The sequence below is a fragment of the Luteimonas sp. A482 genome (assembly GCF_054072655.1).
In genome coordinates this window covers 1-55,434 of the sequence record NZ_JBSVRO010000001.1, presented here as the reverse complement: position 1 = coordinate 55,434, position 55,434 = coordinate 1, and the positions used below count along the sequence as shown (strand labels likewise).

Annotated in this window: 56 protein-coding genes; all 56 read left to right on the top strand. The window is 71.5% G+C overall.

Annotated features, from left to right (window positions below):
* The first annotated feature begins 237 nt into the window (after positions 1–237).
* Entirely contained in the window at positions 238–1,158 is a 921-nt protein-coding gene (locus tag ACW5DW_RS00280; protein ID WP_457016502.1) for a chemotaxis protein CheV, read from the top strand.
* Between the two features lie 77 nt (positions 1,159–1,235).
* The gene (gene flgB / locus ACW5DW_RS00275; RefSeq protein ID WP_457016500.1) at positions 1,236–1,598 is read left to right on the top strand and encodes a flagellar basal body rod protein FlgB; all 363 of its coding nucleotides are present in this window, start codon (positions 1,236–1,238) and stop codon (positions 1,596–1,598) included.
* A gap of 22 nt (positions 1,599–1,620) precedes the next feature.
* A complete protein-coding gene (flgC, locus tag ACW5DW_RS00270) occupies positions 1,621–2,028 on the top strand; it encodes a flagellar basal body rod protein FlgC (RefSeq protein ID WP_457016498.1) in 408 nt (135 codons plus the stop codon).
* Between the two features lie 23 nt (positions 2,029–2,051).
* On the top strand, positions 2,052–2,723 hold the full coding sequence (locus ACW5DW_RS00265; RefSeq protein ID WP_457016497.1) for a flagellar hook assembly protein FlgD: 672 nt from the start codon (positions 2,052–2,054) through the stop codon (positions 2,721–2,723).
* Positions 2,724–2,772: 49 nt separating this feature from the next.
* Positions 2,773–3,993, top strand: coding sequence for a flagellar hook protein FlgE (gene flgE / locus ACW5DW_RS00260; RefSeq protein WP_457016496.1), 1,221 nt, complete (start codon positions 2,773–2,775; stop codon positions 3,991–3,993).
* 121 nt (positions 3,994–4,114) lie between these two features.
* A complete protein-coding gene (locus tag ACW5DW_RS00255; protein ID WP_457016495.1) occupies positions 4,115–4,861 on the top strand; it encodes a flagellar basal body rod protein FlgF in 747 nt (248 codons plus the stop codon).
* A gap of 30 nt (positions 4,862–4,891) precedes the next feature.
* Positions 4,892–5,677 carry a flagellar basal-body rod protein FlgG gene (gene flgG / locus ACW5DW_RS00250; RefSeq protein ID WP_457016493.1) on the top strand — a complete coding sequence of 262 codons (786 nt, stop codon included), beginning with the start codon at positions 4,892–4,894 and terminating at the stop codon, positions 5,675–5,677.
* Positions 5,678–5,685: 8 nt separating this feature from the next.
* A complete protein-coding gene (gene flgH / locus ACW5DW_RS00245) occupies positions 5,686–6,405 on the top strand; it encodes a flagellar basal body L-ring protein FlgH (RefSeq protein WP_457016491.1) in 720 nt (239 codons plus the stop codon).
* 10 nt (positions 6,406–6,415) lie between these two features.
* Positions 6,416–7,540, top strand: a complete 1,125-nt coding sequence (locus tag ACW5DW_RS00240; RefSeq protein ID WP_457016489.1) for a flagellar basal body P-ring protein FlgI — start codon at positions 6,416–6,418, stop codon at positions 7,538–7,540.
* Between the two features lie 7 nt (positions 7,541–7,547).
* Positions 7,548–8,627 carry a flagellar assembly peptidoglycan hydrolase FlgJ gene (gene flgJ, locus ACW5DW_RS00235; protein ID WP_457016487.1) on the top strand — a complete coding sequence of 360 codons (1,080 nt, stop codon included), beginning with the start codon at positions 7,548–7,550 and terminating at the stop codon, positions 8,625–8,627.
* Between the two features lie 3 nt (positions 8,628–8,630).
* A complete protein-coding gene (gene flgK, locus ACW5DW_RS00230; protein ID WP_457016485.1) occupies positions 8,631–10,514 on the top strand; it encodes a flagellar hook-associated protein FlgK in 1,884 nt (627 codons plus the stop codon).
* Positions 10,515–10,538: 24 nt separating this feature from the next.
* Positions 10,539–11,726 carry a flagellar hook-associated protein FlgL gene (gene flgL, locus ACW5DW_RS00225; RefSeq protein WP_457016484.1) on the top strand — a complete coding sequence of 396 codons (1,188 nt, stop codon included), beginning with the start codon at positions 10,539–10,541 and terminating at the stop codon, positions 11,724–11,726.
* Between the two features lie 322 nt (positions 11,727–12,048).
* Positions 12,049–13,218 carry a flagellin gene (locus ACW5DW_RS00220; RefSeq protein ID WP_457016482.1) on the top strand — a complete coding sequence of 390 codons (1,170 nt, stop codon included), beginning with the start codon at positions 12,049–12,051 and terminating at the stop codon, positions 13,216–13,218.
* Between the two features lie 288 nt (positions 13,219–13,506).
* Positions 13,507–14,847, top strand: a complete 1,341-nt coding sequence (gene fliD / locus ACW5DW_RS00215) for a flagellar filament capping protein FliD (protein ID WP_457016480.1) — start codon at positions 13,507–13,509, stop codon at positions 14,845–14,847.
* A 1-nt stretch (position 14,848) separates the two neighbouring features.
* Positions 14,849–15,241: a flagellar export chaperone FliS gene (fliS, locus tag ACW5DW_RS00210; protein ID WP_457016479.1), complete on the top strand. Its 393-nt coding sequence runs from the start codon at positions 14,849–14,851 to the stop codon at positions 15,239–15,241.
* Complete coding sequence (locus tag ACW5DW_RS00205; protein ID WP_457016477.1) at positions 15,238–15,519, top strand: hypothetical protein; 282 nt, start codon at positions 15,238–15,240, stop codon at positions 15,517–15,519. The genes fliS and ACW5DW_RS00205 overlap by 4 nt, the downstream gene beginning before the upstream one ends.
* On the top strand, positions 15,516–16,073 hold the full coding sequence (locus ACW5DW_RS00200) for a PilZ domain-containing protein (protein WP_457016475.1): 558 nt from the start codon (positions 15,516–15,518) through the stop codon (positions 16,071–16,073). Before ACW5DW_RS00205 ends, ACW5DW_RS00200 begins: the two co-directional genes overlap by 4 nt.
* Before the next feature lie 91 nt (positions 16,074–16,164).
* Entirely contained in the window at positions 16,165–16,797 is a 633-nt protein-coding gene (locus ACW5DW_RS00195; RefSeq protein WP_457018360.1) for a response regulator transcription factor, read from the top strand.
* 200 nt (positions 16,798–16,997) lie between these two features.
* Complete coding sequence (rpoN, locus tag ACW5DW_RS00190; RefSeq protein WP_457016473.1) at positions 16,998–18,383, top strand: RNA polymerase factor sigma-54; 1,386 nt, start codon at positions 16,998–17,000, stop codon at positions 18,381–18,383.
* Positions 18,383–18,784, top strand: coding sequence for a response regulator (locus ACW5DW_RS00185; protein ID WP_457016472.1), 402 nt, complete (start codon positions 18,383–18,385; stop codon positions 18,782–18,784). The genes rpoN and ACW5DW_RS00185 overlap by 1 nt, the downstream gene beginning before the upstream one ends.
* A complete protein-coding gene (locus tag ACW5DW_RS00180) occupies positions 18,781–20,253 on the top strand; it encodes a sigma-54 dependent transcriptional regulator (RefSeq protein ID WP_457016470.1) in 1,473 nt (490 codons plus the stop codon). The genes ACW5DW_RS00185 and ACW5DW_RS00180 overlap by 4 nt, the downstream gene beginning before the upstream one ends.
* Before the next feature lie 57 nt (positions 20,254–20,310).
* Complete coding sequence (gene fliE / locus ACW5DW_RS00175; RefSeq protein WP_457016468.1) at positions 20,311–20,661, top strand: flagellar hook-basal body complex protein FliE; 351 nt, start codon at positions 20,311–20,313, stop codon at positions 20,659–20,661.
* A 55-nt stretch (positions 20,662–20,716) separates the two neighbouring features.
* The gene (gene fliF, locus ACW5DW_RS00170) at positions 20,717–22,366 is read left to right on the top strand and encodes a flagellar basal-body MS-ring/collar protein FliF (RefSeq protein WP_457016467.1); all 1,650 of its coding nucleotides are present in this window, start codon (positions 20,717–20,719) and stop codon (positions 22,364–22,366) included.
* A 13-nt stretch (positions 22,367–22,379) separates the two neighbouring features.
* Positions 22,380–23,366: a flagellar motor switch protein FliG gene (gene fliG / locus ACW5DW_RS00165; protein WP_457018359.1), complete on the top strand. Its 987-nt coding sequence runs from the start codon at positions 22,380–22,382 to the stop codon at positions 23,364–23,366.
* Between the two features lie 5 nt (positions 23,367–23,371).
* Entirely contained in the window at positions 23,372–24,007 is a 636-nt protein-coding gene (locus ACW5DW_RS00160; protein ID WP_457018358.1) for a FliH/SctL family protein, read from the top strand.
* Positions 24,004–25,404 carry a flagellar protein export ATPase FliI gene (gene fliI / locus ACW5DW_RS00155; RefSeq protein ID WP_457016466.1) on the top strand — a complete coding sequence of 467 codons (1,401 nt, stop codon included), beginning with the start codon at positions 24,004–24,006 and terminating at the stop codon, positions 25,402–25,404. Before ACW5DW_RS00160 ends, fliI begins: the two co-directional genes overlap by 4 nt.
* A 5-nt stretch (positions 25,405–25,409) precedes the next feature.
* Entirely contained in the window at positions 25,410–25,865 is a 456-nt protein-coding gene (gene fliJ / locus ACW5DW_RS00150; RefSeq protein ID WP_457016465.1) for a flagellar export protein FliJ, read from the top strand.
* Entirely contained in the window at positions 25,862–26,986 is a 1,125-nt protein-coding gene (locus tag ACW5DW_RS00145; RefSeq protein WP_457016463.1) for a flagellar hook-length control protein FliK, read from the top strand. The genes fliJ and ACW5DW_RS00145 overlap by 4 nt, the downstream gene beginning before the upstream one ends.
* A gap of 385 nt (positions 26,987–27,371) precedes the next feature.
* A complete protein-coding gene (locus ACW5DW_RS00140; RefSeq protein WP_457016461.1) occupies positions 27,372–27,869 on the top strand; it encodes a flagellar basal body-associated FliL family protein in 498 nt (165 codons plus the stop codon).
* The gene (gene fliM / locus ACW5DW_RS00135; RefSeq protein WP_457016459.1) at positions 27,869–28,873 is read left to right on the top strand and encodes a flagellar motor switch protein FliM; all 1,005 of its coding nucleotides are present in this window, start codon (positions 27,869–27,871) and stop codon (positions 28,871–28,873) included. Before ACW5DW_RS00140 ends, fliM begins: the two co-directional genes overlap by 1 nt.
* On the top strand, positions 28,870–29,223 hold the full coding sequence (fliN, locus tag ACW5DW_RS00130) for a flagellar motor switch protein FliN (RefSeq protein ID WP_457016458.1): 354 nt from the start codon (positions 28,870–28,872) through the stop codon (positions 29,221–29,223). The genes fliM and fliN overlap by 4 nt, the downstream gene beginning before the upstream one ends.
* Before the next feature lie 305 nt (positions 29,224–29,528).
* On the top strand, positions 29,529–29,882 hold the full coding sequence (fliO, locus tag ACW5DW_RS00125; RefSeq protein ID WP_457018357.1) for a flagellar biosynthetic protein FliO: 354 nt from the start codon (positions 29,529–29,531) through the stop codon (positions 29,880–29,882).
* On the top strand, positions 29,879–30,715 hold the full coding sequence (fliP, locus tag ACW5DW_RS00120) for a flagellar type III secretion system pore protein FliP (protein WP_457016457.1): 837 nt from the start codon (positions 29,879–29,881) through the stop codon (positions 30,713–30,715). The genes fliO and fliP overlap by 4 nt, the downstream gene beginning before the upstream one ends.
* A 6-nt stretch (positions 30,716–30,721) precedes the next feature.
* Complete coding sequence (locus tag ACW5DW_RS00115) at positions 30,722–30,991, top strand: flagellar biosynthetic protein FliQ (RefSeq protein ID WP_457016456.1); 270 nt, start codon at positions 30,722–30,724, stop codon at positions 30,989–30,991.
* Positions 30,992–31,000: 9 nt separating this feature from the next.
* On the top strand, positions 31,001–31,789 hold the full coding sequence (fliR, locus tag ACW5DW_RS00110) for a flagellar biosynthetic protein FliR (protein WP_457016454.1): 789 nt from the start codon (positions 31,001–31,003) through the stop codon (positions 31,787–31,789).
* Positions 31,790–31,796: 7 nt separating this feature from the next.
* Positions 31,797–32,969, top strand: a complete 1,173-nt coding sequence (gene flhB / locus ACW5DW_RS00105) for a flagellar biosynthesis protein FlhB (protein WP_457016452.1) — start codon at positions 31,797–31,799, stop codon at positions 32,967–32,969.
* Positions 32,966–35,041: a flagellar biosynthesis protein FlhA gene (gene flhA / locus ACW5DW_RS00100; protein ID WP_457016450.1), complete on the top strand. Its 2,076-nt coding sequence runs from the start codon at positions 32,966–32,968 to the stop codon at positions 35,039–35,041. Before flhB ends, flhA begins: the two co-directional genes overlap by 4 nt.
* A gap of 577 nt (positions 35,042–35,618) precedes the next feature.
* On the top strand, positions 35,619–37,445 hold the full coding sequence (locus ACW5DW_RS00095) for a flagellar biosynthesis protein FlhF (protein WP_457016448.1): 1,827 nt from the start codon (positions 35,619–35,621) through the stop codon (positions 37,443–37,445).
* Positions 37,432–38,313: a MinD/ParA family protein gene (locus ACW5DW_RS00090; protein WP_457016446.1), complete on the top strand. Its 882-nt coding sequence runs from the start codon at positions 37,432–37,434 to the stop codon at positions 38,311–38,313. Before ACW5DW_RS00095 ends, ACW5DW_RS00090 begins: the two co-directional genes overlap by 14 nt.
* On the top strand, positions 38,310–39,074 hold the full coding sequence (locus ACW5DW_RS00085; RefSeq protein WP_457016444.1) for an RNA polymerase sigma factor FliA: 765 nt from the start codon (positions 38,310–38,312) through the stop codon (positions 39,072–39,074). The genes ACW5DW_RS00090 and ACW5DW_RS00085 overlap by 4 nt, the downstream gene beginning before the upstream one ends.
* Before the next feature lie 45 nt (positions 39,075–39,119).
* Positions 39,120–39,512, top strand: a complete 393-nt coding sequence (gene cheY, locus ACW5DW_RS00080) for a chemotaxis response regulator CheY (RefSeq protein ID WP_457016442.1) — start codon at positions 39,120–39,122, stop codon at positions 39,510–39,512.
* A complete protein-coding gene (locus tag ACW5DW_RS00075; RefSeq protein WP_457016440.1) occupies positions 39,509–40,123 on the top strand; it encodes a protein phosphatase CheZ in 615 nt (204 codons plus the stop codon). The genes cheY and ACW5DW_RS00075 overlap by 4 nt, the downstream gene beginning before the upstream one ends.
* A 4-nt stretch (positions 40,124–40,127) precedes the next feature.
* A complete protein-coding gene (locus ACW5DW_RS00070; RefSeq protein ID WP_457016438.1) occupies positions 40,128–41,948 on the top strand; it encodes a chemotaxis protein CheA in 1,821 nt (606 codons plus the stop codon).
* 7 nt (positions 41,949–41,955) lie between these two features.
* Complete coding sequence (locus tag ACW5DW_RS00065) at positions 41,956–42,696, top strand: flagellar motor protein (protein ID WP_457016437.1); 741 nt, start codon at positions 41,956–41,958, stop codon at positions 42,694–42,696.
* A 5-nt stretch (positions 42,697–42,701) separates the two neighbouring features.
* The gene (gene motD, locus ACW5DW_RS00060; protein WP_457016435.1) at positions 42,702–43,715 is read left to right on the top strand and encodes a flagellar motor protein MotD; all 1,014 of its coding nucleotides are present in this window, start codon (positions 42,702–42,704) and stop codon (positions 43,713–43,715) included.
* A 1-nt stretch (position 43,716) separates the two neighbouring features.
* A complete protein-coding gene (locus ACW5DW_RS00055) occupies positions 43,717–44,490 on the top strand; it encodes a ParA family protein (protein ID WP_457016433.1) in 774 nt (257 codons plus the stop codon).
* On the top strand, positions 44,487–45,212 hold the full coding sequence (locus tag ACW5DW_RS00050) for a chemotaxis protein CheW (protein ID WP_457016431.1): 726 nt from the start codon (positions 44,487–44,489) through the stop codon (positions 45,210–45,212). Before ACW5DW_RS00055 ends, ACW5DW_RS00050 begins: the two co-directional genes overlap by 4 nt.
* Before the next feature lie 67 nt (positions 45,213–45,279).
* The gene (locus ACW5DW_RS00045; protein WP_457016429.1) at positions 45,280–45,621 is read left to right on the top strand and encodes an STAS domain-containing protein; all 342 of its coding nucleotides are present in this window, start codon (positions 45,280–45,282) and stop codon (positions 45,619–45,621) included.
* On the top strand, positions 45,618–45,986 hold the full coding sequence (locus ACW5DW_RS00040; RefSeq protein WP_457016428.1) for a response regulator: 369 nt from the start codon (positions 45,618–45,620) through the stop codon (positions 45,984–45,986). The genes ACW5DW_RS00045 and ACW5DW_RS00040 overlap by 4 nt, the downstream gene beginning before the upstream one ends.
* Before the next feature lie 4 nt (positions 45,987–45,990).
* Entirely contained in the window at positions 45,991–48,003 is a 2,013-nt protein-coding gene (locus ACW5DW_RS00035; RefSeq protein WP_457016426.1) for a chemotaxis protein CheA, read from the top strand.
* A gap of 46 nt (positions 48,004–48,049) precedes the next feature.
* Positions 48,050–48,559 carry a chemotaxis protein CheW gene (locus tag ACW5DW_RS00030; protein ID WP_457016424.1) on the top strand — a complete coding sequence of 170 codons (510 nt, stop codon included), beginning with the start codon at positions 48,050–48,052 and terminating at the stop codon, positions 48,557–48,559.
* Positions 48,560–48,869: 310 nt separating this feature from the next.
* Entirely contained in the window at positions 48,870–50,018 is a 1,149-nt protein-coding gene (locus ACW5DW_RS00025; protein WP_457016422.1) for an OprO/OprP family phosphate-selective porin, read from the top strand.
* Between the two features lie 161 nt (positions 50,019–50,179).
* A complete protein-coding gene (locus tag ACW5DW_RS00020) occupies positions 50,180–52,429 on the top strand; it encodes a methyl-accepting chemotaxis protein (RefSeq protein WP_457016420.1) in 2,250 nt (749 codons plus the stop codon).
* A 107-nt stretch (positions 52,430–52,536) separates the two neighbouring features.
* On the top strand, positions 52,537–53,307 hold the full coding sequence (locus ACW5DW_RS00015) for a flagellar brake protein (RefSeq protein WP_457016419.1): 771 nt from the start codon (positions 52,537–52,539) through the stop codon (positions 53,305–53,307).
* Positions 53,308–53,426: 119 nt separating this feature from the next.
* Positions 53,427–53,807, top strand: coding sequence for a hypothetical protein (locus ACW5DW_RS00010; protein ID WP_457016417.1), 381 nt, complete (start codon positions 53,427–53,429; stop codon positions 53,805–53,807).
* A gap of 59 nt (positions 53,808–53,866) precedes the next feature.
* The coding region (locus tag ACW5DW_RS00005; protein ID WP_457016416.1) for an MCP four helix bundle domain-containing protein at positions 53,867–55,434 on the top strand (1,568 nt) is incomplete at its 3' end.

Below are 55,434 nucleotides of genomic sequence, written 5' to 3'. Positions count from 1 at the left end.
TGGATGTGCCGCGGCCGCGAGTGCGGACATGGACGTCTGCCCGAGCGGTGCGCCATCTCCCCCCGCGGCGCTGTGGCCCGTCCGGAGCCCGTCGGCACCGCCGCGTCTGCCGCCAGGTAAGGCCGGATCCCCGCGTTCGCGGGGATGACGAGGCTTGCGGCGGTGGTCCGGCGAATCGCGGAGATCCAGGACTCAGGGCGCCTCAAGATCCGGCTGCTGCGGCCGACACCCTGTTCCATGAGCCAGGACCTGCTTGACCGCATCGACCAGCGCACCCGGCTGGCCGGCCACAACCGGCTGGCGCTGCTGCTGTTCCGGCTGGGCAGCCGTCAGCTTTTTGGCGTCAACGTATTCAAGGTCAAGGAAGTGCTGCAGCGGCCGCCGCTGTTCACCCTGCCGCAGCTGCCCAAGGCCTTTGCCGGCGCCGCCGACGTGCGCGGACGCAGCGTGCCCGTGCTCGATCTCGCGCGCGCGATCGGACATGACGGCGAGGACGTGGGCGAGCCCAACTACCTGGTCGTGACCGAGTTCAACCGCACCGTGCAGGGCTTCCTGGTGGCCGGCGTGGACCGGATCGTCAACATCGCCGTCGAACACATCCAGCCCCCGCCCGACCTCGGCGGCGACTGCAACTACCTGACCGGCGTCGCCCGCCACCAGGGCGAGCTGATCCAGCTGATCGACGTGGAAAGCGTGCTGGCCGAGTCGGCCCCGCGCGGCAGCGACCTGGGCACGCTCGCGCCGGTGCCGATGAACGGCGGCCCGCGCGAAGTGCTGGTGGTCGACGACTCGCGCGTGGCCCGCAACCAGATCCGCGCGGTGCTCGAACAGCTGGGGCTGGAGGCGGTGCTGCTCTCGGATGGCCGCCAGGCGCTGGACCACCTGCAGGCGCTGGCCCGCAACGGCGAGCCGCCGGGCGAGCGCTACGCGATGGTGATCTCCGACATCGAGATGCCGGCGATGGACGGCTACACCCTGACGACGGAAATCCGTCGCGACCCGGCCCTGCGCGGCCTGTTCGTGCTGCTGCACACCTCGCTGTCGGGGGTGTTCAACCAGGCCATGGTCGAGCGCGTGGGCGCCGACGACTTCGTGCCCAAGTACTCCGAACGCGAGCTGGCGCAACGGGTCACCGCCCGGGTCAGCGCCCTGGGCTGAGCTCCGGCGGCGCTCGCGGGGCACCGCTGGCACACCGCTTGCCTGTCCTCCAGGGCGTATCCGCCCCCGGAGGGCCCATGTCCGATTTCCTTGGCATCCACGGCACCGCGCTTGCCCTGCGCGAGCAGCGCCTGCAGTTGCTCAGCGCCAACATCGCCAACGCCGACACCCCGGGCTACAAGGCCCAGGACCTGGATTTCAACAGCGCGCTGTCCGCGGCGCTGCACCCGGCCAGTGCGGCCGGCGGCGATGCGATCACCGCCGCCAGCGAGGCCGCGCGCTACACCCGGGCCTCGTCGCAGCCCAGCCTCGACGGCAACACCGTCGACGGCGACCGCGAGAACGCGGTGTTCGCCCAGGCCACCCTCGAATACCGCGCCTCGATGTCCTTCGTCGAGTCCAAGGTGCGCGGAATGCTGACCGCGATCACCGGCCAGTGAGCGCCATGACCGGAGCCCGCCCATGAGCAACCTGCCGATCTTCGACGTCGCCGGTTCGGCGATGAACGCGCAGTCGGTGCGACTGAGCACCATCGCCTCCAACCTGGCCAACGCCAACTCGGTGTCGGGCAACCCCGACGAGGTGTTCCGCGCCAAGCAGCCGGTGTTTTCGGCCACGACCATCGAGGGTAACCCGGCGCTGGCCGGCGTGCGCGTGGACGAAGTGCTGGACAGCAACGCCGCGCCGCTGCGGCGCTACGAACCCGGCCACCCGCTCGCCGACGGCGAGGGCTACGTGTACGCGCCCGACATCGACCCGGTGGCGCAGATGGTCGATCTGATTTCCGCCTCGCGCAGCTACCAGGCCAACGTCGAGGTCTTCAACGCCGCCAAGGAACTGGCGATGGCCACCCTGAACATGGGCCGCTGAGCGCGCCCGCCCGAGGATCCACCATGACCACGATTGCCAATGGCAGCGACTACGCCTCGCTCGGCCTCGGCCAGCAGCAGGCCACGCGCAGCAGCGCGCTCGGCCAGGCCGATTTCCTGCACCTGATGACCGAACAGCTCAAGAACCAGGACCCGCTCAAACCGCTGGACAACAACCAGTTCCTCGGCCAGCTGGCGCAGTTTTCCACCGTGCAGGGCATCGAAGGGATGCAGGGCGCGATGGCGGCGATGGCCAGCGTGATGGAGTCCGACCAGACCCTGCGCGCGGCTTCGCTGGTCGGCCACGACGCCCTGGTCGCGATCGACTCGGTGCCGCTGGCCGCGGGCGCGGGCCTGCGCGGCGAAGTCGTGGCGGCTTCGGCCGGACCGGTCACGCTCGACGTGGTCGACGCCAACGGGGTGCGCGTGCGCCGCATGACGGTGGACGCCACCGCTGCAGGCGCCGCGTCCTTCGAATGGGACGGCCGCGACGAGACCGGCAACACCGTCGCCGCCGGCAGCTACAGCTTCCGCGCCGTCACCGGCGCCAGCGATCCATCGGCCAAGGACGCCGAGCTGCTGCCGATCCGCGCCAGCGCGCGCGTGGACAGCGTTTCGATCGAACCCAACGGACTGTTCCTCAACCTCGCCGGCATGGGCAGCGTCCCGCTGTCGGCGATCCACCGCATCGGCTGACCGCCGCGCGTCCGCGCGACGTGCGGACCTTCCTTCCAAGGAGCACACCATGAGTTTCCTGATCTCGCTGAGCGGCATGAACGCAGCGTCGGCCGACCTCAACATCACCTCCAACAACATCGCCAACTCCAACAGCACCGGCTTCAAGCAATCGCGCGGCGAGTTCGGCGACGTGTTCGCGGCCTCCGCGCACGGCCTGTCGAGCAACACCATCGGCGCCGGCGTGCGCCTGCAGCGCGTGGCCCAGCAGTTCGCCCAGGGCAACGTCGACCACACCGGCAAGTCGCTGGACATGGCGCTGAGCGGTGAGGGCTTCTTCACCCTGGCAGGCGGCGGCGGCATCTCGTATTCGCGCGCCGGCAACTTCGGCGCCGACCGCGAGGGCTACGTGGTCAACCCGACCGGCCAGCGCCTGCAGGTGTTCATGCCCAATGCCAGCGGCGACGGCTTCGACACCGGCCGCATGGGCGACCTGCGCCTGGCCACCGGCGATGCGCCGCCGCGCGCCACCGAGCACGTCTCGCTGGGCCTGAACCTGCCGGGCAACGCCGCCGCGCCGGCGATGGCGCCGTTTGCCGCCAGCGACCCGGAGACCTACAACCACACCACCTCGGTGACCGTGTACGACTCGCTGGGTGCGCCGCATTCGCAGTCGATGTACTTCGTGCGCACCGCCAATGCCAACGAATGGCAGGTGCACACCCAGGTCGACGGCGTCGACGTGGGCGGTGCGCAGACGCTGCAGTATTCCAATACCGGCACCCTGATCACGCCGGCCAACGGCGAGATTGCCCTGCCGACCCACACCATCCCGGGCGGCGCCGCGGCGCTGGACCTGACCCTGGACCTGGAACGCACCACCCAGTACGGCGACCGGTTCGGGGTCTCCGCGCTGATCCAGGACGGCCATTCGACCGGTCGCCTGAGCAACATCGAGGTCTCGGCCGAGGGCGTGGTCAGCGCGCGCTACAGCAACGGCGTGTCCACGCCGCTGGGCCAGGTGGCGTTGACCAACTTCGCCAATCCACAGGGCCTGCAGCCGGTGGGCGACAACGCCTGGGCCGAAACCCACGGCTCCGGCCTGGCCCGGCGCGGCGCGGCCGGCAGCGCCGAGTTCGGCGCGGTCCAGGGCGGCGCGCTGGAAGCCTCCAACGTCAACCTCACCGAGCAGCTGGTGAACATGATCACCGCGCAGCGCAACTTCCAGGCCAACGCACAGATGATCCAGGCCCAGGACGCGCTGACCCAGACGGTCATCAACATCCGCTGACCACGCGGCGCCAGCGGCTGCGGCCCGCTGGCGCCGATCCGCGCGCCGCCGCGGCACGGATGTTGCAGCGGCAGTGGGCAAGGGCGCGACGCGCCCGCCCGACCGCCACAGCGAGGTCCGCATGGACAAGTCCCTCTACATCGCGATGACCGGCGCCAGCGCCACGCTGCGCGGCCAGGCCTCGGTCGCGCACAACCTGGCCAACGTCGACACCACCGGCTTCCAGGCCACCCTGAGCGGCACCGTTGCCGCGCCAGTCGAAGGCCCGGGGCTCGCCTCGCGGGTCGCGGCCTCGCAGCGCACGCTGGGCGTGAGCGACGCCGCCGGCGCGCGCACCACCACCGGCAATCCACTGGATGTCGCGCTCGCACCCGGCCACTGGCTGGCGGTGCAGGACCGCAACGGCGGCGTGGCCTATACCCGCGCCGGCGACCTCCAGCTCAACCAGAACGGCCTGCTGACCACCGCCAGCGGGCTGCAGGTGCTGGACGAAGGCGGCGCGCCGATGGCGCTGCCGCCCAGCGATGCGATCGAGATCGGCGGCGACGGCACCATCTCGGTGGTGCCGCAGGGACAGCCGATGGCGACCATGGCCGCGGTCGGCCGCCTGCAGGTGGTGGCAGTGGCAACCCGCGACATGGCCCGCGGCGACGACGGACTGATGCGGCTGCCGCCGGGCGCCGAACCGCCACCGCCCGCCGCCGGCAACGTGCTGGTCGCCGGCGTGCGCGAAGGCAGCAACGTCGATGCGGCCGGAATGCTGGTGTCGATGATCGAGCTGGCGCGCCAGTTCGAGATGCAGGTACGGGTCTTGCAGAGCGGTGATGAAACCGCCCGCAGCGCCAACACCCTGCTGTCCACGCGCTGAGCGCGACCACTTCACTGACGGAATCCCGCCATGACCCAGGCTCTATGGATCGCCAAGACCGGCCTCGACGCGCAGCAGACGCGCATGGCGGTCATTTCCAACAACCTCGCCAACACCAACACCACCGGTTTCAAGCGCGACCGCGCCAGCTTCGAGGACCTGCTCTACCAGACCACCCGCCAGCCCGGCGGCGCCACCTCCGAGCAGACCAGCCTGCCCACCGGCCTGTCGACCGGCACCGGCGTGCGCGTGGCCGCGACGGCCAAGGAGTTTGCCCAGGGCAGCCTCGGCCAGACCGGCGGCGCGCTGGATGTGGCGATCAACGGCCGCGGCTTCTTCGAGGTGCTGCTGCCCGACGGCAGCACCGCCTACACCCGCGACGGCAGCTTCAAGATCAACGCCCAGGCCGAACTGGTCACCAACTCCGGCTTCCCGGTGCAGCCGGGCCTGCAGCTGCCCGAGGGCGCGCAGTCGATCACCATCGGCGCCGACGGCACGGTCAGCGTGCAGCTGGCCGGCCAGGCCGAGCCGGTGCAGGTCGGCGCGCTGACCATCGCCGATTTCGTCAATCCCGCCGGCCTGCAGGCCAAGGGCGAGAACCTGTTTGTCGAGACCGGCGCCAGCGGCCCGGCGCAGAGCGGCGCGCCCGGCGAGAACGGCACCGGCCTGGTGGTGCAGGGCTCGCTGGAAGGCTCCAACGTCAACGTGGTCGAGGAGCTGGTGTCGATGATCGAGACCCAGCGCGCCTACGAAACCAACGCCAAGGCGATCTCGACCATCGATTCGATGCTCGCCTACCTCAACAACAAGCTGTGAGCACGCCGATGAAAGCGCTCCTCGCCTGCGGCCTCGTGCTCGTCCTAGGCGGCTGCGCCGCCACCATGGGCGACGCGCGTCCCTTCGCCGCGCATGCCGCGCCCGTGCACGGGGCCGCGGCGCCGTTGGGCTATGCGGCGGTGCCGGCAGCCGCGGTGGCCGGCAACGGCGGCGGCTCGATCTATGCCTCGGCCGGCGGCGGCAACCGCGCCATGTCCCTGTTCCAGGACAACAAGGCGCGCAGCGTCGGCGACCTGCTGACCATCGTGCTGGTCGAGAACACCCGCGCCCGCACCAATGCCACCACCGCGGTCAGCAAGGAAAGCGGCGTGGACATCGCTGCGCCAACCATCTTCGGCCAGGACATCACCTACAACGGCCGCCCGCTGCTGCAGGCCGGGATCGAGGGCACGCGCGACTTCGCCGGTCGCGGCGACAGCGCCCAGAGCAACCAGCTGGCCGGCAACATCACCGTCAGCGTCGTCGAGGACCTCGGCAACGGCAACCTGCGCGTGGCCGGCGAGAAGCGCATGCGCCTGAACCAGGGCGACGAGCTGGTGCAGATTCAAGGGCTGGTGCGGGCGGCCGATATCGGACCCGACAACCGGATCAGCTCCGATCGCGTCGGCCAGGCCGAGATCCTCTACGGGGGTCGCGGCACGCTGGCGCGTTCCAACGCGATGGGCTGGCTTGGCCGGTTCTTCAATTCCGCTGCATTCCCGTACTGAGGGCCGCGACATGACACCGACCATCGCGCGCCGCCTGTTTCCCGCCCTGGCCACCTGCCTGCTGGCGGCCCTGCTGTCGACGGCGCCTGCGCCGGCGCAGGCCGAGCGCATCAAGGACCTGGCCCAGGTGGCCGGCGTGCGCGGCAACCCGCTGGTCGGCTACGGCCTGGTGGTGGGCCTGGACGGCAGCGGCGACCGCACCAGCCAGACGCCCTTCACGGTGCAGAGCCTGAAGACCATGCTCGACCAGCTTGGCGTCACCATTCCGCCGGGCGTCAACCCGCAGCTCAAGAACGTGGCCGCGGTGGCGATCCAGGCCGAACTGCCGCCGTTCGCCAAGCCGGGCCAGACCATCAACGTCACCGTTTCCTCGATCGGCAACGCCGGCTCGCTGCGCGGCGGCAGTCTGCTGATGGCGCCGCTCAAGGGCGCCGACGGCCAGGTCTATGCGATCGCGCAGGGCACCCTGGTGGTCAGCGGCTTCGGCGCTTCGGGCCGCGACGGCTCGCGTATCTCCACCAACGCACCCAATGGCGGCAGCATTCCCAACGGCGCCATCGTCGAGCGCGCCGTGCCCGGCGCGGCGCCGAGCGACGTGGTCACGCTCAACCTGCACGAGTACGACTTCACCACCGCCTCGCGCATCGTCACGGCCATCGACAGCGCCTTCGGCCCGGGCCGCGCGCGCGCGCTCGACGGCGTCACCATCGAGGTCACGCCGCCGGCCGGCGACCGCATCGGCTTCCTGGCGCGGCTCGAGACGCTGGACATCACCCCCGGCGCGGCCGCGGCCAAGGTCATCGTCAACGCCCGCACCGGCACCGTGGTCATGGGCGGCGAGGTCAAGGTGATGCCGGCGGCGGTGTCGCACGGCTCGCTCACCGTCTCGGTCACCGAGAGCGTGCAGGTCAGCCAGCCCGGCGCCTTCGGCCGCGGCGGCACCGTGGTCGCGCCGCAGTCCTCGCTGGAAGTGAGCCAGGACGGCGGCCGCATGTTCCTGTTCGAAGGCGGCTCGTCGCTGGAGGCGATCGTGCGTGCGGTCAACGCCGTCGGCGCCGCGCCGGGCGACATTGTCGCGATCCTCGAGGCGCTCAAGCGTGCCGGTGCGCTGCGCGCCGAGCTCGAGGTGATCTGAGTACGCCATGCGCCTGCCCGCCGCCAGCCCGATCGATCTCGCATCCGCGCAGGCCACGCCGCGCGCGGACATCGAGAAGGCGGCGCGCGAGCTGGAAACGCAGTTCGCGCAGATGCTGATCAAGTCGATGCGCAGCGCCTCGCCCGACGGCGGCCTGGGCGGCGACACCCGCTACCGCGACATGTACGACCAGCAGCTGGCGCGCGAGCTGGGCAAGGGCCGCGGGCTGGGCCTGGCGCCGATGATCATGCGCCAGCTCGAACGCAGCAGCGGCGCCACGACCGACGTGTCCACTGGTGCCTTGCCGCTGCGCGCGACCGGCGCGCCTGCCGCGGCGATGCCGCTGGCGCCCAGCGCCGCGATGCCGGCAATGCTGCCGCTTGCGCCCACGCGCTCGGGCGTGTCGATGCCGGGCATGGACCTGCAGGCCTACGCCATGCCGGCGCCGTCGCCCACGCCCGATTTCAACCATGCCGCGTTTGCCGGCGCCGAGGACGCACCGCTGGATGCGAGCTCGCCCGAAGCCTTCGTGCAGTCGATCTGGCCACAGGCGCAGAAGGCCGCGGCCGAACTCGGCGTGCCGGCCAAGGCGCTGGTCGCCCAGGCCGCGCTGGAAACCGGCTGGGGCCGGCGCCTGGCAGGTCGCAAGGACGCCTCGTCGCTGAACCTGTTCGGCATCAAGGCCACCGGCAGCTGGAAGGGCGAGCGCATGAGTTCGCGCACCCACGAGTTCGTCGGCGGCAAGCGCGTCGACGAGCGCGCAGAATTCCGCGCCTATGGCTCGGTGGCCGATAGCTTCGCCGACTACACCCGCCTGATCGGCAAGGACCGCTACGCCGCCGCGCGCGGCACCGGCGGCGACGTGCAGCGCTTTGCCAGCGCGCTGCAGAAGGCCGGCTACGCCACCGATCCGTCCTACGCCGCCAAGATCACCGCGATCGCCAATGGCGCCACACTCAACCGCGCGCTGGCCGCGATGCCCGCGCGCGGCGACGCGGCGCTGCAGTACGCGGCCGCACCGGCGGCAGCACCGGCGATCACCGCCACCAATACCGTCGCGGCGCTCGCCGTCGGCCCCAGGGGATAAACCATGTCCGGCATGCTCAGCTCCGGCACCTCCGCGCTGCTCGCGTTCCAGCGCGCGCTGGGCACCGTCAGCCACAACGTCGCCAACGCCTCGACCCCCGGCTACAGCCGCCAGCGGGTCGAACTGGCTTCGCGCCCGGGCCAGCCCGAGGGCGCCAACTGGGTCGGACAGGGCGTCAGCGCGACCAGCCTGCAGCGGCTTGCCGACGGCCTGGTGTTCGCGCGCCAGGTCGACAGCAGCGGCGAACTCGGCAGGCTCGGGCAGCTGTCCTCGCTGTCCGGCCGCGTCGATGCCCTGGTCTCGGATCCGGCGACGGGCATGACCGCGCAGTGGTCGGCGTTCTTCAACGCCGCCGACGCGCTGGCCGCCGATCCCGGCTCCAGCGTCGCCCGCGGCCAGCTGCTGGCCAGCGGCGAGCAGCTGGCCGGGCGCTGGCGCTCGCTCGACGGCCAGCTGTCCGCGCTCGAGCAGGAGGCCGGGCAGCGCCTGCAGGGCACCGTGTCCGATGCCAACCAGCTGTCGCTGGAGATCGCCGACCTCAACCGCGCCATCCACGCCGGCGGCAGCAAGGTCGCGCCCGACCTGCTCGACGCCCGCGCCCTGCGCATCGAGCGCCTGGCCGGCCTGGTCGGCGCCACCGCAGTGGAGCAGGACGGCGGCATGCTCAACGTGTTCACCGCCGGCGGCCAGCCGCTGGTGCTGGGCGCGCAGTCGATGAAGCTCAGCACCGTGGTCGATCCGCTGCGGCCCGACCGCCAGCTGCTCGCCGTCGACAGCCCCGGCGGCACCGTGCGCCTGCCCTCGTCGAGCGTCTCGGGCGAGATGGGCGGCGTGCTCGAATTCCGCGAGCGCGTGCTCGATCCCGCGCGCGCCGAACTCGGCCGCCTGGCCACCGTGTTCGCGACCTCGTTCAATGCCGCGCAACGTGCCGGCGTGGACTACAACGGCGCGCCCGGCGCCGACTTCTTCGCGCTGTCGCCGCCGCGCGTGGATGCGCATACCGGCAACGGCGGCAGCGCCACGATCAGCCCGCGCATCGACGACGCCTCCACGCTCAAGGGCCACGACCTGGTGCTGCGCTTCGACGGCGCCTGGTCGGCCACCCGCGCCGACACCGGCGAGGCCGTGCCGATGACCGGCAGCGGCACCGCGGCCGATCCGTTCCGCGTCGCGGGCATGGCCTTCGAGGTCGGCGGCACGCCCGCGGCCGGCGATCGTTTCGCGCTGCGCCCCTCGGCCGATGCCGCCGCCAGCCTGCGCGTGGCGCTGACCGATGGCGCGCAGATCGCCGCGGCCTCGCCGCTGCAGGCCGGCGCCGACGCCGGCAATCTCGGCAACGCCCGCGCGGCCTCGGCCCAGGTCACCAATGCCGCGGCGTTCGCAGGCTTCACCGGTGCGACGATCGAGTTCATCGACGCCAACCAGTACACCATCGACGGCAACGGGCCCTACACCTACACCCCCGGCAGTCCGATCGCCGATGCCGCGGGCGGCTGGTCGCTGACGCTGGAAGGTGCGCCCGCGGCCGGCGACAGCTTCAGCCTGGCGCGCACCCCGCCGCGCTCGACCGACAACGGCAATGCGCGCGTGCTGGGCGGGCTCGACCAGCAGGGCATCCTCGACGGCGGCAACCTCTCGCTGACCGCCGGGCTGACCCAGCTGACTGCGCGCGTGGGCACCGACGCGCGCCACGCCAACCTGAGCCATGGGGCGCAGAGCGCGATCCACGCGCAGGTGACCGCCGAGCGCGAGTCGGTGAGCGGCGTGAACCTCGACGAGGAAGCGGCCGACCTGCTGCGCTACCAGCAGGCCTACCAGGCCGCGGCGCAGATCATCGCCACCGCCGACACCATGTTCCAGACGCTGCTGTCGGCCGTGCGCCGCTGAGGATCGATCATGAGCGCTCTAAGAATGTCCACCGCCGCGCTGCACGCCCAGGGCCTGCAGGGGATGCTGCAGCAACAGCAGCGCGTGGCGCGCACCCAGCAGGAGCTGGTCAGTGACAGCAAGCTGCTGCGCGCGGCCGACAACCCCTCCGGGATGGCGCGCGCACAGGGCCTGGATCACGCGCTGGCCTCGCTGCAGCAGCAGGGCAGCAACGCCAACCTGGTCGAGCACCGCCTGCGCACGCAGGAAGGCGCACTGACCGATGTCGGCAGCCAGCTCGATCGCGCGCGCGTGCTGGCGGTGCAGGCCAACAGCGGCGCGCTGTCGGACCAGGACCGCGTCTCGATCGCGGCCGAGCTGCGCGCCGTGCGCAGCGAGCTGCTGGCGATCGCCAACCGCGACGACGGCAACGGCCGGCGCCTGTTCGCCGGCACGCGCGACGGTGTCATTCCCTTTGCCGACAACGCCGGCACGGTGACCTATGCCGGCGACGGCGGACGCAACAGCGTCGAGGTCGGCCCCGACCACTGGGTGTCCGACGGTGACGCCGGCAGCGACGTGTTCCTGCGCGTGCGCACCGGCGACGGCATCCTGCGCGGCAGCGCCGCGGCGGCCAACACCGGCAGCGGCGTGCTGCAGTCCAGCGCGGTCACCGACCACGCGGCCTGGGCCGGGCAGTCGCTGCGCGTGGAGTTCACCGCCGCCGACGCCTGGCGCGTGCTCGACGGCACCGGCAACGAGCTGGCCACCGGCAGCTACACCGACGGCGCCACCATCAGCGCCGGCGGCATGCAGCTCACCCTGACCGGCACGCCCGCGCCGGGCGACAGCTTCGCCATCGAACCTGCGCCCACGCGCGACGTGTTCGCCACCCTGCAGGGCCTGGCCGATGCGCTGGAGGCGCCGGTGTCCACCGCCGCCGAGCGCGCACGGCGCGACAACCTGATCGGCGGCGCGCTGGGCGACATCGCCACCGCGCAGGACCACATGCTGGCGCTGCGCTCGGGCACCGGCACGCGCCTGGCTGCGCTGGACGGCGCCAGCGATACCCGCAGCGCCAGCGACCTCAGCCTGCAGGAGTCGCTGTCGGAACTGCGCGACGTGGATTTCGCCGAAGCCGCAAGCCGCCTGTCGCTGCAGCTCACCGCGCTGGAAGCGGCGCAGAAGACGATGCTGCGCGTGCAGGGAATGTCGCTGTTCGACCGGCTGTAGGCGGCAGCGGACTTTGCGGGGCGGCGCTAGAGCAACGCTGAAAAACTGTCATTTCGAGCGTAGCGAGAAGCACTTTTACAACAGCGAAGCTGGTCAATCCATGCTCTTGCAGTTTCCGAGATTGACCGGCTTCGCCGTTGCAAAGCTCTTCTCACTGCGTTCGGAATGACAAACCGGACTTTCTCAGCGTTGCCCTAAAGCTTGACAGCAGCCTGCCGTTACCCATTTCAGCAGCGGCGAGGACCAATCCCGGTCAGCACCCTGCGAACACCGGCCCAGCCTTCTCGTCGCCGCCGGACCCAACCTTCCAGGAGAAGCTTCCATGTCGTCAGTCATCAACACCAACGTGATGTCGCTCAACGCCCAGCGCAACCTGACCGCGTCCGGCGCCGACCTCGCCACCAGCCTGCAGCGCCTGTCGTCCGGCATGCGCATCAACAGCGCCAAGGACGACGCCGCCGGCCTCGCCATCTCGCAGCGCTTCACCACCCAGATCCGCGGCATGGACCAGGCTGCCCGCAACGCCAACGACGGCATCTCGCTGTCGCAGACCGCCGAAGGCGCGATGGCCGAGATCGGCAACAACCTGCAGCGCATCCGCGAGCTGGCCGTGCAGTCGCGCAACGCCACCAACTCCGCCTCCGACCGCGGCGCGCTGAACGCCGAAGCGCAGCAGCTGCTGGCCGAGATCGACCGCGTCGCCGGCACCACCAACTTCAACGACGTCAAGCTGCTCGACGGCTCGTTCGCAAACCAGAGCTTCCAGGTCGGCGCCAACCAGGGCGAGACGATCGACATCGCAAGCATCGTCAACGCGACGTCGGGCGCACTGGGCAGCTGGACCGAGGTGGGCACCACCACCTATACGCAGACGACTGCCGCGGCGACTGCCACGGCCTTCGCGACCGGCGTGTCCATGACCATCAATGGCGCGACGATCAGCACTGCCGCCGGCGCTGCCGACGCGCCGGCCGCTGCCGCCGCACTGCTGGCAGCGTTCAACACCGCCAAGGCCGACACGGCCGCCAATCCCGGCCTGGCCAACGTGACCATGGCCGCCTCGGGCGCGCTCACCTCGACCGACCAGAACCTGGCCCTGACCAACCTGACCAACGTCAGCGGCGTCACCGCGGGCACCACCGCCGGCGCCGCGACGACCGTCCCGGGCACGGCGCGGAACGGCTTCACCGGCCTCGACATCTCCACCGCGGCAGGTGCCGACAACGCGATGCGCGCGATGGACGGCGCACTGACGGCGATCAACACCGCGCGCGCCGACATGGGTGCCATCCAGAACCGCTTCACCTCGGTCGTGGCCAACCTGTCGACCTCTTCCGAGAACCTGTCGGCCGCGCGCAGCCGGATCCAGGACGCCGACTTCGCCAAGGAATCGGCGCAGCTCAGCCGCAACCAGATCCTGCAGCAGGCCGGTACCGCCATGCTGGCCCAGGCCAACCAGTCCACGCAGAACGTGCTCAGCCTGCTGCGCTGATGCTCCAAGCGGGTGCGGCCCAGGCCGCGCCCGCGCTTTCACGGGCACGGCGGCATTGCGCTCGCCGGGCCAGTCTTCAAGTCTCTCCAGCCATACCTTTTCCCCGCAGGCGCTGCGCAAGCCGCGCACCATGCCGCCAGCCGCGGCTTGCGCAGCGCCTGCGGGGCGCTTTTTCCAACGCAGCACCCCCCCAATCCCCTTGCTCGAGGAGCCCGCCATGCATCGCCAGCGCACTGAACGCCAGGTCCATGCCGCCGCCTCGACGCACGCCTGCCGGCAGGCAGCGCGATGAGCACCACCATCGGCACCGCCGGCAAGCTCGACGTGGCGACCATGGTCGCTCAGCTGGTTGCCGCCGACCGCGCCCAGCCCGACGCCCGCATCGCGCGCGGCGAGCGCCAGGTCAACTCCCAGATTTCCGCGATCGGCACGCTGCGCAGCGCGTTTTCCGCGCTCGGCACCGCCGTCAACGCACTCAGCTCGACCGACAACCTGCAGGCACGCAAGGCGATCCTGCCGGCCGATGCCAATTTTGCCGCGACCACCAGCGCCGGCGCCGCCGCCGGCCGCTACCAGATCGAAGTGCTGGCCCTGGCCAGCGCGCAGAAGCTCACCTCCGGCGCCTTCGCCGCCGACGCGGCGGTGGGCACGGGCACGCTCACCATCAGCGCCGGCGACACCACGCTCAGCATCGAGATTGCCGCGCCCGACAACACCCTGGCCGGCATCCGCGACGCGATCAACGCCGCTGCCGGCGGCAAGACCGTCACCGCCAGCATCGTCACCGGCGACGACGGCCCGCACCTGGTGCTCAACGCGGTCGACACCGGCAGCGCCGGCGCGCTGAAGATCAGCGCCAGCGGCGGCGACGGTGGCCTGTCCGCGCTCAGCTACGATCCCGACGGTGCCTCCGGCCTGTCGCAGCTGCTGCCCGCCGCCGATGCCCGCATCCGGGTCGATGGCATCGAGCGCACCAGCTCGTCCAACACCGTGACCGACCTGATCGACAAGGTCAGCCTGACCTTCACCAAGGCCGAGCCGGGCGTGGCCCGAGAACTGCGCATCGAGGGCGACGCCAGCCTGCAGCGCAATTCGGTCAAGGGCTTCGTCAGCGCCTACAACGCCGCGCTCGGCGCGATCGGGCAGGTCACCGCCTACAACGTCGAGGCCAAGACCGCGGCGGCGCTCAACGGCGATGCGATGGTGCGCAACGCCACGCGCGAACTGCGCGACATCCTTGGCGACAACGTCATGGACCTCAAGGCGATCGGCATCACGATCAACAAGGACGGCACGCTCAAGCTCGATGAGGCCGCCTTCGACCAGGGCATGGCTGCCAGCCCCGAGGCTGCGTCGCGCCTGTTCGCCGCCGGCGGCCTGGCCGGCAAGGTCGATGCGGTGGTCGACCGCCTGATCGACCCGGACGGACTGCTGGCCGGCCGCAGCGAGAGCCTGAATGCACGCAGCAAGACGCTGGCCAGCCAGCGCAGCTCGCTCGACTTCCGCATGAGCCAGGCCGAATCGCGCTACCGCACCCAGTTCACCGCGCTCGACGTGCTGCTGAGCTCGCTCCAGAGCAGCAGCGACTTCCTCACCCAGCAGCTCGCCACGCGCAGCTCAACGGACTGACATGAACGCCCGCAACCTCGCCAACCAGTACCGGCAAACCGGCGTGTCCAGCGCGGCGCTCGACGCCAGCCCGCACCGGCTGATCGCGCTGATGCTCGCCGGCGCGCGTGAACGCGCGCGCCTGGCCGCCGCCTGCCTCAAGCGCGGCGACCTGCCGCGCAAGTCGCAGGCGATCAGCGATGCCAGCGCCATCATCGGTGGCCTCAATGGCGCACTGAACCTGGAAGCCGGCGGCGAGATCGCCGATGGCCTGCAGGCGCTGTACGACTACGCGCAGCGGCGCCTGCTCGCGGCCAACGCCGAGAACGATGCCGCGCCGCTGCAGGAGGTCGACGACCTGCTCGGCGACATCGAATCGGCCTGGCTGGCGATCGCGCCACCGGAGACGGCATGACCCCGGTCCTGCCCGTCGCCGAAGTCCGCGCCGCGATCGCGGCCGAGGACTGGACGCTGGCCACCGCGCTGCTGCAGGCGCACGGTGCCGCCGTGGCCGCCGCGCTGGCCACGGTCGATTTCAACAAAACGCCACACGCGCCCTGGCTGGAACTGCTCGACGCCCAGCAGGCGCTCACCGATGAAATCCGCCAGGCGCGCGACGAGGTGATGCGCGCCATCGGCAAGCTCGGCCAGGACCAGCGCGGCGCGCGCGCCTGGCAGCAGGCGCTGGCATGACCACCCCGGCGGACGCGGCCCGGCTCCTGTTTGGCGACACGCTCGCCTGCGAGGAACTGCGCCCGGCCGCCTTCGTGTCGGGGTCCGCGCACACCGGCCCGATGCTGGCCGCCAGCGGCGAGGCGCTGCTGCGCGCGCTGGCCGTGGTCGAGGACGGGCCGCGGCCCGAAGAACCCGAATCCGGCGACCACGCCCTGCCCCGCATCGAAGCCAAGCTCGACCTGCTGACCACCCTGGTGGCCGGCCTGTGCCGGATCGACGACGACCCGGTGCTTGCGCTGCAGTGGTCGGCGCGCGGCGCATGTCTGGTGCTGGACGACCCGCCGCCGATCGGCAGCCCCGGCCTGTTCCGGGTGCGTCCGGCCGACTGGCTGCCCTCGACCCTGCTGCTGCCCGCCACCGCGATCGCGCACGAACCCGCCGAGGGCGGCGTGCGCGTCTGGCTGCGCTTCGACGCGCTGCCGGCGGTGCTGGAGGCCGCGCTGGAGCGCCACCTGTTCCGCATCCACCGCCGCGCCGTGGCGGAAAGCCGGCGCCCGCGCCAGGGCTTCTGAGCAACCTGTCACACTTCTACCCGGCCTGCGCGCAAGTCGCCGCGCGGCCCCGCTATGGTGGCGTTGGCGAGGCAGAGGGTGCGATGCGTTGCTGAAAGTATTGATCTGCGATGACCACACGCTGGTGCGCGCCGGCCTGCGCCGGCTGCTGGACTCCTTCGCCGACATCGAAGTGGTGGCCGAGGCCAGCAATGCCGACGAAGCGGTGCTCCGTGCCCGCGAGTCGCTGCCCGACATCATCCTGCTCGACCTGTCGATGCCCGGCCGCAGCGGCTTCGACGCCCTGGCCGAGCTGCGCCAGACCAGCCCCGAGTGCGCGGTGGTGATCATGTCGATGCATGACGACGCGCTGCACGTGCGCGAGGCGCTGGCGCGCGGCGCGATCGGCTTCGTGGTCAAGGAGGCCGCGCCGGCCGAGCTGGAAATCGCGATCCGCGCCGCCGCCGCCGGACGCACCTACCTCAGCCCGCAGGTTTCGGCACCGCAATTGCAGGGCTACCGCAGCGGAGCCCCTGGCGAGGGCAACGTCGACGCGCTGCCGCGGCGCCAGCGCGAGATCCTCGACGCGCTGGGCGCCGGCCGCACCACCAAGCAGATCGCCGGCGACCTGGGGATCAGCATCAAGACCGTGGAAACCCACCGCGCGCGGATCATGGAGACGCTGGGCTGCCGCAATGCCGGCGAACTGCTGCGCATCGCCATGCGCCTGCACGACCGGCCCTGAGCCGGTCGGCACAAAGCGCCGCGTCGCGTCACTTCGATGCAGCGCCGCGTCGGAAACACGACGCGATGTAGGGGAATCCCCGACACCCCGACAGGGATGCCCTGAGCCGGACCCGGGTTCGCCCTGATTCGAGTTACGTCACGCGCCCATCACGATGGATTCCATGGCCGGCGACATGCCGGCACAGGGAGTCAGCGGCGATGAAAACCAACATGCGCGTCGGGATGGTCCAGGGCGTCAACCTGACGCCACAGCTGCTGCAGTCGATCCGGCTGCTGCAGCTCACCGCACCGCAGCTGGAACAGGAGCTGCGCCAGGCGCTGGAGCGCAATCCGCTGCTGGAGCAGGACGAGGAGGCCGACGAGACCGAGGCCGACGCGCCCGAAGCGACGCTCGAAGCCGCGGCCTGGGACGAACTGCCGGAACCGGCGTTCCTGTCCGGCGGCGGCATTGGCGGCGGCGATGACGACGCGACGCTGCGCATCGCCGACGGCGAGTCCAGCGACCCGCGCCTGCGCCTGCTGCGCCTGCTGTCCCTGCACTGGAATCCAGAAGACCTCGAAGTCGCCGCCTGGTGGCTCGACCACTGCGACGACCGCGGCTACCTCGAGCAGCCGCTGGACGCGCTGCTGGCCGCCGCGCGCGTCGCCTTCCCGACGCGCGCCGGCGATGTCGGGGTGCTGCGCACGCGCCTGCTGCACGGCGACTGGCCGGGCATGGCCGCCGCCGACCCGGCCGAATGCCTGTCCGCGCAGCTGCGCGCCCTGCCCGAATGCGACGCCCGCGCCTGCGCGCTGCGCATCGTCGCCGGCCACCTGGACCTGCTGGCCGCGCGCGACGAGGCAGGTATCGGCAAGGCCACCGGCGCCACGCCTGACACCGTGCGCGCGGCGCTGTCGATGATCCTCGGCCTGCGCCCGCACCCGGTGCAGGCGCCGACGGTCGACAGCCACGCGCACATCGTCCCGGACGTGGTCGCCTGGCACGGCGGCGGCGCCTGGCGCGTCGCGCTCAACCGCCGCGGCGTCCCGCAGCTGCGCCTGGCCGCGCACTGCGAGCGCGCGCTCGCCGGCAGCCAGCACGCCGCCCTGCGCGGCCTGCTCGACGAGGCGCGCTGGCTGGTGCGCGGCGTGGCCATGCGCAACGACACCCTGCTGCGCACCGCGCAGGTGCTGGTCGAGCGCCAGAGCGGCTTCCTCGACCAGGGCCCGGAGGCGATCCTGCCGCTGACCCTGCGCGAAGTCGCCGACACCATCGGCGTGCACGAGTCCACCGTCTCGCGCATCGTCAGCGGCAAATACATCCAGACCCCGCGCGGCACCTTCGAGCTCAAGCGCATGTTCGCGGTGCGGCTGGAGGGCGCCGAGGTCGCCGGCAGCGCGATCAAGGCGATGGTCAAGCGACTGATCGATTCCGAACCGGCCGCCGCGCCGCTTGCCGACGACGTGATCGCCGGCCTGCTCGCGCGCCAGGGCGTGCGCATCGCGCGTCGCACCGTGGCCAAGTACCGCGACCAGCTGGCGATCGGGCCGGCGCGGGCGCGCCAGCGCCTGGCCCCGCGCCAGGCCCGACAGGAGTGCGTGTGATGCGCCAGATTTCCGTGCTGCTGGTCGACGACCATGCCGGCTTCATCTCCGCGGCCATGCGCCACCTGCGCCGCCTGCCCTGGCTGACCGTCGCCGGCACCGCCAGCAACGGCGTCGAGGCCATCGCCCAGTGCGAGGTGCTGCGCCCGGACGTGGTGCTGATGGACCTGGCCATGCCCGAGATGGGCGGGCTGCAGGCCACGCGCCTGATCAAGGCCCAGGACAACCCGCCCTACATCGTCATCGCCAGCCACTTCGACGACGGCGAGCATCGCGAGCACGCGCTGCGCGCCGGTGCCGACGCCTTCGTCAGCAAGCTGGCCTACATCCACGAGGTGCTGCCGCTGCTGGAAGCGCTCGCCGGCGTGGGCGATGGCAACAACACGGAGGCCTTGGCATGAGCGAGTCCCGCATCCTGGTCCTCGACCGCGACGAGGCCCGCGCCGAGCGCGTGGCCACCCTGCTCGAATTCATGGACTTCTCGCCGCGCATCGTCGACGACGCCGACGACATCGACCTGTCGCGCGCCCGCGGCAGCGACTGGGTCGCGGTCGTGGTCGGCGACGTCGGCGACGGCGAGAGCTGGAACGCGTTTGCCGCGTGGCTGGCCACCCAGGCCCTGCACCCGCCGGTGCTGGAGCTGCCGGGCCATGCTGCCGATGCAGGCTGGCGCGCCAGCCTGCACCCGCAGTCGGTGTGGCCGCTGTCGTTCCCGATCCGCCGCACCCAGCTGCAGGAAGCGCTGCGCCGCGCCAGCCTCAAGCGCATCGACGACGACGCCCGCCGCGACGTGCCCACCTTCGGCCCGACCGGGCGCAGCACCTGCGTGCTCGAGCTCAACCGCATGATCGACCAGGTCGCCCCGCACGACACCACGGTGCTGGTGCTGGGCGAGTCGGGCACCGGCAAGGAGGTCGCCGCGCGCGCCCTGCACGCGCGCTCGTCGCGCCGCGACAAGCCGTTCGTGGCGATCAACTGCGGCGCGATCCCGCCCGACCTGCTCGAAAGCGAGCTGTTCGGCCACGAGAAGGGCGCCTTCACCGGCGCGCTGACCCAGCGCAAGGGCCGCTTCGAGATGGCCGAGGGCGGCACCCTGCTGCTCGACGAGATCGGCGACATGAGCCTGCCGATGCAGGTCAAGCTGCTGCGCGTGCTGCAGGAGCGCTGCTTCGAGCGCGTCGGCGGCACCGTCACCATCAAGTGCGACGTGCGCGTGATCGCGGCCACGCACCGCGACCTCGAGGAGCGCATCGGCAACGGCGAGTTCCGCGAGGACCTGTTCTACCGCCTCAACGTGTTCCCCATCGAGATGCCGGCGCTGCGCGAGCGCGGCGAGGACCTGCCCGACCTGGTCGCCGCGATCACCCGCCAGCTGGCCGAGGCCGGCCGCGGCCAGGTGACCCTGGCCTCCGACGCCATCGCCGCGCTGCGCCACTACGCCTGGCCGGGCAACGTGCGCGAGCTGAGCAACCTGCTCGAGCGCCTGGCCGTGCTGCACCCGGGCGGCACCGTGCGCGCCCTCGACCTGCCGGCGCGCTACCGCGCCGCGGCCGCGGCCGCCGGCGAAGCGTTCGACCCGCCGGCAACAACGCCGAAAGCCGCTGCCGCCGCGTCCACCGACCCGGCGCAGCTGTCGGCCACCACCACCCTGCCGCCGCAGGGCATCGACCTGCGCGGGCACATGGCCGGCATCGAGCTGGAGCTGCTGCGCGCGGCGCTGGAACAATCCAACGGCGTGGTTGCCCATGCCGCGCCGCTGCTGGGCCTGCGCCGCACCACCCTGGTCGAGAAGCTGCGCAAGTACGGCATCGACCGCGACCAGGCGGCCACGCCCGCCGCCGGCGCGGACAGGCAGGCGGCGAGTTTCTGACGCGCCCGTGGCACGGGAATTGCCTGAGTCCATGCAGACCGACCTGCAGCCGACGCGATGACTGACGCCATTTCATCGATCCTTTCCCAGATCCGCGCGCACGAGATGCGCGCCGGTTCGGTGCATAGCGATGTCGCGCCCTCGAACGCGATCGACGTCGGCGGCGCAGGCAAGGCCGTCGAGGCGCCGGGATTCGCGCAGACCCTGTCCAACACCATCGACAAGGTCAGCGCGACCCAGGCCAACGCCGGCGCCCTGCAGCAGGCCTTCGAACTGGGCGACCCGCGCGCCGACCTCGCCCGGGTGATGGTGGCGATGCAGCAGTCGCAGGTCGCGTTCCGGGCCACGGTCGAAGTGCGCAACCGCCTCGTCCAGGCGTACCAGGACGTGATGAACATGCCGATCTGATCCGGCGCCCCGAACTTCGAACTCCCTTCCACCGACCCTCCTTCCGGCACCGACCATGAGCGTGATCGCACTTCCCAAGGCCACCGCCAGCCTGCGCGACCTGGGCCGCCTGCAGGACATCCCTGCGGTGCGCCAGCTCGGCTTGCTGGCGCTGCTGGCGGTGGCCATCGCGCTCGGGCTGTGGCTGTTCTTCTGGAGCCAGAAGCCGGACTTCGTGCCGGTCCAGGCCGGGCTGGACGCCAAGTCCACCGCCGAGGCCTCCGAGCTGCTGCGCAGCGCGCGCATCCCGTTCAAGATCGACCCGGCCACCGGTGCGCTGGCGGTGTCGCTCGACCAGGTCGCCGAGGCGCGCATGGCGCTGGCCGCGGCCGGCCTGCCGGCCTCGCAGGGCAACGGCTTCGAAACGATCCAGGGCGACCAGGGCTTCGGCACCAGCCAGTTCATCGAAAGCGCGCGCTACCAGCATGCGCAGGAGATCGAGTTGGCCCGCACCATCGCCAACCTGCGCCCGGTGCGCGAGGCGCGCGTGCATCTGGCGCTGCCCAAGCCGAGCGCGTTCACCCGCCAGCGCGATCCGGCCAGCGCCTCGGTGGTGCTGCAGCTGCGCGCCGGCAGCGCGCTCGAACAGGGCCAGGTCAACGCGATCGTGCACCTGGTGGCCTCCAGCATCCCGGGTCTGCCGCCGGAAGGCGTGACCGTGGTCGACCAGTTCGGCCGCATGCTCTCCAACGCCGACCCGCAGAGCGACGACGCGATCGGCGCCAAGCAGTTCGAGCAGCAGCGCCGGCAGGAATCGGTGTACGTGCAGCGCATCGAAGAGCTGCTCGAGCCGATGACCGGCCCCGGCCGCATCAGCGCCAAGGTCAGCGTCGACATGGACTTCGCCCAGACCGAAGAGGCGAGCGAGCGCTATGGCCCGCAGCCGGCGATGGTGCGCAGCGAACAGATTTCCGAATCCGGCACGCTCGGTGGCGGCGGCGACGCCGTCGCGCAGGGCGTGCCCGGCAGCGCCAGCAACACACCCGAGGCGGCCGCCGAGCCGGCCCCGGTGGCAGCCGCGGCCACCAGCGGCCCCGGCAGCCGCAGCGCGGTGCGCAACTACGAGATCGACCGCACCCTCACCCATACCCGCCAGGCGCCGGGCCGGATCCGCCGCGTCACCGCCGCGGTGCTGGTCGACAACGCCGCGCCGGCCGCGACCGTCGGCACCGCCGCGCCCAGCCCGGGCCGGCCGCTCAGCGCCGAGGAACTCACCCGCATCCAAACCCTGGTGCAGCAGGCAATCGGCTTCGATGGCGCGCGCGGCGACGTGGTGTCGGTGGTGAACGCACCGTTCGCCCGCGGCGCGATGGAAACGCCCATGGACGGACCGCCAATCTGGCAGCACCCGCGTGCGCGCGAACTGGTGCGCCTGGTGCTGGGCGGGCTGGCGGTGCTGCTGCTGATCTTCACCGTGCTGCGCCCGGCCACGCGCCAGCTGCTCGCCCCCAGGACCGTGACCGCCACCGTGCTGCCGCCCGCCGATGTCGACGACGAGCTGCCGGTGAGCCTGTCGGGTCCGTCGCAGGCGAGGGCGGAGGCCATCGGGGCACCGGCGGCCGCGATGGACCTCGACGACAAGCTCGAGATCGCGCGCACCGCGGTCAGCACCGATCCCAAGCGCGTGGCGCAGGTGGTCCGCGACATGGTGGCCTCCGATGGCTGACCCCGGGATCGCGCTGACCGGCGTGCAGCGCGCCGCCATCGTGCTGCTCTCGCTGGGCGAGGCGCAGGCGGCCGAAGTGCTCAAGCACATGGGCGCCAAGGAAGTGCAGAAGCTGGGCGTGGCGATGACCTCGCTGGGCGAGGTCGGCCGCGATTCGGTGACGCGCGTGTTCGACGAGTTCATCGACGTGCTGGCCCGTCCCTGCGGAATCGGCAGCGGTGCCGACGACTACGTGCGCGCGGTGCTGACCCAGGCGCTGGGCGAGGACCGCGCCAGCGGCCTGATCGACCGCATCCTGCTGGGCCGCAACACCACTGGCCTGGACACCCTGAAGTGGATGGATCCGCGCGCGATCGCCGAACTGGTGCGCAACGAGCATCCGCAGATCATCGCCATCGTGCTGGCGCACCTGGACGGCGACCAGGCCGCCGAGGTGCTCAAGTGCCTGCCCGAGCGCGCGCGCGTGGACGTGCTGCTGCGGCTGGCCACGCTCGACGGCATCCCGCCGCATGCGCTCAACGAACTCAACGACGTGATGGCGCGGCAGTTCGCCGGCAGCCAGAACATCAAGTCCTCATCGGTAGGCGGGGTCAAGGTCGCGGCCAACATCCTCAACTTCATGGATTCGGGCCAGGACGAGGCGCTGCTGGGCGCGATCGGCGAGGTCGATGGCGAACTCGGCACCCGCATCCGCGACCTGATGTTCGTGTTCGACAACCTGGCCGAACTCGACGACCGCGCGATGCAGGCGGTGCTGCGCGAGATCTCCAGCGAGCAGCTGGCGCTGGCCCTGCGCGGCGCCGAAACCAGGGTGCGCGAGAAGATCACCGGCAACATGTCGCAGCGCGCCGCCGAGATCCTGGTCGAGGACATGGAGGCACGCGGCCCGGTGCGCCTGGCCGAGGTGGAAACCGCGCAGAAGGAAATCCTGGCCGTGGTGCGGCGCATGGCCGACAACGGTGACATCCAGATCGCGGTCAAGGCCGAGGTGCTGATTTGAACGGCATGGCCGCGCTGTCGGCCGACGATCCGCGTCTGGCCAGCGGCGTGGTGCGCTGGACTGCGCCGGGCCTGGTCGCAGTCGCGCCGGAGCCGGAGCCCGAGCCCGAGGCCCTCGCGCCCGCACTGCCCAGCGTGGAAGACCTGCAGGCGCTGGAGCGCGCGGCGCACGAGGACGGCTACGCGCGCGGACACGCCGAAGGCGTTGCCGCCGGCCAGGCCGACGTGCGGCGCATGGTGGCGCAGATCGAAGGCGTGCTCGACGGCTTCACCCGCCCGCTCGCCCGGCTCGATGGCGAAGTGGCCGAAGCGCTGGCCGACCTGGCCGTGCGCATCGCCGGCAGCCTGCTCGGTCGCGCCTACCAGATCGACCCGACCCTGCTGGCCGACCTGGTGCGCGAGGCACTGGAGGCGGTGGGCAGCGACAGCCGCGAGCTCGAGCTGCGCCTGCACAACGACGATTTCGGGGTACTTGCCCCGCACCTGGCTGGCCTGGACGGCGTGCGCCTGACCATCGACAGCGCGCTCGGCCGCGGCGAGCTGCGCCTGCATAGCGAGAGCGTGCGCATCGACGGCACCATCGCTTCGCGCCTGCAGTCGGTGCTTGCCGCCACCCTGGCCAGCAGCGAGGCCAACGCATGAGCACCGTTGCCGCCGCCAACTGGCTGGAAGCGCGCAACCTGCGCCTGGCCGCGCGCCTGCAGGCCGCCGATCCGCATCCGCCCTCGCTGGGGCTGGCGCGCGAGGGCGTGCTGCGTCGCGCGGTCGGGCTGACCCTGGAAGCCTCCGGCTGCAGCGCGCCGCTGGGCTCGCGCTGCCGGGTCGAGACCGCGGGCGGACGCTGGGTCGACACCGAGGTGGTCGGCTTCTCCGGCGACCGCACCTACCTGATGCCCACCGCCGACCTCGAAGGCCTGCTTCCGAATGCGCGCGTGGTGCCATTGCGCCGCCGCGGCGAAGTCGCGGTTGGCGAGGGCCTGCTGGGCCGCGTCGTCGACAGCGACGGCGTGCCGCTGGACGGGCGCGGCCCGATCCGCGCCGAACAGTGGGTCGGCCTGGCCGGCACCGCGATCAACCCGCTGATGCGCGAGCCGATCACGCAGTCGCTCGACGTCGGCGTGCGCGCGATCAACGCGCTGCTGCCGATCGGCCGCGGCCAGCGCATCGGCCTGTTCGCAGGCTCCGGCGTGGGCAAGTCGACCCTGCTGGGGATGATGACCCGCTACACCGCCGCCGACATCATCGTGGTCGGCCTGATCGGCGAGCGTGGCCGCGAAGTGCGCGATTTCGTCGACAGCACGCTGGGCGAGGAAGGCCTGCGCCGCTCGGTCGTGGTGGCCACGCCCGCCGACCGGCCGCCGCTGGCACGCCTGCACGGCGCGCTGCGCGCCACCGCGATCGCCGAGTACTACCGCGACCAGGGCCTGCACGTGCTGCTGCTGATGGATTCGCTGACCCGCTTCGCGCACGCGCAGCGCGAGATCGGCCTGTCGGTGGGCGAACCGCCAACCACCCGCGGCTATCCGCCATCGGTGTTCGCCAAGCTGCCGCAGCTGGTCGAGCGCGCCGGCAACGGCGCCAACGGGTGCGGCTCGATCACCGCGTTCTACACCGTGCTCACCGAGGGCGACGACCAACAGGAGCCGATCGCCGACGCCGCGCGCGCGATCCTGGACGGCCACATCGTGCTCACCCGCCGCATCGCCGACGCCGGCCAGTACCCGGCGATCGACGTCGAGGTCTCGGTCAGCCGCGTCATGCAGGACATCACCGATGCGCCCTGGCGCGAGCGCATCCGCAAGCTCAAGCGGCTGATGGCCGCGCACTCGGCGCAGCGCGACCTGATCGCGATCGGCGCCTACCAGCGCGGCAGCGACCCGACCGTCGACGAAGCGGTGGCGCGCTGGCCCGCGATCCAGGCCTTCCTCGGCCAGGACGTGACCGAAGCCGCGGACGTCGAGGCCAGCCGCGCCGCGCTGGCCGCCCTGCTCGACGACGGCCCCGCCCCTGCCGCCGCCCCCATTCCCACCCAGGACTGATCCAGATGCGTTCGCAACGGCTCGATCCGCTGCTCAAGATCATGCAACAGCGCCAGGACGCGGCCGCACGCGACGTCGCCGACCGCGACCGCACGCTCGGCGAGCAGGAGCAGCGCCTCGAAGCGCTGCGCCGCTACGCCGAGGAATACGCCGCGGCGCCGGCCGAGAGTTCGATTTCGCCGGCGCTGCTGGTCAACCGGCTCGCCTTCCGCGAGCGCCTGAACGCGGCCGTCGTGCAGCAGGCCGGGATCGTCGACCACAGCCGCCAGCTGACCGACGTCGAGCGCGCGCGGCTGATGCTCGCCAGCCGCGAGACCAAGGTGCTCGAGCAGCTGGCCGACAGCTACCGGGCGCAGGAGTCGAAGGTCGCCGAGCAGCGCGTGCAGCGCGAGATGGACGAACTCGGCGGCCGTCGCGCCCGCGTTGCCGCGCTGGCCGCGGACGAAGGCCAGACCCGATGACCGGCGCCGGTGCGATGTCGCTTGCCTCGGCCAGCCCGGCCCCGGCGCCGCCGACCCGTGGCGCCGCGCGCAGCGACGGCGCCGCGCAGCCGCCTGCGGACGCGTCCGCGCCAGACGCATCGGCCCGCGCCGACCGCGGCAAGGCCGCAGAAGGCGTGGCCAAGTCGGGTGAACAGGCCGAGGACGCAGCGCCGGCACCCGCACAATCGTTCGCACAGTTCCTCCTCCAGGCTCCGCCGGCAGCGCCTCCTCCGGCACCGGCGGCCGACGCTCCCGCAGCCGGCTCGGAGTCCGACGCCACCTCGCCCGAACAGCTGCTTGCCCTGCTCGACGGGTCCTGGTCGGGCACGGCTGCGGCCGCCAGCGCGTCTGGCGCGACGGCCGCCACAGCGGTGATCGCGCAGCCCGCTGCGGGCCTGTCCGCGTCCGCCACCGTCACGGGCACTGCCGCCGCGGCGCCCACGCTCGACGGCGAGCCTGCCAGCGCCGGCGCCGACCACGCGCTGCCGCTGCTGGCCGCCGACGGCGATGCGCCATCGACCCTGGCGGCGTCGCCCGCGCTGGAAGCCGCCGCGACCGCGCGCGACGCCAGCGCCGCCACACAGGCCGGCCCCGCCATCGAAGCCGCGACTGCGGGCATCGCCGGGACCACGCCGCTGGCCACCCCGCGCCCGCAGGCCGCCCCGGCCCTGCCGCCGCTGCCGATGCCGGCCAATCCGGACGCCGGCTTCGACGAGGGCTTCGGCACGCGCCTGGTGTGGATGGCCGAACAACGCGTCGGCCACGCCGAGATCCGGCTCAATCCCGAGCACGTGGGCCCGATCGAGGTACGCGTGCAGCTCGACGGCGAGCAGGTCCGTGCCGAGTTCCACAGCGCCCATGCCGAAGTCCGGCAGGCGATCGAAGCCAGCCTGCCGCGCCTGCGCGAACTGCTGGCCCAGCACGGCCTGCAGCTCGGCCAGGCCGACGTCGGCCAGGGCCAGGCCGGACGCGACGGTGATGCCGCACGCGCGGGTGCCACGGCGCGCCGCGGGCAAGGTGGGGAGCCGGGCGATCCCGGCCAGACACCCACGCCTCCGGCCGCGCTGCGAACACGTGGACTGCTGGACGAATACGCCTGAGGCACGGCGGCAACCCGTCTGTCATTTCGACCGCAGGGAGAAATCTCCCGCCGACGGTCCAGGATTTACGGCTGCGCTGTTGAAGAGCGCTTCTCCCTCCGGTCGAGTGGCCGTCGGGGCGACTCCAGATTTCTCCCTTCGGTCGAAATGACAGGCTTGGTTGAAATGACAGGCTTGGGCGGAATGACGGGCTTGGTCGGAATGACAGGCTTGGGCGAAATGACAGGCTTCGGTCGAAATGACAGGCTTGGTGCAGTGACAGCTGTCGGAGCCAGGCCCGCGTCAAGGCGCCGGCGCACGCGCGCACGGCGTGCCGTCAAAACCCCGTCATCGCTCCGGCACACGGATTGCATCCCTTCTGCATCCACCGCCGGAGTCGACGTTCGTGCCAGCCCCCGCCCCTGCTCTCCAGCCCGCCACGCCCGCCAAGTCCCGGCGCCTGTGGCTGTGGCTCCTGATCCTCGTCGTGGTGGCCGGTGCCGCCGGTGGCGGCTGGTGGTGGTGGCAGGGCCGGCAGCAGCCTGCGGCCGACGGTGAGGCCAAGCCGGCCCAGCCCTCGCGCCTGCCGGCCCAGTACATCGCGCTCGAGCCCTCGTTCGTGGTCAACCTCGCCGACGTCGACGCGGTCCGCTACCTGCAGGCCGACGTGCAGGTGGTGACCCGCGACACGGCCACGCTCGCCGCGCTGAACGCCCACCTGCCCTCGATCCGCAACCGCCTGCTGCTGCTGTTCGGCCAGCAGGAGGCGCGCCATCTGACCCAGCGCGCCGGCAAGGAGCGCCTGCAGCAGGCCGCGCGCGACGAAGTGCGCGCCCTGCTCAAGGCCGAGGGCGCCGCCGACAAGGTCGAAGCGGTGATCTTCACCAGCCTGGTGACCCAGTAATGAGCGCCGACCTGCTGTCCCAGGACGAGATCGACGCCCTGCTGCACGGCGTCGACAGCGGCGTGGTCGAGACCGAGCCGCCGCCCGCGCCGGGCGAGGCGCGCACCTACGATTTCGCCAGCCAGGACCGCATCGTCCGCGGCAAGCTGCCGACGCTGGAGATGATCAACGAGCGCTTCGCGCGCACCCTGCGCATCGGCCTGTTCAACCTGCTGCGGCGCTCGGCCGACCTGTCGGTGCGCGGCATCGACCTGGTCCGCTTCGGCGAGTACATGCACTCGCTGCAGGTACCGACCAACCTCAACCTGGTGAAGATGAAGCCGCTGCGCGGCACCGCCATCGTCACCTTCGAGCCGCGGCTGGTGTTCACCGTGGTCGACAACTTCTTCGGCGGCAACGGCAAGTACCACACCCGCATCGAGGGCCGCGAGTTCACCCCGACCGAGATGCGCGTGATCCAGCTGCTGCTCAAGCAGACCTTCGCCGACCTGGTCGATGCCTGGGCGCCGGTGATGCCGGTGGAGTTCGAGTACATGAACTCCGAGGTCAACCCGCACTTCGCCAACATCATCAGCCCGCGCGACTACATCGTGGTCAGCCGCTTCAACGTGGAGCTGGAAGGCGGCGGCGGCGAGCTGCACGTGGCCATCCCCTACGCGATGCTGGAGCCGATCCGCGAACAGCTTGATGCCGGCGTGCAGAGCGACCGCATCGAGAAGGACGAAGGCTGGACCCGCGCCATGCGCACCCAGCTGCAGGACGCCGAGGTCGAGCTGAGCTCGGCCATCGCCCATCGCCAGATCAGCCTGCGCGAACTGTCGCGGCTGCGCGTGGGCGACGTGATCCCGATCGAGCTGGCACGCCACGTGCAGCTGCGGGTGGAGCAGATGCCGCTGTTCACCGGCGAGTTCGGCATCCACAACGGCAAGAACGCCATCAAGGTCACGCAGGTGCATGCCGCGCGGACCATTCCCACCCTCGATTCCCTGACGGACATGCCATGACCACCAACGACGCCGCGGCCCTGGCCGCCTTCGACCCGCTCACCGCAGAAGCCGGCGTCAGCGCCGGCGCCGGCCTCGGCCTCGGCGCCGATCTCAACCTGGATGTGATCCTGGACGTTCCGGTGTCGCTGTCGCTCGAGGTCGGTCGCGCGCGCATCCCGATCCGCAACCTGCTGCAGCTCAACCAGGGTTCGGTGGTCGAGCTCGAGCGCGGCGCGGGCGAACCGCTGGACGTGTACGTCAACGGCACCCTGATCGCGCAGGGCGAGGTGGTGGTGGTCAACGACCGCTTCGGCGTGCGCCTGACCGACGTCGTCAGCCCGGCCGAACGGATCAAGAGGCTGCGATGAGCGCGGTGTCGCTGCCGCTGTCGGTGGCCGGCGTTGCCGGCGCCACCGTGGCTGCGCCGGCGCCGGCGCCGCCGGCGATGGCCGATGCCGGCGTACCGGCAGGCGAAGCCGTGGTGACGCCTGCGGCCGTGATCGACAGCGCCGGCGCAGCCGTGCCCGCCAGTTCCGGCGGCATCGCGGACGCCACGATCGCGACCGCCACCGACGCCCCGCCCGCATCCGCCGCCGATGCATTTGCCGCGCGTGCCCAGGCGACGACCGTTGCGCCGACTGCGGCCGCCACGACCACGACCGCCCACACCGGCATCGCGACGCCGGCGCCGCAGTCGTCCACCGCAGGCAGCCTCGGCGGGGCGGTGTTCGCGCTGGTGCTGGTGGTCGGGCTGATCCTGCTGCTGTCGTGGCTGGCCAAGCGCGTGCCTGGCCTCGGCGGCGGCGGCGTGGCCAACCCGGCGCTGCGCATCGTCGGCTCGCTGGCGCTGGGGCCGCGCGACCGCCTGGTGGTGGTCGAGGTCGGCCAGACCCAGCTGCTGCTCGGCGTCGGCGCCGGCGGCACCCGCACCCTGCACACCCTCGACCAGCCCCTGCCCAGCGCCGAGGCGAAAACCACGCCCGCCTTCGCGCAGCTGCTTGCGCAGCACTTCGGAAAGAAACCATGACCTTCCTGCGCGCGCTGCTCCGCGCCACCAGCGCCTGCCGCGCCACCCTGCCGGCCTGGCTGCTGGGCGCCTGCCTGGCGTTCGCGCTGGTTCCGTCCGACGCCTTTGCGCAGGCCGCGCCGGCCGCCGCTCCGGTGAGCGCGCCCGCCGCGCCGGCGCAGCCGTTGCCCTCGGTCGAGCTCGGCAACATCGGCGGCCAGCCGGTCAGCATGCCGCTGCAGGTGCTGGCGCTGATGACCGGCATCACCCTGCTGCCGGCGGCGCTGCTGGGCCTGACCGCGTTCACCCGCATCATCATCGTGCTGGCGCTGCTGCGGCAGGCGCTGGGCACCGGCCAGACGCCGAGCAACCAGGTGCTGCTGGCGCTGGCGCTGTTCCTCACCGCGATGGTGATGATGCCGGTGTTCGACCAGGCCTGGGCCACCGGCATCGCGCCCTACCTCGACGGTTCGCTCGACTTCCGCGCGGCCTGGGCCGCGGCGTCCGAGCCGTTCCGCGGCTTCATGCTGGCGCAGGTGCGCGAGACCGACCTGATGACCTTCGCCGGCCTGTCGCAGACCGGCCCGTATGCCACGCCGGAGGACGTGCCGTTCAGCGTGCTGGCCGCGTCCTTCCTGACCAGCGAGCTCAAGACCGCGTTCGAGATCGCGTTCCTGGTCTACATCCCGTTCGTGATCATCGACCTGGTGGTCGCCAGCGTGCTGATGTCGATGGGCATGATGATGCTCTCGCCGATGCTGATCTCGGCGCCGTTCAAGATCCTGCTGTTCGTGCTGGTGGACGGCTGGATCCTGATCGTCGGCTCGCTCGCCGCCAGCTTCAATCCGGTCTGAGCCGCCATGACCCCCGAAACCGCCCTTGGCGAAATCTCCCGCGGCCTGCAGATGGCGCTCACCCTCGGCGGCCCGGCCCTGGTCGCCGTGCTGGTGGTCGGCGTCGGGGTCGGCGTGCTGCAGGCCGCCACCCAGATCAACGAGCCGACCATCCCGTTCGTGGTCAAGGTGGTCGGCCTGGTGGTGGTGATGGCGATGACCGGGCATTTCCTGCTCGGGCGCATGGTCGCCTTCACCATCGACCTGTTCCACCGCATCCCGCACCTGATTGGTTGAAGCACGCGCGTGGACACCGTCTCGCTCGCATCGATGGCCGGCGTCGACCTGTTCGGCATGCTGGCCGCCGTGCTCTGGTACGCGCTGCGCATCGGTGCGGCGCTGCAGGTGCTGCCGGTGATCGCCGGGCGCGGCATGCCGGCGCAGGCGCGGCTGATCGTGACGCTGGCCCTGTCGGCGTCGCTGGCGGCAGTGCTGCCGGCGCCGCCGCCGATGGCGGTGGACGCGGCGACGGCGCTTGGCGTGCTGCGCGAGTTCAGCGTCGGCATCGCCATCGGCATGATGCTGCGGATGGCGTTCGAGGCCGGGCGCCTGGCCGGCGAACTGGTCAGCCAGGGCATGGGCCTGTCGTTCGCGACCATGGCCGACCCGCTCAGCGGCGCCTCCTCGGTGGTGCTGTCGCAGTGGTTCTACCTGGCCTTCGCGCTGCTGTTCTTCATCACCGATGGGCACCTGGCGCTGATCAGCCTGCTGGCCGACAGCTACGGCGGGCTGCCGATCGGTGCCGCGTTGCCGGACGTGCAGGCGCTGCTGTCGGCGGTGCCGACGTTCTTCGCCGCCTGCCTGCGCGCAGGCGCGCTGCTGGCGCTGCCGGTGATGATGGCGCTGCTGTCGGTGAACATCGCCTTCGGCGTGCTCGCCCGCGCCGCCGCCCAGCTCAACCCGATGGCGATCGGCTTGCCGATGTCGCTGCTGGTCGGCCTGACCCTGCTGATGCTGCTGATGCGCCAGCTCGCCACGCCGGTCGGGCAGCTGTTCGAGCAGGCCTTCACCGCCGCGCGCGCGCTGACCGGATGAGACGGCGATGAGCGAGCAGGCGTCCAAGGAAGACCGCACCGAACAACCCAGCGAAAAACGGCTGCGCGAGGCCCGCGAGAAGGGCCAGGTACCGCGCTCGCGCGAGCTCGGCAACGTCGCCGTGCTCGGCTGCGCGGTGCTGGCGCTGAAGGCGACCGGCGGCAACGTCGGCGCCGCTTCGCGCGACTGGATGCGCGGCGCGCTGACCATCGAGCCGGAGCTGCTCGGCGCCCCCGACCGGCTGCTGCCGCACGCCATCGGGCTGATCGTCGACCTGGCGCTGCCGCTGCTGCCGCTGCTGCTGGCGGCGCTGGTCGCCTGCGCGATCGCGCCGGCGGCGATGGGCGGGCTGCGCTTCGCCAGCAAGGCGCTGGCGCCGGACTTCAACCGGCTCAACCCGCTCAAGGGCATCGCCCGCCTGTACAGCAGCGAGAGCGTGGCCGAACTGCTGCGCTCGCTGCTGCGCGTGGCGCTGATCGGCGGCATCGGCGGCTGGGTGGTGTGGCGTGCGTTCTCGACCCTGCTGACCATGCCGCAGGCGTCGCTGGAAGCCTCGGTCGCCGGCGGCGTGGACCTGGCGCTCGGCGCGCTGATGGCGATGGTCGGTGCGCTGGCGCTGCTGGCGGCGATCGACGTGCCCTGGCAGCACCACCAGCACCGCAGCAAGCTGAAGATGACCAAGCAGGAGCTGCGCGACGAGGCCAAGGAGGCCGAGGGCAACCAGGAGGTCAAGGCGCGCGTGCGCCAGATCGCGCGGCAGATGTCGCAGCGGCGGATGATGGATGCCGTGCCCGCGGCCGACGTGGTGGTGATGAACCCCACCCATTACGCCGTCGCCATGAAGTACAAGCCGGGCATGCATGCGCCCACCGTGGTCGCCAAGGGCGTCGACGAGATGGCGCTGGCGATCCGCGCGCTGGCCGAGAAGCACCGGGTCCCGATCATCGAGGCGCCGCCGCTGGCACGCGCCTTGTATAGGCAGTCGCAGGTCGATCAGGAAATCCCGGTGAAACTGTACGCCGCCGTCGCGCAAGTGCTGTCCTACGTCTACCAGCTGCGGACCTGGGTGCCCGGCCGCGAGCCGATGCCGGCCATGGCCGAGTTCGACGTCGGCGCCGACGGCGCGCCCGACCCGGTCGACGGCGCGCCTGCCGACGGCGACGGAAGCCCGGCGCGATGAGCAGCGTGCCCGGCCGCGGCGCCCTGATCCTGTCCAGCCTGCGCAACGGCGCCGCCGCGCCGGTGGTGGTGCTCGCGATCCTGGCGATGGTGATCGTGCCGCTGGCGCCGATCGTGCTGGACGCGCTGTTCACCATCAACATCGCGCTGTCGCTGGTGGTGCTGCTGGCGGTGGTCTACGTGCGGCGGCCGCTGGAATTCTCGATCTTCCCCAGCGTGCTGCTGATGGTCACCCTGCTGCGGCTGGCGCTCAACGTCGCCTCCACCCGCGTGGTGCTGATGCACGGCCACGAGGGCGCGGCCGCCGCCGGCCACGTGATCGAGTCTTTCGCCCAGTTCGTGATCGGCGGCAGCTACGCGGTCGGCATCGTGGTGTTCGCGATCCTGACCATCGTCAACTTCATCGTCGTCACCAAGGGCGCCGGCCGCATCTCCGAGGTGTCGGCGCGCTTCATCCTCGACGCGTTGCCCGGCAAGCAGATGGCGATCGACGCCGACCTCAACGCCGGCCTGCTGAGCCGCGAGGAGGCCAAGGCGCGGCGCCAGGAAGTGCGCGAGGAGGCCGATTTCTACGGCTCGATGGACGGCGCCAGCAAGTTCGTGCGCGGCGACGCCATCGCCGGCATCCTGATCCTGGTGATCAACCTGATCGGCGGCATCCTGATCGGACTGCTGTCGCACGGCATGTCCTTCGCCGACGCGGCGCAGACCTACACCACCCTCGCCATCGGCGACGGCCTGGTGGCGCAGCTGCCGGCGCTGCTGATCGCGGTCGCCACCGCCATGCTCGTCACCCGCTCCACCGGCGAGCAGGAGATGGGCGAGACGATGTCCAAGCAGGTCTTCGGCCACCAGCGCGCGCTCACCGTCGCCGCGGTGCTGATGGGCCTGATCGGCATCGTGCCGGGCATGCCGAACGTGCCGTTCCTGCTGCTGTCGGCGATCCTCGGCGGCACGGCGTGGAAGCTGCGCAAGGGCACGACGGACGCCGCCGACGCCGCCGACGCGAGCCGCGCCAGTGCCGACGCGGCGCCAGCTGCAATGGCCGAACTGAGCTGGGACGAAATCCGCCCGGTCGAGCCGCTGGCGCTGGAGGTCGGCTACAAGCTGATCGCGCTGGTCGACCAGACCCAGGGCGGGCAGCTGCTGGCGCGCCTCAAGGGCGTGCGCCGCAAGCTCACCCAGGACCTGGGTTTCCTGATCCCGGCCGTGCACGTGCGCGACAACCTCGAGCTGGCGCCGGGCCAGTACCGGCTGCTGGTGCACGGGGTGCCGGTGGCGACTGGCGAGCTGGTGCCGGATCGCGAGCTGGCGCTGGATCCGGGCCGGGTGTTCGGCCCGCTCGAGGGCATCCCGGGCAAGGATCCGGCGTTCGGCCTGGACGCGGTGTGGATCGTGCCGGGCCAGCGCGCGCACGCCGAGTCGCTGGGCTACACCGTGGTCGACGCATCCACGGTCGCGGCCACGCACCTGTCGCACGTGGTGCGCGAACGCGCGTCCGAGCTGCTCGGCCACGACGAGGTGCAGAACCTGCTCGCGGCGCTCGGGCGCAGCGTGCCCAAGCTGGTCGAGGACCTGGTGCCGAAACTGCTGCCGCTGTCGGTGGTGGTCAAGGTGCTGCAGTCGCTGTTGGCCGACAGGGTGCCGGTGCGGCAGATGCGGCAGATCGTCGAGACCCTGCTCGAGCACGGGGCGCAGACGCAGGACCCGGCGTCGCTGACGGCGGCGGTGCGGGTCGCGCTGGGCCGTTTCATCGTGCAGGAGCTCAACGGCATGGCGCCGGAGCTGCCGGTGTACACGCTGGCGCCGGCGCTGGAGCGGGTGCTGCAGGATTCGGTGAGCGGGCAGGGTGCGGCGCTGGAGCCGGGCCTGGCCGAGCGCCTGCACCAGAACCTGGGCGACTGCGTGAGCCGCCAGGAAAGCCGGGGCGAACCGGCGGTGCTGCTGGTGCCCGGCGGCGTGCGCGCGTCGGTCGCGCGCCTGGTCCGCCACAGCGTGCCTTCGCTGGCGGTGCTGGCCTACGCCGAGGTGCCGGAAGACAAGCGCCTGCGGCTGGTGGGGGCAGTGGGCTGAGGGGTTTCTTGAAGTTCCTCGTCGATTGAGAGGCACTGCGCCGTTCGTTCCAGCACCGGCGATCCGGACTTCGGATGGACGCCGCGCCCTGCCGGTGCGGGGTCGCTCTTCGCTCGGTCAGGACATCCTGTCCTGACTCGCGCGCAAGACATCCATGTCTTGCTTGGCGCGATCCCGCACCGTCAGTGCACGGCTTGCCGGATCTGTTGGTTTCGACACTTCGGTCGCCAACTGCTTTCTGCTGATCGAAGTGGCTGCTGGGAATGGCCAAGGGCCGTCTCGGGCCGGGGGTTGCGGAAAGCAGCGCATGGATGCGCTGCGGCGGCGAGTCAGCCATGGATGGCTGACCGAGCCGAGTAGCAACCCCCGGCTCGGGACGGCCTCGATCCGCAAGCCCGGATCCATCCCCTCGAAGAGACGCAGGCTCGGAATGGGGCCACAGCGCCTGCCGCGCCAAGCTTCCGACGCGACCCCGGGAACGCTCAGGCCCGGGTCTTGCAGGGAGAGGGCAGGCCACTCCCAACGCCAACCGACCGGGCTTTCCGATATGCGAATCAAGCGTTTCACCGCTCCCGACATGCGTACCGCGCTGCGCATGGTCCGCGACGAACAGGGTCCCGATGCGGTGATCCTGTCCACCCGCACCAGCGCCGGCGGCGTTGGCATCGAGGTGGTTGCAGCCACCGATTACGACGAGGCCCTGGTGGCGCAGGCGCTGCGCGCCGCGGCGCCCGCCGCCGGGGAAGCAGCGGCCCCGCAGCTGGCGCGCGCGCCGGCCCAAGCGCCTGCAGCCCTGGTTCGCGGTGCAACGGCCGCTGCTGCGACGCCCGCAGCGCCGACCGTTGCCGGAACGCCGGCGGCACCGCGCGAGACGCTGATCTCGCGGGCACGCGCCGTGTTCCGGATCGGCGAGGGTCCCACGCTGGCGGAACTCACCGCTGCACAAGGCGCCGAGGTTCCGGCTGCAGCTGCGACGCAAGCGCCCGTGCAGGCGTTGGCTCCGGCTCCGGCACCGACTTCTGTCCCGACTCCCGCGCCTGTGGCGGCTCCCGCTCCGGTTCACGCCTGGCCCGAACCCGTCTCGGCGGCTGCTTCGATCCACGCCGTCGCCGCTGCGCCGGTAAGTGAGGTGCCGTCCGCGGCAACTCCGAGCCGCTTCGACGCGATGATGGCCGCGCTCGACGCCGGCCCGCGCCGTTCGCCGGCTGCAGTCCCGACCAACGACACACACGACGCACGCGTGGCCGCGATGGAGAGCGACGCCGCTGACTTCGTGCCGCTGCTGCCCGACAACATTCCGATGCCGCGCAGGCCCGGTGCCGATGACGAGGCGCCGGCTGAGCCGGTGGCCGCGCCGCGCATCGCCGCGAGCTTTGTGCCCGACCTCCCCGCCTGGATTCCGGCACCCATCGCGCAGGCCACCGCCGCCGCCGACGTCGCAGCCGAAGTAGAAGCCCCAGCGCCGCGCGCGCTGCAGGCGGTCGCCACGCCCGAAGCCAATCCGGCCATCGTCGCGATGCGCGACGAGATGGCGCGGATGCGGCAGATGATGGAAACCCAGATGGAGCAGCTGTCGCTGGAGCGGCTGCGCGGTTCGCCGGCGCGCGCGGCGGTGCTGGACGCGCTGATCGGCTACGGCTGCGAGGAATCGCTGGCCCAGGCCGTGGCCGAGCGCATCGATCCACGCCTGCCGCCGAGCGAGGTGCAGGCGCCGATGCTGGCCGAGCTGGCGCGCATGCTTACCGTGTTGCGCAGCGAACCGCTGGACGACGGCGGCGTGATCGCGCTGGTCGGGCCGACCGGCGCCGGCAAGACGACGACGATCGCCAAGCTGGCCGCCCGCTTTGCCGCCCGCCATCGCGCCCGCGACGTCGCCCTGGTCACCACCGACTGCCAGCGCCCCGGCGCGCGCGAACAGCTGCAGGCCCATGGCCGACGCCTGGGCATCACGGTGTGCGAGGCCGAAGGCCCGGAGCGGCTGCAGGACACGCTCGCGCAGCTGGTCGACTACCCGCTGGTGCTGGTCGACACCACCGGCCACGCCCCCCGCGACCGCGCGGTGTTCAGCCAGATCCTGTGGCTGCGCGCCTCGCAGCGGGTGCGCAGCCTGCTGGTGCTGCCCGCCAATGCCCATCCGCACGACCTGGGCGAAGTGATCCGCCGCTATCGCCCGGCCAAGCCCGAGGGCGTGGTGCTGACCAAGCTCGACGAGGCCGGCCAGCTCGGCTCCGCGCTTTCGGTCCTGGCCCGCCATGGCCTGGGACTTGCCTATACCACCCAGGGGCAGCAGGTGCCGTCGGATATCGACGCCGCCGACGCCACCCGCCTCGTCCAGTCACTGGAGAAATCCCACCGTGCTGCCGATAACCCCCTCGCCACCGAGGATCGCCATGCAGTCGCCTGACCCCACCCTGCCCGTTTCCACCACCGACAGTGCCCGCGGCCCGGTGCGGGTGATCGCCGTCGCCAGCGGCAAGGGCGGCGTCGGCAAGACCTCGGTTTCGGTCAACCTGGCCACCGCCCTGGCCAATGCCGGCCAGCGCACCCTGCTGCTCGACACCGACCTGGGCCTGGCCAACGTCGACGTGATGCTCGGCCTGTCGCCGCGCTTCACCCTGGCCGACGTGTTCGCCGACCGCTGCGAGCTGCGCGATACCGTCATGGATGCCGGCAACGGCCTGCTGGTGGTGCCGGCCGCGTCCGGCAAGCGCCACATGACCGAACTGCAGCCGCGCCAGCACGTGGGCCTGGTGCATGCGTTCTCGCAGCTCGACCTGGACCTGGACGTGATGGTGGTCGACAACGCCGCCGGCATCGCCGATGGCGTACTTACCTTCTGCCAGGCCGCGCAGGACGTGATCGTCGTGGTCTGCGACGAGCCGGCCTCGGTCACCGACGCCTACGCCCTGATCAAGGTGCTCAGCCGCGAGCGCGGCGTGAGCCGGGTGCAGGTGCTGGCCAACCAGGTGCAGGACCCGGCCGAGGGCCGGCTGCTGTTCGAAAAGCTGCAGCGCGTGAGTGCGCGCTTCCTCGACGTGACCCTCAACTACCTCGGCGCGATCCCGCGCGATGAATGGCTGCGGCGTGCGGTGCAGCGCCAGGCCGCGGTGGTCGACGCCTTTCCGTCGGCGCCCTCGGCGATCGCCTTCCGCGACATCGCCCGGCGCTCGCGCCAGTGGCAGTCGCCGCCCGGCGCGCGCGGCCACGTCGAGTTCTTCCTCGAGCGCCTGGTGTCGACGCCGGGATCCGCCGCGCGGGGGGCCGCCGCATGAACGCCATCGCGACCGCGCGCTACCGTGCCAACCAGCAGGGATCGGCCGCCGAGGTCGTCGAGAAGCACGGCGAACTCGTGCGCCGCATCGCCCACCATCTCGCCGCACGCCTGCCGGCCAGCGTCGAGATCGACGACCTGATCCAGGCCGGCATGCTCGGCCTGATCGACGCGGCGCGCAATTTCCAGTCCGACCAGGGCGCGGCCTTCGAGACCTATGCCTCGATCCGCATCCGCGGCGCGATGATCGACGAGATCCGCCGCGGCGACTGGGTGCCGCGCTCGGTGCACCGGCGCTATCGCGACATCGTCGCGGCCACCCGCCGGATCGAGCAGGGGACCGGCCAGCCCGCCACCGCGCAGCAGGTCGCCGCCGAACTCGGCGTGGGCCTGGACGAATACCACGCCATGGTCGAGAACGCCGCGCGCGGGCAGCTGGTCAGCCTGGACGCGCACATGGACGAACACGATGGCGAGCCGCGGCTGGCCGGCGACGGCAGTGCCAATCCGGCGCGCGAGTTCGAACAGGGCGCCTTCCGCGACGCGCTGGCCGGTGCCATCGACGGCCTGCCCGAGCGCGAGCGGCTGGTGCTGTCGCTGTACTACGAGCAGGAGCTGAACCTGCGCGAGATCGGCGCGGTGCTGGGCGTGAGCGAATCGCGCGCCTGCCAGATCCACGGCCAGGCCGCGGTGCGCCTGCGCGCGCGCCTGGCCGACTGGCGCCGCGACGCCGGCGACGACGAAGACGACTACCTGCCCTGAGCCATCGGGCACGCAACCCCCACACACGCACCACATGAGGTCCGCATGGACAAGAACATCCGCATCCTGATCGTCGACGACTTCTCGACGATGCGCCGCATCGTCAAGAACCTGCTCAACGACCTGGGCTTTTTCAACACCACCGAGGCCGACGACGGCACCACCGCGCTGGTCGAACTGCGCAAGGGTCCGTTCGACCTGGTGATCACCGACTGGAACATGCCCGGCATGCCCGGCATCGACCTGCTCAAGGCGATCCGCGCCGACGCCACCCTGGCCAAGACGCCGGTGCTGATGGTGACCGCCGAGTCCAAGCGCGAGCAGATCATCGAGGCCGCCCAGGCCGGCGTGAACGGCTACGTGATCAAGCCGTTCACCGCGGCGACGCTGGGCGACAAGCTGGGCAAGGTGTTCGAACGCCTCGGGGCCACCGCATGAGCACGGCGCCCGCCGCCATCGTGCCGGGCGCCGAGCGCGCTGCGCTGATCGAGTGCCTGCACGCGGCCCTGGCCGCGCTCGAGGACGCCGACGACGACGCTTGGCGCAGCAATGTCGACGAGCTCATCCAGTGGCGCAGCCAGCCGCTGGTGCAGGGGCTGGTGCGGCTTGCACGCGAGCTCGAACAGACCCTGGGCACCGGCACCGGTGGCGCCTCGCTGGGCGAGGCCTGCCTGCGCCTGGAGCACGTGGTCAAAGTCAGCGAAGACGCCAGCCACCACACCCTGGACCTGATCCAGGAGTGCGGCACCCTGCTCGGCAGCCTGGCCGCCGCCGACGCCGGCGCGCAGGCGACGGTGGTGGCCGCGGTCCGTTCGCGGCTGTCGGAGATGACCGCGGCGCAGGGCTACCAGGACCTCACCGGCCAGATCATCCGCCGCGTGGTCGACCTGGTGCGCACCGTCGACGAAGGCCTGGGCGAGTACGCGCCGGGCAACGATCGCCCGCTGCAGCTGTCCAGCCACGGCTACGGCCCCTCGGTCCACGGCCTGGACGCGCCTGCGGCGAGCCAGGACGACGCCAACAGCCTGCTGTCGTCGCTGGGGCTGTAGCGCGATGTCGTCTGCCGCTTCCGACATCTGCGCCGACTTCCTGGTCGAGGTCGGCGAGATCCTCGACCAGCTGGGCGAGCAGATGGTCGCGCTCGAACGCGCGCCCGCCGACCGCGAGTGCCTGAACTCGGTGTTCCGCGGCTTCCACACCATCAAGGGTGGCGCCGGTTTCCTCGACTTCAGCACCATGGTGTCGGTCTGCCACGCGGTCGAGGACCGCCTCAACGCCGCGCGCGACGGCAGCGCGCCGCTCGACCCGCCCGCCTTCGACAGCGTGCAGCAGGGCATCGACCTGCTGGTGGACATGCTCCACTGCATCTCCGGCGGCGTCGAACCCGTGCCGGCGCCCGAATCGGTGCTGGCCGCGCTGCGCGAAGGCGCCGGCGCCGCGCCGAAGGCCACGACGCCGCTGGCGGCGATGGTAGCGCCGGCCAGCGATTCGCTCGACGACCTGGACTTCGAAGCCCTGCTCGACAGCCTGCACGGCGCAGGCGGCGCACCCGGAGAAGCGCCTGCGCCGCCTGCGCCTGCGCCTGCGCCGACTCCGACTCCGACTCCGACTCCGACTCCGACTCCGCCACCTCCGCCTCGTCCCGCACCGCCCGAACGCGCGGCCGCGCCGGCAGAACCTGCCGACATCACCGTGCGCGTGGACGTGCGCCGGCTCGATGCCATGGTCAACCTGGTCGGCGAGCTGGTGCTCGCGCGCAACCGCCTCAAGACCCTGCGTCCGCGCCTGCGCGACGACGACCTCGACCGTGCGGTGGCCTCGCTCGACGTGGCCACCGCGCGCCTGCAGGCCGCGGTGATGACCGCGCGCATGCAGCCGGTGGGGCGTGTGTTCGCACGCTTCCCCAAGCTCGCCCGCGACGTCGCCCGCCAGCTCGACAAGCAGGTGCAGCTGGAGGTGTCGGGCGCCGACACCGAACTCGACCGCAACCTGGTCGAAGCGCTGGCCGACCCGCTGGTGCACCTGGTGCGCAACGCCATCGACCACGGCATCGAGGCGCCCGAAGCGCGCCGCCGCGCCGGCAAGCCCGAGCAGGGCCAGGTGCGGATCAGCGCGCAGCAGGAGGGCGACCATGTCGCCATCGAGGTGCGCGACGACGGCGCCGGCATCGATCCCGACAAGATCCGGCGCATTGCCGTCGACAAGCGCCTGGTCGACGACGACGCCGCCGCGCGCCTGTCCAGCGAGGAATGCCTGCAGCTGCTGTTCCTGCCCGGCTTCTCCACCCGCGACGCGGTCAGCGACCTGTCCGGCCGCGGCGTCGGCATGGACGTGGTGCAGTCGCGCATCCGCGAACTGTCGGGCACGGTGCAGATCCATTCCGAAGTCGGCGCCGGGTCGCGGTTCGCGATCCGGGTGCCGCTGACCCTGGCGATCCTGCCGACGCTGCTGGTGGAAGTGGCGGGCGATGTCTACGCGCTGCCGCTGGTGCGCGTGATCGAAGTGCTCTCGCACGATCCGGGCAAGGCGCTGTGGATCGACGGCCAGCGCGTGCTCGACCTGCGCCAGCAGCCGCTGCCGCTGCTGGGCCTGCGCGAATGGCTGGGCATGGAGCCGGCGCCGCTGCCGGACTCGACCTGCGTGGTGCTGCAGTCGGGCGAGGCGCGCTACTGCCTGGCGGTGGACCAGGTGCGTGGTCGCGAGGAAGTGGTGATCAAGGCGCTGCCGCCGACCCTGCGCGGCCTGCCCGGCTATGCCGGCGCCAGCCTGATCGGCGATGGCCGCATGGCCCTGATCCTGGACGTCGACGCGCTGCTCGGCAGCGGGCTGCGCGCGCCGGGCGTGCGTTCAAGTAACCCGGCCACGGACCGTTAAACTGGCAATGGACAGACTCAGTGTCATCGGCACCGTGCTCGCGGTGGTCGCCCTGATCGGCGGCAGCATCCTCAAGGGCGCGGGCCTGTCGGGCCTGTGGTCGCCGGCCGCGTTCCTGATCGTGGTCGTCGGCACCATCGCCGCGATCCTGCTGCAGACCTCGCTGCCCACCTTCCTGCGCGCGCTGAAGATGGTCGCCTGGATCTACAGGCCGCCCGCGCACGACCACGCCGCGGTGATCGCGCAGATCGTCGACTGGTCGACCACCGCGCGCAAGCAGGGCCTGCTCGGCCTGGAGGCGCAGGTGGCGCTGCAGTCCGACCCGTTCCTGGGCAAGGGCCTGCAGATGGTGGTCGACGGCGTGGAGCCCGAATCGATCCGGCAGATGCTGGAGATCGACCTGCACGGACAGAGCGCGCGCGACCTGGCCGCGGCCAAGGTGTTCGAGGGCATGGGCATCTACGCGCCGACGCTCGGCATCGTCGGCGCCGTGCTCGGCCTGATGGCGGTGATGAAGAACCTCGCCGACCCGAGCAAGCTCGGACACGGCATCGCCGCGGCGTTCACCGCGACCATCTACGGCATCGGCTCGGCCAACCTCGCGCTGTTGCCGATCGGCAACAAGCTCAAGACCCTGGTCAACGCGCAGGCGCTCGAGCGCGAGATGATCATCGAGGGCCTGATCGCGATCGCGCAGGGCGAGAACCCGCGCAACATCGAAGCCCGCCTCAACGGCTATGTGCACTGATCGCCATGGCACGCCGTCGCCACCAGGAAGAACACCAGAACCACGAGGCCTGGGCCGTGCCCTACGGTGACCTGATGACCCTGCTGCTGGCCTTCTTCGTGGTCATGTACGCGATTTCCTCGATCAACGAGGGCAAGTACCGCGCGGTGTCCGACGCGCTGTCGTCGGCCTTCGGCGGTCCGCCGCGTTCGATCACCCCGATCCAGCTGGGACAGACCCAGCTGCGCGGCTCCTCCTTCGACCGGCCCTCGCTGCTCACGCCCGGCGCCAAGACCGGACCGACCGCCACCAGCCCGGTGAGCAACGTGCGCGTGCGGCAGATGCTGGATGCGCCGCTGGGCGGCCAGAACGCGCTGGCCGCGCGGCAGGCAGCCGAGGCTGCGGCGATGGACGCCAGCCTGCGCGGCAATTCGCAGCTCAGCACGCTCGGCCGCCGCATCCAGCACGCGCTGTCGGAGCTGGTGCGCCAGGAGCTGGTCACGGTGCGCCGCGCGCGCACCTTCCTGGAAGTGGAGATCCAGAGCGACATCCTGTTCGCCAGCGGCGTGGCCGCGCCCAGCGCGGTGGCAACCTCGACCGTGCGCAAGCTCGGCGAGGTGCTGCGCGACGAACCCAACGCGGTGCGCGTGGAGGGCTACACCGACGACATGCCGATCCGCACCGCCACGTTCCCCTCCAACTGGGAACTGTCGACGGCGCGCGCGGCCAGCGTGGTCCACGTGCTGGCGGACGAAGGCGTCGACCCCGGCCGCCTGGCGGTGGTCGGCTACGGCGAGCACCAGCCGGTGGCCGGCAACGACACGCCCGAGGGACGCAATGCCAACCGCCGCGTGCTGCTGGTGATCCTGGCCGCGCCGGACGGCGTCGACGCGGTGCCCGAATCCGGTCCGGAGATCGCGATGGATGCGGCGCCCGCCGCGCCTGCCGAACCGGCCCGCGCCAACGACGCCGCCGCCGCGATCCAGGCCGCCACCGCGGCAGCGTTCACCCCGTCCACCACCCAACCGGGAGCTCGCTGACATGCAGGTCTGGGCCATCGCCAACCAGAAGGGCGGAGTGGGCAAGACCACCACCAGCCTGTGCCTTGCGCGCGGACTGGCGCAGGACGGCGGCCGCGTGCTGCTGGTCGACCTTGATCCGCACGCCTCGCTCACGCGCGCGTTTTCCGTACCGACCGACCCGCCGCCGGCCGGCACCCACGATCTGTTCGTCGGCAGCGGCGCTTCGCTGGCGACGCTGGCCCGGCGCACCGAGGTGCCCGGCCTGCAGCTGGTCGCCGCGCAGCCGGCCCTGGCCACCCTGGAGCGGCGCAGTTCGGGCCAGCCCGGCCTTGGCCTGGCGCTGGGCCGCGCGCTGCATGCGGTGCACGCCAGCTACGACCACGTGCTGCTCGACTGCCCGCCAACCCTGGGCCTGCTGATGGTCAACGCGCTGGCCGCCGCCGACCGGCTGGTAGTGCCGACCCAGACCGATCCGCTGGCCCTGCACGGCCTGGCCGACATGCTGCGCACCGCCGCCATGGTGGAGCGCTCGCGCCGCCGCCCCCTGCCGCAGCACGTGTTGCCCACCCTGTACGACAAGCGCACGCGCTCGGGCGTGCAGAGCCTGGAGCAGCTGCACGCGCAGTACGAGGGCTGCGTCTGGCCCGACGCGGTGCCGATGGATACCCGCCTGCGCGACGCGCAGGGCCTGACCAGCGAAGCCGGCTGCAGTGGCCGCGGCGTCGACGCCTACGCGCGCGCGCTGGCCTGGCTGCTGGCGCAGGGGGAAGCGTCGCAGAGACGGGCGGCATGAGCCCCGACGGCGGCGCCAACGACGTGATCGACTACCTCGAGGCCCTGCTCGACGACTCGCAGTCCGTGGCCGCGGACGCGGTTGTGATGGCGATGACGGCGCCAGCCGCACCTGCGCGCGATCCTGCGCCTGCATTCGCGCCGGGGCCAGCGCTTGAGCTTGAGCCCGAGCCTGTCCCTGTCCTTGCCCCTGCGACTGCACTTGTGCCTGCACCGGTGTCCGCACCCGTACCCGTCCCCGCATTCACCACGCAGGACATGACACCGCCCCCGCCGCCGCTCGCCGCCGTGCAGCCGCCGGCCATCGCGATCGCGCAGGCCGCGCGCTGGCTGCGGGTCGTGGTTGGCGCCGACAGCTACGCGCTGGAGCTGCTGCGCGTGCAGGAGGTCGTGCGCGTGGTCCCGATCGTGCCGATGCGCGGCGCGGCGCCGGCCGTGCTCGGCGTGATGAACCTGCGCGGTCGCATCGTGCCGGTGTACGACCTGGGCCGGTGGCTGCGTGCCGGCCAGGTGGCGCCCGACGAACACAGCCGGATCGTGGTGGTCGAACGCGACGACGAACTGATCGGCGTGCTGGTCAGCGCCGTCGAGGACGTGGTGACCCTGGGCCGCGACCGCATCGAGCCGCCGCTGCAGGGCAGCTCGCCCGGCGTGATCCTCGGCGTCGCGCGCGTCGGTGCCTGCCCGACCGTGCTGTTCGACGCCTACGCGCTCTACGGCTGAGCCAAGGCGCTCAAGTCACAGGCGCGCACGCCGTTAATCCTCAGGACTGCATCCACGTGCCCACCCCATGAACCATCTGACGCTCCAAACCGACCTCGGGATCGAACGCGTCGCCGACCTGCAGGCGGCGCTGCAGCCCCACCTGGACGCCGACGTTCCGCTGGAGCTTTCCGGCGACCAGGTCGAGCGCGTGCACGCCGCCGGGCTGCAGCTGCTGCACGCCTTCGTCCGCGACCGTGCCGCGCGCGGCCAGCGCACCACCATCACCCACGCCTCGCCGACGCTGGCCGCAGCCGCGCGCCAGCTTGCGCTTGCCGTCAGCCTCGGCGTCGACGATGCCGATGCCGATTCGGAGCCCTCCGCCGTGCAGCCCGCCGACACCCACATCAATACCGGAGCCTCTGCATGAGCACCAAGCAACTGCTCGTCGTCGACGACTCGACCTCGATGCGCCAGATGGTTGCCTTCGCCCTGACATCGGGCGGCTTCGAGGTCAGCGAGGCCGAGGACGGGCAGGTCGCGCTGGAGATGGCGCGCACGCGCTCGTTCCACGCGGTGGTGACCGACGTCAACATGCCGCGCATGGACGGCATCTCGCTGATCCGCGAGCTGCGCCAGCTGCCCGACTACCGCTTCACCCCGCTGCTGATGCTCACCACCGAATCGGGTGGCGACAAGAAGATGGAAGGCAAGGCCGCTGGCGCGACCGGCTGGCTGGTGAAGCCCTTCGATCCCGAGCAGCTGCTCGCCACCGTGCGCAAGGTCCTGAGCTGACGCCATGGACATCACCCGCTTCCATGCCGCGTTCTTCGAAGAAAGCCGCGAAGGCCTCGATGCGATGGAGGGCGGCCTGCTGGCGCTCGAGTCCGGCGGCGGCGACCCCGAGACCATCAACGTCATCTTCCGCGCCGCGCACTCGATCAAGGGCGGCGCGGCGACGTTCGGCTTCTCCAGCGTCACCGACCTGACCCACCTGCTTGAAACCCTGCTCGACGAGGCCCGCGCCGGCCACCGCGCCCTGGACCCGATCGCCATCGGCGTCCTGCTGATGTCGGTGGACGTGCTGCGCGGCCTGCTCGCGGCCTGCGAACACGGCGGTACCATCGATGCGGCCGCGCTGGCCGAGGCGCGTGCCGGTCTGGATGCGCTGCTCGCTGGCGAAAGCGCCGCTGCGCCGGCCACTGACGCTACCGCCAACGCTGCGGCGCCCGCGCCCGCCAGCGGCGACTGGCGCATCGCCTTCAGCCCCGGCCCGTCGCTGTTCATGACCGGCAACGATCCGCTGCGGATCCTGCGCGAACTCGCCACTCACGGCGAGCTGGGCGTGGAATGCGTCGACGCGCGGCTGCCGGCGTTTACCGAGATGGATCCGTTCGAGGCCTACCTGGCCTGGAACCTGACCTTGCCCGGCAGCGTGCCGCGCACCGTGATCGACGAGGCCTTCGCCTGGGTCGCCGACGAGTGCGAGCTTGGCATCGACAACGCCGTGCTGGCCGTGCCCGCGCCTGCCGTCGACGACCTCCAGCTCGTGCCCGCAGCTGTCGCGTCGCCGGCCGCTGCGGCCACCGACATTGCCACCCCCGCCGCGCGCCGTGGCGGCGAGGTCGACAATTCGATCCGCGTCGCGGTCGCCAAGGTCGACGCGCTGATCAACCTGGTCGGCGAACTGGTCATCACCCAGGCCATGCTGCGCCAGCGCTCCGAACACCTCGACCCCGTGCTCAACGAGGCGCTGATGTCGGGCCTGGTGCAGCTCGAGCGCAACACCCGCGACCTGCAGGAGTCGGTCATGGGCGTGCGCATGCTGCCGGTCGACTTCGCCTTCAGCCGCTTCCCGCGCATGGTCCGCGATATCGCCACGCGCCTGGGCAAGAAGGTGCAGCTGCGCACCCACGGCGAGGCCACCGAGCTGGACAAGGGCGTGATCGAGAAGATCGTCGATCCGCTGGTGCACCTGGTGCGCAACGCCATCGATCACGGCCTGGAGCTGCCGCACGAGCGCAGCGCTGCAGGCAAGGACGAGACCGGCACGCTGAGCCTGAGCGCCGCCCACCAGGGCGCGAACATCGTCATCGAGATCGAGGACGACGGCCGCGGCCTCGACCGCGATCGCATCCTGCGCAAGGCCGCCGAACGCGGCATCGCGATGCCCGAAAACCCGACCGACGCGCAGGTCTGGGACCTGGTGTTCGCGCCCGGTTTCTCCACCGCCGACACGCTCACCGACCTGTCCGGCCGCGGCGTGGGCATGGACGTGGTCAAGAAGAACATCGCAGCGCTGGGCGGCCAGGTCGAGATCCGCAGCCGTCCCGGCAACGGCACGACGGTCGTGATCCGCCTGCCACTGACCATGGCCATCGTCGACGGCATGTCGGTGGCGGTCGGCGACGAGGTGTTCATCGTGCCGCTGAGCATGGTGGTCGAATCGCTGCTGCCGACGCCGGCCGACGTGCGCACCATCGTCGGCGAGGCGCGCGTGCTGCGCGTGCGCGACGACTACCTGCCGCTGATCGACCTCGCCAAGCAGTACGGCCTGCCGCCTTCCGCGCGCAGCCAGGGCGAGGACGCGCCGCCACGCATCGCCGTGGTGGTCGAGGCCGACGGCCGCCGGCTGGCGCTGGAGGTCGACGAACTGCTCGGCCAGCAGCAGGTCGTGGTCAAGAATCTCGAAAGCAACTACAAGCGCATCGCCGGCGTGTCCGGCGCCACCATCCTCGGCGACGGCCGCGTCGCCCTGATCGTCGACGCGGGCGGCCTCGCCCAGGCCGTGCCGCTCGCGGCTGCCGCCTGACGCTTTGCAACTCCCACCCCCTATCGACTTTCCGAAGGACCGCGCCATGTCCCAGCCCGCCCAGGCCCGCCACGATTCCCCCGCCTCCACCAACGGCGATGCCGACACCGCCGAGTTCCTCACCTTCGTGCTCGGCGAGGAGGAGTACGGCGTCGACATCCTGCGCGTGCAGGAGATCCGCAGCTACGACGCGGTGACCCGCCTGCCCGACGCGCCCGACTACATCAAGGGCGTGATCAACCTGCGCGGCATCATCGTGCCGGTGATCGACATGCGCCTGAAGTTCCGCCTGGCCAAGGCCGAGTACAACGCGCTCACGGTGATGATCGTGCTCAGCGTGGGCGGCCGCGTGGTCGGCATGGTGGTCGACAGCGTGTCCGACGTGGTGCGCCTGTCGGGCGAGCAGGTACGCGCGGTGCCGGAGATCGGCGCCACCATCGACCGCCAGTTCCTGACCGGCATCGGCACGCTCGACGAGCGCATGCTGATCCTGCTCGACATCGAGCGCCTGATGGGCCACGAGATCATGGGCCTGGTTGCCGCCGAGGCCGCCTGAGCCCCGCGGCCGAAGCCGGTACGACTCGCGTCAATCCCGCGGCGCTGGTGTGCCGCGGGATCCTGTTCTGTCCGGACAGTCGAAACGCGTACCACCCCGCGTTCCGCGCACTGCCTAGGCACGCGCGCCCGAAAGCCCGGCCCTGCTGAAGCCGCGATCCTTTCCTAAAGCTCTGCCTGCCGCTGCCGACAACGGGCAAGCCTTCCGTCCTCCCGACGTGTTGACCGACGTGACATCGCCCGCTGTCGGCGCATTGTCTTTCACCCACCCATGACTCCGCCGCGCGGCTGCGCCCGGCGAAGGAGCTGCCGTGCACATCCAGACGTTCCTGATCTTGTCCTCGTTCGCCCTCGCCGCCGGCGCGCACGCCGCCGACTGGCGCGACATCTCGCTCAAGGCACCGGTGGGCGAGCGCGACGAACTCGTGTTCAGCGGCAACTGGGCCTACGACCACAACGCCTTCGGGCATACCGGGCAGGGCATCGGCGCGGCCGCGTTTGCCGACGACAGTCGCTTCCGTCGCCGCGAAGTGGGCCTGTCGCTGCGCCGCAAGGGCAGCTACGAGCTGGGCGTGCAGCGCGACCTGGAATCGGGAACCTGGATGGACGTCGCGCTGAAGCTCGATTCGAAGGGCCTGCTCGGCCTCGACATCGGCACGCTGCGCCTGGGCCAGTTCAAGACCCCGGTCGGATTCGACGGGGTGGGCTCATCGCGCAACACGCCCTTCCTGGAATCTGCCCTGCCGGTGCAGGTGACCTACGCCGGGCGCCGCGTCGGGGCGGAGTGGGCGCTGCAGCGGCCAGCCTACCTGGCCAGTGTCGCCTGGTTCGACGGCAGCGACCTGGAAGGCGACAACGAGGGCGACACCCTGGCCGCGCGCGCGGCGTGGGTGCCGCGCAACGCGCCGGGGGACGTGCTGCACCTGGGCATCGCCGGCAGCCGCGAGCGTCCCGACAGCGCAACGCTACGCATGCGCGCGCGCCCCGAGCTGGGCCTGACCGACGTGCGCCTGGTGGACACCGGCACCATCGCCGGGGTCGACGCGATCCGGCGCACCGGACTCGAGGGTCTGTGGATCCAGGGCCCCTGGTCGCTGCAGGGCGAAGTTCTGGACGTACGCGCACGACGTGGCGATGGCCTCGAGGCGGTGTCCGGGCACGGTGCCTACCTGTTCGGCAGCTGGGTGTTGACCGGTGAATCGCGCGGCTACAACGGCTACGCCACCAACGTCGTTCCCGCCTCGACCACCGCGCTCGAACTGCTGCTGCGCTACAGCCAGCTCGACCTCGACGATGGCCAGGTGACTGGCGGCCGCCAGTCGAACTGGACCATCGGCGCGAACTGGTATCTGGGCCGCAACTTCAAGCTGCAGGCCAACTATGTGCTGGCCCATGCCCGCCGTGCCGGCGTGCTGCGCGATCCGGAAGCCTTCGGACTGCGCGCCCAGTTCCATTTCTGATCGCCGCGCGCGGCACCCCGCTACCCGGCTGGCGCACGCTGCCGCAACGCATCCCGCGCACGCCTGCGTCACCCGCCGGCGCGGCCGTCCCGTGCCACGGCCTCAAGCCGCTCCGCGTGGCGCCGTTATGTGGGCCAGCACCTCCACCACCAGGATCCAAGATGTTCAGCTCACTCAACATCGGCAAGCGCCTCGGGATCGGCTTTGCCGCGCTCGCCCTGCTCATCGTGGTCATGGGCGGCTTTGCCGTCGACCGGATGGGCGTCGCCCAGGAGATGGTGCTGGAACTGACCCATGAGTCGGTCCCGGCCGTGCGCGAACTGGGCGCGATGGCCACCGCGCTGGCCGAGTACCGGGTCAGCGAACGCGGCCTGGTCGGCAGCGTCGGCGACGCGGCGAAGATGCAGGAATACGGCGGGGAACTCATCGCCGGGCGCAAGGCCTTCGAGCAGATGACCGGCGACTTCGCCGCGCGGGTCCAGGGCGAGGACGCGCGGCAGGCCTACGAGGAAGTGCTCTCCAGGGCCGCGGCCTACTTCGACAACAGTGCACAGCTGGTGGCGGCGCTGGAAATCGGCGACACAGGGCCGGCAGCTGCCGCCGGCGACCTGCGCCAGGCCGCCGCCGACGCGGTCGCCGCGTTGCTGCAGAACAAGCTTGCGGCGCTCGACGCCGCGGTGGCCAGGCAGGAAGCAGGCCATGTCTCCAACCTGTGGGCGATCGCCCTGCTGCTGGCGGTCGCACTGATGATCGCGGTTGCCGCGGCGGTGCTGATCACCCGCTCCATCGTGCGTCCGCTGGCCGAGGTCATGGCAGCGGCCGATGCGGTCTCGCGCGGCGACCTCGATCGCCCGATCACCGTGGCCGAGCGCAGCGAACTGGGCGCGCTGGCCTCGTCGATGCGCGAGATGGTCACCACGCTGAAGGCCTACACGGGCGCACAGCGCGAGATGAAGGCCGCGCACGATGCCGGCACCACGAGCCACGTGATGCAGGCGGCGGCGTTCCCCGGCGCCTACGGCACCATGGCCACCGGCCTCAACGACCTGGTCGCATCGCATATCGCCATGAACGCCCAGGTGGTCGATACGGTCGCGCGCTACGCGCGCGGCGACCTGTCGCGCGACATCGAGCGCCTGCCGGGTGAGAAGGCGAAGATCACGGACGCCATCGACGCGGTGAAGCGCTCGATGCTTGACAGCAACAGCGAGGTCAGGCGCCTGGTCGAGGCGGCGGTGGCCGGCGACTTCTCGCTGCGTGGCGACAGCGCCCGCTTCGAATTTGCCTACCGCGAGCTGATCGAAGAGCTCAACCGGCTGATGGCGGCCACCGATGCCGGCCTGGACGAGATCGGCAGCCTACTTTCGGCCGTGGCCGAGGGCGACCTGTCGCGGCGCATCGACGCCGGGCTCGCCGGGCGCTTTGGCGACGTGGCGGAAGACGCCAACCGCACCGTCGATCGCCTGGCCGAAATCGTCAGCCAGATCCGCCAGGGCAGCGACGCCATCAACGCCTCGGCGTCGGAAATCGCCGCCGGCAATGAGGACCTCTCGCGCCGCACCGAGCAGCAGGCGGCCGCGCTGGAAGAGACCGCCTCGTCGATGGAGGAACTCACCTCCACCGTGCGCCAGAACGCCGACAGCGCCCGCCAGGCCAACCAGTTGGCCATCGGCGCGGTCGACGTCGCCTCGCAGGGTGGCGAGGTGGTCGGGCGCGTGGTCGAGACCATGTCCGCGATCTCCGAATCGTCCAACCGCATCGCCGACATCATCGGCGTGATCGACGGCATCGCCTTCCAGACCAATATCCTGGCGCTCAATGCCGCGGTCGAAGCCGCGCGCGCCGGTGAACAGGGTCGTGGCTTCGCCGTCGTGGCCGCCGAGGTGCGCTCGCTGGCGCAGCGTTCGGCCGGCGCGGCCAAGGAGATCAAGACCCTGATCACCGACTCGGCCGACAAGGTCCGCCACGGCAACGAACTGGTCGACCAGGCCGGCCGCACCATGGGCGAGATCGTGACCAGCGTGAAGCGGGTGACCGACATCATCGCCGACATCTCGGCCGCCTCGCAGGAGCAGAGCGCGGGTATCGAGCAGGTCAACCAGGCGATCACGCAGATGGACGAGGGCACGCAGCAGAACGCCGCGCTCGTCGAGGAAGCCACGGCGGCCGCACGCAGCATGGAGCAGCAGGCCGGACAGCTGGTGCAGACGGTCGCGGTGTTCCGGGTGCAGGACGGCGAGCCGGTCCAGGGCACCGGGGCCGCGGCGCCCTCCGCGTCCGCACCGGCCAGCGTGGCGACCCTGCCCCGGCCGAAGCCGGCCGCAGGCCGTGCGACGCCTGCGCCGCGCGTTGCGGCCAGGCGCGTCGCCGCGATGGCCGTCGAGACCGCTGGCGACTGGCAGGAGTTCTGATCTCCGGCGGTCCTTCCGCGGCGCCCGCAGGCGCCAATCCCGGCAGCGATTCAACTCTCCAGGCAAGCGGCCGTTATCCACAGGGACGGACCCCTGCGGCCTGGATGATGCCTGTCGCCGACCAAACTTCGCACCTGCTGGACGACGAGGAACAGTCGCCTTTCGCCCTGCGCGAACCGGGCGAGATCGCGTCGGTCCTGCGCGGACTGGTCGAGGCGCGGTCGCTGATCAGCGCCAGCCTGGTGCCGGGCGGATTCGCCTGCCCGACCGCGCTGCTGGCGGTGCACGACGACGGCACCGTGGTGCTCGACGGCAACCGCGACGAATCCATGAACCTGCGCATGGCGGCCGCCAGCCGCATGATCTGCATGGCGCAGCTGGACCTGGTGCCGATCCGCTTCCGCCTGTCCGCGCCGACCCGGATCATGCACGAGGACTACGTGGCGTTCACCACGGCCCTGCCGGCCGCGCTGCTGCGCATGCAGCGGCGCGAGCTTTACCGGCTGGCGTGCCCGGCCACCACGTCGGCCATGGTGCACGTGGGCGACGCCGGGCACGCGCCCGATCCTGCGACACCGGGCCTGCGCGTCCTCGACATCAGCGGCGGCGGCATCGCGATCGCGGTCCCCGAGGGTGAACTGGCCCGGTTCGAGCCGCCCGCCCGCATCGCGCCGTGCCTGTTGCGGCTGGCCGACGCGTCGCCCGTCGCCGTCGCGCTCGAGGTGGTCTACACCCGCTCCCAGGAAGTCCGCGGCGTCGTGCGCTGGCGTGCGGGCTGCCGGTTCGTGGACCTGCCCGCGGCGATCGAACAGCAGGTCATGCAGTACATCTTCCAGGTCGAGCGCCAGCGCAATGCGCGCCTGCGCCGCGGCGGCTGACGCGGTGCCGCGCCGCCTGGCCTGCGGGCGCCAGCCCTAAAGTCCGCGCCCGCGCGGCCGCTATCGGTGCAACAGGCGTACGCGACGGCGCGCCATCAGACCCCACCGGAGTAATTCAGATGATCCCCACGACCACCCGCCTCGTGACCGCCCTGCTGCTGGGCGGCTGCGCGTTCGCCGCCCTCGCCCAGGACGCCATCCGCCCTGAACAGGCCTCGCGCCACGTCGGCCAGAGCGGCATGGTCTGCGGCAAGGTCGAGAAGACCCGCTACGCCGAGAATTCCGAAGGCCAACCCACGTTCCTGCACATGGGCGGTTCGTTCCCGCGCCACACCTTCTCCGCGCGCATCCCGCAGGACCAGCGCGACAAGTTCCGTCCTTCGCCCGAGGAACTGGAAGGACGTGACATCTGCGTCGTCGGCATGATCCAGCGCGACGCCAGCCGCGCCGAGATCGCGGTCCGCTCGCCGGGCGACGTCAAGCTCGCCACCATCAAGTGATGCCCCGGCCCGGCGCAGATGCGACCGGGCCGTTTCGTTCCGTCACCGGGGAATGACCCATGCAGTGGTTCTCGAATCTCAAGCTCGCGCCCAAGCTGATGCTGGCCTTTGGCGTGGTCCTGCTCATCATGCTCGTCCAGGGCATCGGCGCGTACAGCGGCATGCGCTCGATGGACCGGGTGACCAGGGGCCTGGCCGACAACGTGCTGCCCAGCGTCACCCTCGTCGGTGAGACGCGGGCATTGCTCGGCGAATACCGGACCGCTTCGTACCGCGGCCTGGTGCGCGCCAGCGAAGCCTCCAAGCGCGAGGCGCGCCAGCGCGCGGTGCAGATCGAAGCCCAGCTCGCGGAGAACTTCGAGGCTTACGGCCGCTTCGCGTCCTCGCCCGAAGAGCAGCGCATGCTCGCCGAGCTGGTCACGGCCTGGGACGCAGCCAAGGTCTCGTATGCCTCGGTCAACGAGATGCTCGACCTCGAGCTGCCCGATGACGCCACCGACACCTTCATCGGCGAAACCAGCGGCCTGCACGACGCCACCAGCGCCGCGCTCGCCGCGCTGGCCGACGAGGGCAACCGCATCGCGGCCGCATCCACGACGGACGCCAACAGGACCTACGCCGCGTCCAGCATGCTGCTGGTGGTGTTGCTGCTGGCCGGCATCGGCGCTGGCCTGGCGGTGGCCTGGCTGATTGCGCGCAGCCTCACCCGCGCCGCGCGCGAGGCGGCCAGCGTGGCCAACGACGTCGCCGGCGGCAAGCTCGACAGCCACATCGACACCCGTCGCGCCGACGAGATCGGCGACCTGCTCAAGGCCATGCAGCGCATGCAGCGCGACCTGCGCGAGCGCATCGAGCGCGACCAGGCGATCGCCAGCGAGAACCTGCGCATCCGCACCGCGCTCGACAGCTCCGGCACCAGCGTGATGATCACCGACCCCGGCCGCAGCATCATCTACGCCAACGCCGCGGTCATCGAACTGCTGCGCCACTACGACGACGAGATCCGTTCGGCGCTGCCCGAGTTCGAGACCGATCGCATCATCGGCACCAGCATCGATGCCTACCACGAGGACCCGCCTGCCCTCGCCGGGCTGCTCGAGCAGCTGCAGGACGTGCACCAGAGCGAGATCTCGCTGGGCGGCGCCCACTTCGGCCAGAGCGTGGCCCGGGTCGACGACACCGACGGCGCGCTGCTCGGCTACGTGATCGAATGGCGCGACCGCACGCCGCAGGTGCACGTTGAAGTGGAACTGGGCCGCGTGGTCGAGGCGGCCGCCACCGGCGACCTGTCGCAGCGCATCGCGCTGGAAGGCAAGAAGGGCTTCTACCTGCAGCTTGCCGGCCAACTCAACGGCCTGCTCGATGCCAATGCCTCGAGCCTGGAGCAGGTGTCGCAGGTGCTGACGGCGCTGGCCGATGGCAACCTGACCACGCGCATGGAAGGCGAATTCCAGGGCGTGTTCGCGACCATGCGCGACGACGCCAACCGGACCGTCGAGCGCCTGGCCGAGATCGTCGGCCAGATCCGCCAGGGCAGCGATGCGATCAACGCCTCGGCCTCGGAAATCGCCGCCGGCAACGACGACCTGTCGCGCCGCACCGAGCAGCAGGCTGCATCGCTCGAGGA

What these genes read in the sequence shown, in the direction of transcription:
- ACW5DW_RS00280 (WP_457016502.1), top strand. Translation starts at nt 238, where the DNA reads ATGAGCCAGGACCTGCTTGACCGCATCGACCAGCGCACCCGGCTGGCC.
- flgB (WP_457016500.1), top strand. Translation starts at nt 1,236, where the DNA reads ATGTCCGATTTCCTTGGCATCCACGGCACCGCGCTTGCCCTGCGCGAG.
- flgC (WP_457016498.1), top strand. Translation starts at nt 1,621, where the DNA reads ATGAGCAACCTGCCGATCTTCGACGTCGCCGGTTCGGCGATGAACGCG.
- ACW5DW_RS00265 (WP_457016497.1), top strand. Translation starts at nt 2,052, where the DNA reads ATGACCACGATTGCCAATGGCAGCGACTACGCCTCGCTCGGCCTCGGC.
- flgE (WP_457016496.1), top strand. Translation starts at nt 2,773, where the DNA reads ATGAGTTTCCTGATCTCGCTGAGCGGCATGAACGCAGCGTCGGCCGAC.
- ACW5DW_RS00255 (WP_457016495.1), top strand. Translation starts at nt 4,115, where the DNA reads ATGGACAAGTCCCTCTACATCGCGATGACCGGCGCCAGCGCCACGCTG.
- flgG (WP_457016493.1), top strand. Translation starts at nt 4,892, where the DNA reads ATGACCCAGGCTCTATGGATCGCCAAGACCGGCCTCGACGCGCAGCAG.
- flgH (WP_457016491.1), top strand. Translation starts at nt 5,686, where the DNA reads ATGAAAGCGCTCCTCGCCTGCGGCCTCGTGCTCGTCCTAGGCGGCTGC.
- ACW5DW_RS00240 (WP_457016489.1), top strand. Translation starts at nt 6,416, where the DNA reads ATGACACCGACCATCGCGCGCCGCCTGTTTCCCGCCCTGGCCACCTGC.
- flgJ (WP_457016487.1), top strand. Translation starts at nt 7,548, where the DNA reads ATGCGCCTGCCCGCCGCCAGCCCGATCGATCTCGCATCCGCGCAGGCC.
- flgK (WP_457016485.1), top strand. Translation starts at nt 8,631, where the DNA reads ATGTCCGGCATGCTCAGCTCCGGCACCTCCGCGCTGCTCGCGTTCCAG.
- flgL (WP_457016484.1), top strand. Translation starts at nt 10,539, where the DNA reads ATGTCCACCGCCGCGCTGCACGCCCAGGGCCTGCAGGGGATGCTGCAG.
- ACW5DW_RS00220 (WP_457016482.1), top strand. Translation starts at nt 12,049, where the DNA reads ATGTCGTCAGTCATCAACACCAACGTGATGTCGCTCAACGCCCAGCGC.
- fliD (WP_457016480.1), top strand. Translation starts at nt 13,507, where the DNA reads ATGAGCACCACCATCGGCACCGCCGGCAAGCTCGACGTGGCGACCATG.
- fliS (WP_457016479.1), top strand. Translation starts at nt 14,849, where the DNA reads ATGAACGCCCGCAACCTCGCCAACCAGTACCGGCAAACCGGCGTGTCC.
- ACW5DW_RS00205 (WP_457016477.1), top strand. Translation starts at nt 15,238, where the DNA reads ATGACCCCGGTCCTGCCCGTCGCCGAAGTCCGCGCCGCGATCGCGGCC.
- ACW5DW_RS00200 (WP_457016475.1), top strand. Translation starts at nt 15,516, where the DNA reads ATGACCACCCCGGCGGACGCGGCCCGGCTCCTGTTTGGCGACACGCTC.
- rpoN (WP_457016473.1), top strand. Translation starts at nt 16,998, where the DNA reads ATGAAAACCAACATGCGCGTCGGGATGGTCCAGGGCGTCAACCTGACG.
- ACW5DW_RS00185 (WP_457016472.1), top strand. Translation starts at nt 18,383, where the DNA reads ATGCGCCAGATTTCCGTGCTGCTGGTCGACGACCATGCCGGCTTCATC.
- ACW5DW_RS00180 (WP_457016470.1), top strand. Translation starts at nt 18,781, where the DNA reads ATGAGCGAGTCCCGCATCCTGGTCCTCGACCGCGACGAGGCCCGCGCC.
- fliE (WP_457016468.1), top strand. Translation starts at nt 20,311, where the DNA reads ATGACTGACGCCATTTCATCGATCCTTTCCCAGATCCGCGCGCACGAG.
- fliF (WP_457016467.1), top strand. Translation starts at nt 20,717, where the DNA reads ATGAGCGTGATCGCACTTCCCAAGGCCACCGCCAGCCTGCGCGACCTG.
- ACW5DW_RS00160 (WP_457018358.1), top strand. Translation starts at nt 23,372, where the DNA reads ATGGCCGCGCTGTCGGCCGACGATCCGCGTCTGGCCAGCGGCGTGGTG.
- fliI (WP_457016466.1), top strand. Translation starts at nt 24,004, where the DNA reads ATGAGCACCGTTGCCGCCGCCAACTGGCTGGAAGCGCGCAACCTGCGC.
- fliJ (WP_457016465.1), top strand. Translation starts at nt 25,410, where the DNA reads ATGCGTTCGCAACGGCTCGATCCGCTGCTCAAGATCATGCAACAGCGC.
- ACW5DW_RS00145 (WP_457016463.1), top strand. Translation starts at nt 25,862, where the DNA reads ATGACCGGCGCCGGTGCGATGTCGCTTGCCTCGGCCAGCCCGGCCCCG.
- fliM (WP_457016459.1), top strand. Translation starts at nt 27,869, where the DNA reads ATGAGCGCCGACCTGCTGTCCCAGGACGAGATCGACGCCCTGCTGCAC.
- fliN (WP_457016458.1), top strand. Translation starts at nt 28,870, where the DNA reads ATGACCACCAACGACGCCGCGGCCCTGGCCGCCTTCGACCCGCTCACC.
- fliP (WP_457016457.1), top strand. Translation starts at nt 29,879, where the DNA reads ATGACCTTCCTGCGCGCGCTGCTCCGCGCCACCAGCGCCTGCCGCGCC.
- ACW5DW_RS00115 (WP_457016456.1), top strand. Translation starts at nt 30,722, where the DNA reads ATGACCCCCGAAACCGCCCTTGGCGAAATCTCCCGCGGCCTGCAGATG.
- flhB (WP_457016452.1), top strand. Translation starts at nt 31,797, where the DNA reads ATGAGCGAGCAGGCGTCCAAGGAAGACCGCACCGAACAACCCAGCGAA.
- flhA (WP_457016450.1), top strand. Translation starts at nt 32,966, where the DNA reads ATGAGCAGCGTGCCCGGCCGCGGCGCCCTGATCCTGTCCAGCCTGCGC.
- ACW5DW_RS00095 (WP_457016448.1), top strand. Translation starts at nt 35,619, where the DNA reads ATGCGTACCGCGCTGCGCATGGTCCGCGACGAACAGGGTCCCGATGCG.
- ACW5DW_RS00090 (WP_457016446.1), top strand. Translation starts at nt 37,432, where the DNA reads ATGCAGTCGCCTGACCCCACCCTGCCCGTTTCCACCACCGACAGTGCC.
- ACW5DW_RS00085 (WP_457016444.1), top strand. Translation starts at nt 38,310, where the DNA reads ATGAACGCCATCGCGACCGCGCGCTACCGTGCCAACCAGCAGGGATCG.
- cheY (WP_457016442.1), top strand. Translation starts at nt 39,120, where the DNA reads ATGGACAAGAACATCCGCATCCTGATCGTCGACGACTTCTCGACGATG.
- ACW5DW_RS00075 (WP_457016440.1), top strand. Translation starts at nt 39,509, where the DNA reads ATGAGCACGGCGCCCGCCGCCATCGTGCCGGGCGCCGAGCGCGCTGCG.
- ACW5DW_RS00070 (WP_457016438.1), top strand. Translation starts at nt 40,128, where the DNA reads ATGTCGTCTGCCGCTTCCGACATCTGCGCCGACTTCCTGGTCGAGGTC.
- ACW5DW_RS00065 (WP_457016437.1), top strand. Translation starts at nt 41,956, where the DNA reads ATGGACAGACTCAGTGTCATCGGCACCGTGCTCGCGGTGGTCGCCCTG.
- motD (WP_457016435.1), top strand. Translation starts at nt 42,702, where the DNA reads ATGGCACGCCGTCGCCACCAGGAAGAACACCAGAACCACGAGGCCTGG.
- ACW5DW_RS00055 (WP_457016433.1), top strand. Translation starts at nt 43,717, where the DNA reads ATGCAGGTCTGGGCCATCGCCAACCAGAAGGGCGGAGTGGGCAAGACC.
- ACW5DW_RS00050 (WP_457016431.1), top strand. Translation starts at nt 44,487, where the DNA reads ATGAGCCCCGACGGCGGCGCCAACGACGTGATCGACTACCTCGAGGCC.
- ACW5DW_RS00045 (WP_457016429.1), top strand. Translation starts at nt 45,280, where the DNA reads ATGAACCATCTGACGCTCCAAACCGACCTCGGGATCGAACGCGTCGCC.
- ACW5DW_RS00040 (WP_457016428.1), top strand. Translation starts at nt 45,618, where the DNA reads ATGAGCACCAAGCAACTGCTCGTCGTCGACGACTCGACCTCGATGCGC.
- ACW5DW_RS00035 (WP_457016426.1), top strand. Translation starts at nt 45,991, where the DNA reads ATGGACATCACCCGCTTCCATGCCGCGTTCTTCGAAGAAAGCCGCGAA.
- ACW5DW_RS00030 (WP_457016424.1), top strand. Translation starts at nt 48,050, where the DNA reads ATGTCCCAGCCCGCCCAGGCCCGCCACGATTCCCCCGCCTCCACCAAC.
- ACW5DW_RS00020 (WP_457016420.1), top strand. Translation starts at nt 50,180, where the DNA reads ATGTTCAGCTCACTCAACATCGGCAAGCGCCTCGGGATCGGCTTTGCC.
- ACW5DW_RS00015 (WP_457016419.1), top strand. Translation starts at nt 52,537, where the DNA reads ATGCCTGTCGCCGACCAAACTTCGCACCTGCTGGACGACGAGGAACAG.
- ACW5DW_RS00010 (WP_457016417.1), top strand. Translation starts at nt 53,427, where the DNA reads ATGATCCCCACGACCACCCGCCTCGTGACCGCCCTGCTGCTGGGCGGC.